Here is a 57671-nt window from a genome sequence, read left to right on the forward strand (position 1 = left end):
GTTTGCATATCGCGTTCGGCCGCATCGACATCGCCGCGCCGCAGAAATACTTCGCAGGTTCCGTTATCGAGCAACACAAGCAACATTTGATGGGACTGCACAGGGACATACCAGATATGCCCAGGAAGCCCGCCCAACCTGTACACCGCCCACGCAGGATTCTCTTCGTACCCCTCGCGTCGCATCATGGGCAGCACGTTGCCAGTGTCCGGCATATGCTGCCCGCATGTCCGCATCCAAAGCGTCCAAGCCGATGTCTCGGGCTTCCATTTCGCCGCCCTGGCCTGGCTCGCAGCCGGTGCCTTCGTTGCTGGAGGCTGCGCCGCAGCGCCGCCGACGGCCAAAGCGTAAAGCATCGTCGCCGCCAGTGCGGCTACTTTCAAATCCATCATTTTTCACTTCCCCGCGATATCGTCATATTTTCCCGAGGCATGGACTCGATATTCATGGGGTCGGTAACATGTAAAGCAGGCTCGACAAAATGCTCCGCTACCGCCTGCACATCCGCCTCGGTCAACACGCCCGCATGAAACCGCAGCGTCAGCCATGACAGCAGATACGCATACCTCGCCTGCGCCAGATTGCGCAGCGCGTCGTACAACTGCTGCTCCGCGTCCAGCACGTCCGCGTTGACGCGCTCGCCGCCCGCCACGCTTTTCTTCATCGCCACCGTCAGTTCGCGCGCCGAATCCACCGCCAGTTGATACGCCCGCATCTTGGCCGCGCTGCTGTTGTACAGGTTGAACTGCTTGCGCAGATCATTGAGCGTCTGCTCGCGCTTGGCGTCGTTCTCGTAGCGCAGGCGCTCCTTGTTGTCGACGGCCTGCTGCACGCTGGCCGACACGCCGCCGCCCGCGAAGATCGGCACGCTCACCTGCAAGCCCACGCTGTCGGTCTTGTAGCGCTGCTCGAACGTCGACTCCGAACTCGACTTCTGCCGACCGGCGGACGCATACAGACTGACTTTCGGGAAATGCCCCGCGCGCGCCTGTTCGACCTGTTCCTGCGCCGCCTGCACCGAATGCTCGAAGGCTTCCAGCTCGGGGTTGTTACGCAGCGCAAGCGTGCGCCACTCGTCGAAGCGGGCTGGCTGCAGGGCCTGCACCGGAATCTTTCCCACCATCGGCGCCAAGTCTTCGGCCTGCACCTCCTGGCCGACCAGCACCGACAACTCTCGCAAGGCGGCATCCAGCCCGTCCTGCGCCTCGATCTCCTGCGCCTGCGCTAGGTCATACCGTGCCTGGGTTTCCAGCGCGTCGGTGCGCGTGCCCTCGCCGGCCTGCAGGCGGCGGCGGTTCAAAGTCATCTGCTCTGCATAGGCACGCTTCTGAGCGCGGACCAGATCGATCTGGTCCGCCGCATACAACGCATCCGTATAGGCCTTGGCCACCCGCACCGCCAGTTCCTGGCTGCGGCTGCGAAAGTGCGCGTCGGCATAATGCGCCTGCGCCACGCCGTAGTAGTAGCGCGACAGCGCCTCGTAGTCGAACACCGGCTGCTGCAACGACAGCGACGACGAATAACTGCGGTAGTTGCGGTTCGACGTGACCGGGCCGAAGAAGCCCGGCTCATTGACCTCAGACCAGTTCCTGCCGGTCTGGTACTGATAGGACAGATTGGGCAACAATGCCGCGCGGCCGATGTTGCGTTGCTGTAGCCCTGCGTCGCGCTCCTTCATCGCCGCGCGATACGTCGGGTCGTATTCCAGCGCGCGGGCGTAGAACTCCATCAAGCCGGCGGCCTGTGCCTGCGCGCCCAGCAGCGCCAGCGCGCACACCGCCGCGCCACGCCGGACCAAGCCAGCGACATGAATGCCTGCGAATCCCATCCTCAACGCTCCCGGATGCTTTCGCTGGAATACTGGATCAGCGGATCCAGGAAATACTCGATGACGCGCCGCTGCCCCGTCTTGATCTCTGCCGTCACCGCCATGCCCGGCGCCAGACGCACGTCCGTGCCCTTCACATTCACCGTCGCGCGCGACATCGCGATGCGCATGCTGTAGACCAGCCCGCGCTCTTCGTCCTTGATCGCGTCATCCGACACCGTGACCACCGTTCCCGGCACCACCCCGTATTTCGTGTACGGGAAGGTCTCGATCTTCACCTCGGCCTCCTGGTCGGGCTTCACGAAACCCACGTCGCGGTTCTCCAGGAAGGCCTCGATCTCCAGCTTGTCTTCCTGCGGCACGATCAGCATCACCGGCTGGGCTTCGGTCACCACGCCTCCCAGCGTGCGCACGGCCAACTGCTGCACGGTGCCGGACACGGGTGCGGTCAATCGCGTCAGCTTCTGCGACTGACGCGCCTTCACCAGATCCTGCTCCAGCAATGCCACGTGCTGGCGGCCTTCGGCCAGGCGATCCAGGTTCTCGTGCCGCGCATCGGCCAGCAACGTCAGCCGCTGCTGGCGCACCTGCGCGATGGCCGCGTCGATCTCCTTGATGCGGCTGCGCTGCATGACCAGGTCGGACTCCTGCTCGATGCGTTCGCGCTCGCGGTCCAGGTACGTGCTGCGCGCCACGTACTGCTCGCCCGCCAGCTCCTTCAAGGCCGCCGCGCGCTCGCGCGCGATGGGCGAGGTCAACTCCAGCTTGCGAACCAGCGCGGCGGTGGACTGCCGCTCGGCCTGGTGCTGCGCCAATTGGGCGTCGACCCCGGCCAGCTTGGCCTGCAGGGCCGCATATTCGCCTTCGGCCAGGCGCTGCGCGTCGGCCAGCGTCGTGGCATCGCCATCCACGGCCGCCACCTTGGGCGTGCGGCCCTGGTCGATGGCATCGAGCATGGCCGCTGCCCGCGCCGCCTGCAAAGACCAGGTGCGCATGTCGCTGACCAGCCGCTGTTCTTCCGCCGCCGTCACCGTGCCGTCCAGTTCAAGCAGCAGATCGCCCGCGCGCACGGCCTGCCCCTCGCGCACGTGGATCGCCTTGACCGTGGCCGTGCCGATCGGCTGGATCGTCTGCGTGCCCTCGCTGGGAATGATCTTGCCCTGCGCCGTCGCCACGATGTCCACGTGGCCCAGCACTGCCCACAGCACCGCCAGCACGGCGAACAGGATCAGCAGCCACATCGCCACGCGCGGCGCGGGCGAGACCGCGCGCTGCTGCAGCGCCAATGCCGCGGGCAGGAATTCCGCCTCGGCGGCTTGGTAGCGCGTCCCTTCCCAGTTCTTGCGTTCGGCCCATGAAGCCGCGAACACCGAGCCGTAGCGCTTGGCCAGCTCGCCCCATCCGGATAGCAACATCTTCATCGTTCTACGCCTGCTGCATGTTGTGTAGCGCGGCGTAGTGCCCGTCCGCCTTGCCCAGCAGATCGGCATGCCGGCCCATCTCGACGATCGCACCGCGATCCATCACGACGATGCGGTGCGTGTCCCGCACGGCCGACAGGCGGTGCGCGATGATGATCACCGTACGGCCCTTGCAGATCTCGCGCATGTTGTTCTGGATGATGCGTTCCGACTCGTAGTCCAGGGCGCTGGTGGCCTCGTCGAAGATCAGGATGCGCGGGTTGGACAACAGCGCACGCGCGATGGCGATGCGCTGGCGCTGCCCGCCGGACAGCGTGGCACCGTGCTCGCCCACCATGGTTTCGTAGCCCTCCGGCAGCTCGGCGATGAACTCGTGCGCGCCAGCCAGTTGTGCTGCCCGCATGATCTGCTGCAAGGGCATGCCGGGATCGTGCAGCGCGATGTTGTCGCGGATGCTGCGGTTGAACAGCACGTTCTCCTGCAGCACCACGCCGATCTGCCGGCGCAGCGAACTGGCGTCGATGGTGGCGATGTCCACGCCGTCGATCAGCACCCGGCCTTGTTCCGGTTGATACAGGCGCTGCACCAGCTTGGTCAGCGTGCTCTTGCCCGACCCCGAGCGGCCCACGATGCCGATGGTCTCCCCGGCCTGGATGTTCAACGTGACGCCGCGCAACGCCAGTTGCGCGCCAGGGCGATAGCGGAATTCGACCTGGTCGAAGTCGATGCGTCCGCGTACTGGCGGCAGCGCCGGCCGCGCCCCATGCACCTCTGTGCGCGTGTTCAGGATGTCGCCCAGCCGCTGCATCGAAATGCCGACCTGCTGGAAGTCCGTCCACAGCTGCGCCAGCCGCATCACCGGCCCGGCCACGTTGCCCGACAGCATGTTGAAGGCGATCAGCTGACCGACGGTAAGCTGGCCGTCGATCACCAGCTTGGCGCCCAGCCACATGGTGCCCACGGTGACCAGCTTGCTGACGAAGGTGACGCCACCGTTGGCCACCGTGCCGATGGCCGTGGTGCGAAAGCCCGCCTTCACATAGGCCGCCAGTTGGTTGTCCCACTTGCGGATCCATTGCGGCTCGACCGCGCTGGCCTTCAGCGTCTCGATGCCGCTGATGGTCTCGACCAGGAAAGACTGGTTCTCGGCGCCGCGGTTGAACTTCTCGTTCAGGCGCGCGCGCAGGCTGGGCGTGAAGCCCATCGACAGCAGGAAATAGCACGGCAGCGAGGCCAATACGATTAGCGTCAACCAGACGCTGTAGTACAGCATCACCGCCAAGAACACCACCGAGAAGATCAAGTCCAGCACCACGGTGATGGCGTTGCCCGTCAGAAAGGACCGGATGTTCTCCAGTTCACGCACGCGCGCCACCGAATCGCCCACGCGGCGCGCGCGGAAGTACGACAGCGGCAGGTTCAGCAGATGGCGGAACAGGCGCGCGCCCAGTTCCACGTCGATGCGGCTGGACGTGTGAGCGAACACATAGCTGCGCAGCCCCGTCAGCACCACTTCGAACGTAACCACGGCCAGCAGGCCGATCGCGATCACGTCCAGCGTGGTGAAACTGCGGTGCACCAGCACCTTGTCCATCACCACCTGGAAGAACAGCGGCGTGACCAGGGCGAACAGCTGCAGCACCAGCGAGACGACGAAGACCTCGGCCAGCAGGCGGCGGTACTTGAGCACTGCGGGAATGAACCAGCTGAAATCGAACTTGGCCAGTTCGCCGGCGATAGAGGCACGGGAGGCCAGCAGGATCAGTTCGCCGGTCCAGCGTTGTTCGAACTCGGCCAGCGTCAGCTCGGCAGCGCCCTTCTGGCGCGGATCCTGGATCAGGACCTTGCCGGCATCGACGCGCGCCAGGATGAAGAAGCCGCCGTCATTATCCAGCGCGATGGCGGGCAGCGGGGTGGTGCCCAGGCGGGCCGGCCGGATCGAAGCACAGCGGGCGCGTAGTTCCAGCTTCTTGGCGGCAAGCAGGATTTCATTGACGCCGAACGGCGCGCCATCCACGCGGAACTCATGGGCCAACTGATCGGGATCGACGGCCACCATGTGATAGCGGGCCAGCATGGCCAGGCAGATCAGGCCGGTGTCCAGGGGCGGACCGGACTCGGGTGGCAAGGCCTCACCAGAGGCAGGCGGATTTGGGGGTGCCGGAGGAGGACCTCCAGAGATCATGTCTAGGCGTTTCATGAAATCAGGCCCTTGCGCGTAGCCGTCGCATCGCGGGTTTGCGTGTGCGTAGACCTGCTCGGTGAATTTCGAGCGACGGGATAGGCCGGTGAGGCGGCAAAGCCATGGGGAATGACGTATGCGCTGAGCATGAATCGCGCAAGATCGAACAATAAGAGCCCATCAACCGGGCAACAAACTGACTATCGCTCCAGGAATGCATTCTTCGAAAGAACACTACTGTGAACCCAGAAAATTAAAGATCTCGCCACCCTGCGGACCACCAGAATCAGAATTAGCAGGTTCTCCTGCCCAATCAGCAGTGTTAGCCATCGCAGAAAAACTCGAAATTCTAGAATTAATTCTTAACGACCAATAGAATTTATCGACAAACGTGAATCTGTTGCGTGGAAGGTGTATTTCCTCTCTTCTTTTTATATTCACTTCTGTAACCTTGAATTTCCATGTAGCCATGGGGCCATGCACACGAACGGTCCCTCCGCTGCCGTATCTCGCCAAGCCCGAGCTCGCGATAGCAGTGACCCGGGCCGGATACATATCCGGCCCGGTTGTCAGGCGTCCTGCAGACTGGGAATTACTTCCAGAACGTTGCCACCGTCGACTGGTAATTCGGCGGCAAGCTGGTTTGCCCGCTGGCCGGTGGCGTCATTCCCGCCATGGCGGATACCAGTTCCTGAACGCGGCCTTCGAGCAGTTCACGGCCTTGGCCGTCGTAGATACTGCCGATCCGGCCGCTGGCACTGAACCAATCCTGCACGGTCAGGTAGTCGTTCGTGCCGATCACCTTGATCTGCAGGTCGTTGTCGGCCTGACTGAACCACAGTTGGTCGTAACCGACATCGGTACCGAAATGCACGGTATTGACGTCGCCGCTCACCGGCGTTTCAACGATGACATCCATGCCGTCTCCCCGATTGAAGAGATAGTCATCCGAGCCATCGCCCCCCATCAGCAGGTCATTGCCATTACCCCCGCCGAGCTGATTGGCGTCATCATTGCCCGTCAGCACATCGTTGAAGTCGCCACCAGCCAGATTGCGGATACCGATGAGGGTGTCGCTTTGCGTAAAAGAAGCCGTCTGCAGAGCGAGCGCGATCTGCGCGTCGTCCATGTCATGCGTACCCACGTCGGCCAGACTGGCGACAACGTCTCCAGTGGCATAGGCGTACGACACCGTATCGGCACCGCCGCCGCCTAGAATCAGGTCATAGCCCAAACCAGCATAAATTAGGTTATCCGCAGAGTTGCCCTTCATGCTGGCACGCCCGACGAAAGAGGAAATGATGCGTCCATTTTCGATATTGCTGCCCAGCGTATAGCGGCTCAGGGAAGAGTTGACCTGGTCGATCCCCTCGTTGGCTGCTTCAACGACGACATCACCGAGATCATCGACGACATACGTATCACTGCCAGCGCCGCCGATCAGGGTATCAGCCCCCTTGCCTCCATCCAGGATGTTGTTGCCGGCGTTACCACGCAAGGTATCGTTGAAGTTGCTACCCGTCAGGTTCTCGACTCCGATCAGCGCATCCGAGCCCGAACCGCCCGTGGCCTGTGCCGCCGTCGTCATCAAAGAGACGGTCACGCTCGATGCGGCTGCCTCGTAAGACACCGTATCGTTGCCCGCCCCCGCATCGATGATGTTGTTGCCGGCTCCGGAATACATCACGTTGTTCAGCGCATTTCCCGTGGCAGTGGTGTTGCCGACGGTCCAGATGTACAGATTCTCTATGTTGTCCTGCAGCGTATAGCTGGCCAAAGACGCGTAGACCGTATCCGTGCCTTCGCCGGCACGCTCGATGACGACATCATCCACGTTGTCTACATAGTACGTATCGTCACCAAATCCACCCGCCATCCGGTCGGCGCCCAGCCCGCCGTTCAGCACGTTCGAGAACCCATTACCGGTCAGCGTGTCGTTGAAACGACTGCCCTCCAGATGCTCGATACTCAACAGCGTATCGGTGCCCGAGCCCCCCGTGTTCTGCGCCAAGGTGGTGAACAAGCTGACCGTAACCGCACTGGAGGCATTGGTGTACGACACGGTGTCATATCCAGAGCCGCCGTTGATGACGTTATTACCCGCCCCCGCGTAGATCAGATTGGCCAAGGTGTTGCCCACCATATTGGCCGAACCGCTGGACATGATGCGGCCGTTCTCGACATTGGTGCCCAGGGTGTAGCTGGCGAGATAGGAATGAACCATGTCCGTGCCGCCATTGGCAGCCTCGGTCACTACGTCGCCAGCGTTGTCGACGACATAGATGTCGTCTCCGGTACCTCCCACCATGATATCGGCGCCAACACCGCCATCCAGCTCATCGTTACCCGCTCCGCCGGTCAAGGTATTGTTGCCGTCATTGCCGGTCAGCACGTCATCGTAGTCGCTGCCTTCCAGGGACTCGATGCTGATCAGCGTGTCGGCGCCAGATCCTCCTGTCGCCTGGGCGCCAGCAACAGCCAAGCTCACCGCCACACCCGCAACGGAATACTTGTAGGACACCGTGTCGTTACCATCCATTCCGTCCAGCACGTTGTTGCCCTGGCCCGCGTAGATCGTATTGGCCAGCTCGTTACCCGTCATGCTCGCGATACCCGAGTACATGATGCGGCCGTTCTCGACGTTGCTGGTCAAGGTGTACCAGCTAGCCGCCGAGTACACGAAATCGATACCTTCGTTGGCGGCCTCGATCACGATGTCGTCGAGACCGCTTACGTAATAGGTGTCATTGCCCTTGCCACCGCGCATCGTGTCCAGGCCACGTCCACCATTCAGGATGTTGTCCGCATCGGTACCCGTCAACGTATCGTCGAAATCACTTCCTGTCAGATTCTCGAAGCCCAGCACGGTGTCGGTACCCGATCCGCCAGTGGCCTGCGCGGCGGTGGTCGCCAGACTGACCGTCACGCCAGACTTGGCGTACTGATACGACAGGGTGTCGTTGCCCGCCTCGCCATCCATGACATTGTCGCCGTCACCGGCGTAGATCACGTTGGCCAGGGAGTTACCGGTGGCATTGGCATTCGCGCTGGTCAGGATACGCAGATTCTCCACTTGGCTGAATCGCATGTTGATGCCGTTCAGCGAATAGGACGCGGCGGTGGAATAGATGGTGTCCACTCCTGCGTCGGTGTACTCAGTGACAATATCGCCCGCCTCGTCCACGTAGTACAAGTCGTCTCCAACGCCACCTGCCATGAAGTCAGCGCCGGCGCCGCCATCCAGCACATTGTTCCCCGCGTTGCCGTTGAGCACGTCGAGAAAACGGGAGCCGATGACGGAATTGATGCCGACAAAGGTGTCGAAGCCAGAGCTGCTCGTATTCTGAGTTCCGCTATTGGCCAGGAAGATCGACACACTGCCCGCCGAGTACTCGTACGACACCGTATCCGAGCCACCGCCGCCCACGAATACGTTATCTCCCGCCCCTGCGTAGAACACGTTATCCAGGTCGTTCCCGGTCATGTTTGCAGCGCCCGTGGCAAGGATGCGGCCATTCTCGATATTGGCGCCCAGCGTATAACTCGCGGAATACGAATCGACGCGGTCGATGCCGCCATCGGCATCTTCAACAACGACATCGCCAGCATCGTCGACGACATAAATATCGTCGCCGCTGCCGCCCATCAAGGTATCCGCGCCCTTGCCGCCGTCCAGCACGTCATTGCCCGCGCCGCCCGTCAAGACATTGCTGCCATCATTGCCGGTCAGAACGTCGTCGTAGTCGCTGCCTTCGATGGCTTCGATGTTGGTCAACGTATCGCTGCCGGAACCCCCTGTTGCCTGAGCGCCAGCAAGCGCAAGACTGACCGTCACCGCTGCGTTGGAGTACTTGTACGAGACGGTATCGTCCCCCCCCGCACCGTCCAGGACGTTGTTGCCCTGGCCCGCATACAGGATGTTGGCCAATCCATTGCCAGCCATGTTCGCCGCACCAGCGGACGTGACGCGCCCATTCTCCACATTGGCGCTCAACGTGTAGGCAGTGAGCGATGACAAGATGAGATCGGTACCTTCCCCCGCATTCTCGATCACGCTGTCGCCGGCGCTGTTCACGTAGTAGGTGTCGTCGCCCTTGCCGCCGCGCATCGTATCCGCACCGCCGCCTCCATTGATGATGTTGTCACCATCGTTTCCAGTCAGCGTGTCATTGAAATCGCTGCCACTCAGGTTCTCGAAGCCACGCAGCGTGTCGGTGCCTGACCCGCCTGTAGCCTGAGCCCCTGTGCTGGCCAGGCTGACTGTCACGGCGGATGCGGCGAACTGAAACGACACCGTATCGTTGCCGCCCCCCCCATCGATGACATTGTTGCCGTTGCCCGCGTAGATCGCGTTATCCAGGCCATTGCCCGTGGCGTTGGCATTGGAACTCGTCCAGATGCGCAGGTTCTCGACGTTATTTGACAACGTATAGGACACTGATCTGGAGTAGACAATGTCTACCCCCTCATCCTCATGCTCGATGATGATATCGCCGGGATTGTCGACGTAGTACAGATCGTCGCCCGCGCCTCCCGCCATCGTATCCACACCGGCGCCACCGTCCAGACGATTGCTGCCTGCGTTTCCTGACAAAGTGTCGTTGTAGTTGCTACCCGTCAGCCAGTCGATGTTGACCAGCGTATCGATACCCGAGCCGCTTGTATTCTGTGCCGCGCTCGTCGTCAGTGAGACCTGGACCGACGACTTGGCATAGAGATAGGAGACGGTATCCGTGCCGCCGCCGCCGACGATGCCATTGTTCCCATCGCCCGCATATATCAAGTTGGACAGGCTGTTGCCGCGCATGTCCGCGGCGCCCGTCGCCATGATGCGGCCATTCTCGACATTGGCGGCCAAGGTATATGCCGACAGGAAGGAATCGACCTGATCAATGCCCGCGCCAGCAGCCTCGATAACCGTGTCACCCGCGTCATCCACGATGTACCGGTCATCGCCCGCGCCGCCGGACATCTGGTCGGCCCCCTTGCCGCCGTCGATCACGTTGGCGTCAGCATTGCCGGCAAGAATATCGTTGTGGGCGCTGCCGGTCAGGTTCTCGATGTTCAGGATCGTATCGAGACCCGCATTGCCGGTATTCTGCGCGGTGGTCGTCGCCAGGCTGACATTGACAGCACCTGTGATGAACTCGTAGGACACGGTATCGTTGCCGCCCGCACCATCCAGCACGTTGGTGCCTGTTCCGGAATGCAAGGTATTGTCCAGCGCGTTGCCTGTGGCATTGGCGACATTCGCCGCGATGATGCGCAGGACCTCGACGTTGTCTGCCAGCGTGTACGAAGCCGCCGACGAATAGACGGTATCGCGGCCCTCTCCCGCCTTTTCGACGACAACATCGTCTGCGGAATCGACGTAATAAGTGTCGTCGCCCGCGCCACCGATCATGGTGTCCACGCCCGCCCCGCCGTTCAGGACGTTACTGCCGGCATTGCCAGTCAGCGTGTCGGCGTATCGGCTACCCGTCAGGCGCTCGATGCTTACCAGGGTGTCCCAGCCGGAACCGCCGGTGTTCTGACGTCCCGCGGTAGCCAGGCTGACGCTTACACCAGCGGAGGCATAAGTGTAGGCCACCGTATCACTGCTGCCCGCGCCGCCATCGAGCACGTTATCGCCATCCCCCGCATAAAGCACATTGTTGATGCTGTTGCCCGTCGCGTTGGCGGCACCGGACGACATGATTCGGATGTTCTCGAGATTGGCACCAAGGGTGTAGGCCATCAGATGAGACTCGACCAGATCCGTCCCCTCATTGGACCGCTCAATGACGATGTCGCCGATATCGTCCACGACATACGTGTCATTACCCGTACCGCCTGCCATCGTGTCCGCACCGAGCCCGCCATCCAATCGATTGCCCGCAGCATTACCTGCCAGGGTATCGTCGAAATCGGTACCGATCACATTCTCGATATTCAGCAAGGTATCCGTGCCGGACCCCACCGTGTTTTGTGCGGTCGCCAATGCGAGGTTGACGTTCACCCCGGCCGCCGCGTAGCGGTAAGACACGGTATCGGTACCCACACCGCCGTCGATGATGTTATTGCCGGCCCCCGCGTAGATCAGGTTGGCCAACGTATTGCCCGTCATATCAGCCACACCGGAGGACATGATGCGGCCATTCTCGATGTTGGCACCCAACGTGTACGCGGCAAGATGGGAATTGACCTGATCGGTCCCCTGGGCCGCCAACTCGGTCACCACATCTCCCGCGTTGTCGACTACATAGACATCGTCTCCGGCGCCGCCAGACATCGTATCCAAGCCAGCGCCGCCATCGAGCAGGTCATTACCAGCGCCGCCGGACAAGGTATTGTTGCCGCTGTTGCCGATCAGCTCGTTGTCCAGACCGTTTCCGCTCAGGCTCAGGTTCGCCGAACCGATCAGCACGGCGTTCTCGACCTGCCCGCCACCCAGCGCAGCCAGATTCACACTGATGCTGGTCATCATGCTGTCCACGCCACCACCGGCCAACTCGATGACGGTATCGCCGCTATTGTCGATCCAGTAGGTATCGTCGCCCACGCCACCATTCATCGCATCGGCGCCCTCCCCACCGTCCAGAATGTCGTTACCGGCTCCTCCATTCAGTACATTGGCCAGGGCATTGCCCACCAGCGTATTGTCCGAGGAATTGCCCGTCAACGATGTCGCGCTACCGAGCAGGTAGCCAGCTTCGACGTTTGCCGCCAACGTCAGGTTCACCGAGGTGTAAATACTGTCGAAGCCCGCATCCGCGGCTTCGCTGACGATGTCTCCCGCCGAGTCGACGAAATAATGGTCGTTGCCCAGCCCGCCTTGCATGACATCGTTGCCGCCGGCACCGTCCAGCACGTTGTTGCCGGCATTGCCCACCAACACGTTGGCCAGTTCGTTGCCCGTCGCGTTGATGCTGTTGGCTCCCGTCAGCGTCAGATTTTCGACATTCTGGCCCAGCGTCCAGGACACGGACGAACGCACCAGATCGACACCTTCACCAGCAAGCTCGATGACGTGGTCAAGCTGATCATCAACCACATAAATATCGTCATCTGCGCCCCCAACCAACTCGTCGGCCTGCGCACCGCCGTCCAGTACGTTCGCGCCACTGTTGCCGACAAGACGGTTGCGCTGGGCGTTGCCTGTCGCGTTGATGTTGCCCGCACCGGTCAGGACCAGGGCCTCTACATCAGCGCCCAGGGTATAGCTGACGTCGGAACGAACCGTGTCATAGCCACCGCCAGGCAGTTCGAAAACGATGTCACCGACGTTATCGACGATATAGGTATCGTCACCGGTACGACCCGTCATGACGTCCGCGCCGGCACGACCGTCGATTGTGTTGGCGCCAGCGTCGCCGACCAGCGTGTCATTGTCTTCGGTACCGATCACTTCACCGGGAGTCGTATTGGCAAAGACGAAATGCTCCGGGCGCAGCTGGGTACTGCTCACGCCGTAAAGCGTCAGATTGAGGGACCGTTCCCCGTTGGTGGCCAATACCTGCGCCAGCACGATTCCATTGACCGAGAACGACTGAATACGCAGGTCCGCGAAACCTTTCAGCCATTCCAGGGCTGTCAGATCGATTGTTTCGCCGACCTCGCTGACATTGAAATCCGCAATCAGATTACTGGCATGCACGGTCGAGCCGTCAACGGAGAGGCCGAGACTGCCGCCTCCATTGGATAGCACCTTGAAGCGGTCCGCCCCGGCACCACCCACCCGGGTTCCCAAGTACGCGGGAGAGCCGTCGGCAACCATGCCGACATCGCCATCAAACGTCACGATGTCATTGCCAGCGCCCCCGTCCAGGTAGTCCAGACCCGACCCTCCGACGAGGTAATCATTACCTCCCTCTCCACGCAGTTGGTCGTCGCCACTGCCTCCCGACAGAATGTCATCACCATCCTTGCCGTACAACTGATCATTGCCAGCGCCACCCTCCAACCAATCCGCGCCATTTGGCGTGGTGCTGCTATCGCCGAACAAAATGTCGTTACCGTTACCACCGTCCATCAGATCGTCCCGCGAATACGAGGAAGCAATGTCATTGCCTCCCAGCAGGAACGAGCTCATCACTGGACGAACATCAGTGACATTGACGTTTTCACTGCCGGCGGTTCCGACTGCATAGTACGGATTCACCCAGCGATCTACATAGGCCCCAAGCAGGCTGGCGTTGGTGATGAACGCGAAATTTTGTTCCGAAAGAGCAGACACCGTCGTATTTTTCACGATCAGCTTCTGCCCCTGCTTCAGATCAATATGTACATCGGCATTTGACTGAGTCAATACCAATGCAGAGAAATCCGGAACCTCCTCGACTCCCACCAGTACGAGCTTCTCTATTCCAGATGCCACATCGAAGTCAGTAACGATGTCGGTGCTACCGGCATCGCGGCGAATGATGAACAGATCGGCGTCAGCGCCGCCGGTCAACGTGTCGTTACCTTGGCCGCCGTCCAGATAGTCGAAACCACCACCGCCCGTCAGTCCATCATTCCCACGTCCGCCCCGCAAAACATTGGAAGCGCTGTTGCCGGTCAGCGTATCGTTGCCGTCGCCGCCCATGGCCACTTCGATGGCGCCCGAGATCGTCAAGCTCCGACCGGCAATCGTGCTGGTGACGCCCGCGTTCAGGTTGATGACGCTATTGCCCGTGACCGCACTGGCATTGATGACATCTCGACCGCCATCGCTATCGGACAGCGTCGCCCGCGCAGTTCCGGGCGCTGTTTTGAACTCATCGGTGTAGACATAGACATCGTCGGCGCTATCGTTGGCACCGTACAAGTCCAGCTTCCAGTCCTTCAACGTACCCGTCTGGCCCGACGCCGCGTCTGTCACCTGAAGCGTCCAGGTACCACCGCTGTCTTCACCTCGCACGTGAGTCGTATTGAAACTGAACGACATGGTACCCGAGGTCGCATCTCCCCGATCACCTGCACCGCTACCAGGGGCCTTCCCCGGACGGTCAACCAACACGCTGCGCGTACCCGACGGAGAAATCAGCGTGATGATCAGGTCCCCCCAATTGGCATGCACCAGATTCACCGTGATCTGGGCGCTTTCCAGGCTGACGCCGCTGGCCATGGTCAGGCCGGTAGACATGGTGGAAGCACCCGAGTTGGACGCATCGGGGATGACGCGATTCAGCGCACCACTTTGTGCAGTGACGACATGCTCATTCCACAACCCGCTCTGCTGAGTCCAGGTTTCCGCCAACCTGACGGCAGCACGAGCGTCGACCTGGCCAAAACCGTAATCGTGGCTGGCGTGCATTCCGCCACCATTCCAGTTTTTGGCGCCGTTATATGCCCAGTCAGTACCATTGGGATCCGTCACGCTGGTAGCTGACATCGCCAGAATTGTCTGAATGTCGCGATATCCCAAGGCAGGATTGGCCTCCAGCATCAGCGCGATTACGCCCGAGACGATAGGAGCCGCGAAACTCGTGCCATGACTGGTGCTATAGGACGATCCAAATGTCGACCCGTTATCCGCAATCAGCTCTCGGCCACTGCTGCCGATGTTGCTGCCGGGAGCGGAAACGAGAATCGATGCGCCGGGATTCGAAAAGGGCTTGCTTCCCAACTGCAAGGTGCCCAAGTCACCCGGCGCGTTGATGGAACCCACGGTGATAACGCCACGATTCGCAGTCAACGCGTTGTAATTCGTATTGGCGCCACTTTGACGATCATTACCTCCTGCCATGACGACAGCGGTGCCCAACCCGTTTCGCCCCTCCAGCAAGGCATCCACGATGCCCGTCTGAATCGTTCCCGGCGGCACGACATTCAGCGAAAAATTGCCTTGGGCACCCCAGGAGTTGTTCACCACATCGTAGTTCTTGAACAGTGCAAGCGCTGCGGTGAGCTCCGCTGTGAGTTGCGGTACTTCCAGCCCCTCTCCCTGGATGTAATGTCCAGCCAGAGTCGCGTCATAGGCAATACCAACGCCTCCCACGCCATTGCGCGCGGCCACCATTACGCCCGCCACCATGGTGGCGTGGTTGCTGAAGTTCTGCGGCACGGCGCTACCGCCCTGACTGTCCAACGTATTCAGCCATTGCAGGTCCGCATTGGCTTGCAGATCAGGATGGCGATAGTCAAAAACTTCCGGGCTGACGGCAAACGGCGCGCCGGGTTCGAACTGGCCGATACGCACTCCCTTGCCCGTGTAATCCAGCCATACCGGCAACACGCCCACCTCTGTCAGATACCACTGTTCGACCGCCAACGGATCGGACGGCAGGTCGGAGGTGTGCAAATAGACAGCGGCCTTCATGGCCTCGGACTGACCCGTGGCGGAATTGATGATCTGGGTGGCGCCCCCCTTCTCGTCCGCAATCCGATACTTGAAACTCATCACACCCGTGAAACTCGGATCAGGCGTGAAAAGGACATCGCCATTGGCCGTCAAGGAGACGGTTCCGCCCTGGGCCTCCAGCACCGCGGTAATGACCAACTGTGAAACATCGCTATCCCAATCGCGATCATTGCCAAGCAGTTGAGCCTTGCTGATCAAATGCTGTCCCGTGCGACTGAGCGGCGCACCTGAGCCACTGGAGGTCAGGACATCCTTGACTGGCAGCGGTGTGCCAATAGTCAAACTGACGTTGCTGACGTCGGAGAACGAGAGCGTCTCGATATCGAGCAGCGTATCCGATCCGTCTCGCCCTTCACGGGTATCGACGACCCGCCACGTCCTGTCATCCAGCTTGGTGATTCGATAATCGGCGTACGATCCGTCGAACTGCGCGGCATCGATTCCTGCCCCGCCATGCAAGACGTCGTCACCTCGACCGCCGATCAGGACATCGTTGCCCTCGCCACCGTCCAGAAAATCGTCTTCCAGACCGCCGTCCAACACATCATCGCCGGTGCCGCCCACCAGCCGATCCCGCCCGCGGTGGCCTCTGAGCAGGTCATTGCCAGCACCTCCGGAAAGATGGTCATCGCCATCTTCACCCGACAACACATCGTTTGCGGCGCCTCCCATCAGCGTATCCGCACCGCCCCCGCCACGCAGGAACACGGACTGCGAACCACCTCCATAAACAAAATCGTCGCCCGCGCCCCCCACAAAGACTTCGGCTTGGGCCCGGGCCATGTCGAACAATACCCCCCTATCCCCCACCACCTGAACGACGTCAATGCCAGCGCCGGCATTGATGTTGGCCGCAAGGTCATCGGCATCGATCAGCAGTACGTCATCGCCATCACCAGCATCGAACGTGTCACTGCCGAGCCCTCCCGACAGCCAGTTTGAACCACTGTTTCCCAACAAAGTATCGTCACCGCCGCCGGCGTAGATATTCTGTACATTCAGCGCGGTAGCGCTCAATTGCTGATTGGTATTGACTTCGCTCACATAGCTGCGAATCACGCTTCCCGACTCGTTCCCTTCGGTCATCAACGTCGTGCCGTTCAGCCCTTTGCTGAACTGCGTGCCATTCGGATTGGCGATGAACCGGACAGCCTGGGCGGTATGCACTGCGCCGTTGCGTGTGAAGCCTCCCGTCGCAAGTACCTCGTTGCCACTATTCACCAAACCGCTTTGCGCGGTGGTCGACAAGTTGATGGAAGAAATACCCAGCTCGGAAAGAATCTTAAGCTCCGAAACCTCTCCTGCATCCTTGATACCATTTCCGTTCGCATCGACAAAAGACAGGCCATCACCGTTGGCGTCGATCCAGACGGCCAACTGCGACCAAGCCGCATCCTGGCTGCTGAAAACACCGTCTTGATTCAAATCCAACGCACGCAGCGCGGCGAAGCCATCCGAGTAAGGTTTCGTACCGGCGGAGCCACCGGTCCCGGCAACGCCGTTGTAGTACTCGCTCAGTGTTTCCTGGATGCCATTGATCCGTCCGTCACCATTCAGGTCATGGACGAGCATGCCATCGGTCTGGGCCTCCGCCGCAGCAACCCAACCGGTATGCTCACGGCTGCCGCCGTCATTGTCGATATCGAACAAGGCCGTACTATCCGCAAAGCTGGATAGTTTCACGCCATCGCCATTCAGGTCGAGAATGATCGGATCAGCAGGGATGAACTTGTTCCCAATGCCATAGTTCGTCAGGATGCTGGCGCCGCTCGCAACCTGAGCGGTGATCTCGTCAATGCTTTGAAATCGAGTCAACGCATCGGTGACCCGCTGTATGTCCAGCGCAAGGCTGTCAGTATTGGAGACGTTCATGGCACCAGGCCTGAAACCACCGGTGCCGGTTGCGCCGATCAATGCCGCGGCATAGCCAGTCCCTTGATTCAGGATGGCCGGATTCATCGTGGCTACGTAAGAACCGCTGGAATCGAAAATGCCGTTGGTGTTGGGTGCGTCCGTCGCATAGGCAACAGGATTGGACGCTGGTGTCGGGCTGGTGGATGTCTGAAGATTGACAGTGTTCTGGACAGTAGCGGGAGGCAACCCGTAGATATCCTGCCCGGGGAGAATGAAGTTTGGATCAGCCAGATGCGAATTTGCCTGAAGCAGCGCATCGAAACTCCAGCCATTCTCCTGGGCGATAGACCACAGAGAATCTCCGGCCTTCACGACATACAGGTGCTCTCCTATAACAGAAATAGGCTCCAGCATAGGGGCGCTGTTATAAAGATTCTTGTACGTCCCATCCGACACATCGAAGACCAAGCTGGAGTGCGGAGTCAAGTGCAATGGCGGCAGGTCCATCGCATCCGCCAAGCTGCCAGTCTCTGACCGGATCCCGGGAGTCTTCTTGAGACTCATCTGGAAAAAATCACCGACAGCAGTGGTAAACCACTGCCCCTCGGAAGTCTTGGACATGGAGCTCTCCCATGAATCCTTGGCCGCATCACCGACCACGATTCCAAGGCCTATTCCGACGCCAGCACCAACGACCTTTGAGATGGACGAGGGGACACGTGCGACCGTGAGCACACCGGCGGTGCCCGCGCCCATCAGGGGCGTTACGAGAGCTCCCACCCCAGCACCAATAATTTCACCAACGACTTTTTCCGGGTTTCCCGCACGGATCTCTATAGTTATCTTCACGATATCACCAGCCTTCCCGGTGGCTATCTTGACAGGCTTGATCGACAGATAGCTTATAGGGATACCTAACTTAGCCGATAATCCCGCGACGTCATCCCCAGCAGCCTTGAAGCCCGCTACTAATTCTTTTTCCGCAACGGAGAGGATATCCTCGCTCAGCTTGGTTCCCAATGCCACCACAAAATCCAGCGTGAACGACTGCACTGTCGTACTAACCATCTACTTCTCCTCGCTCTTCCTAACGGAAAAGCAGACATATATATTCAATAGACCAACAATCAAGAACAACGAAGAAACGGCTGAAAGCAGGATGATCAGCGAGATCGAGAAAAATGAGGGGGACAGCATGACACCGGATTGCCAGGTCACCCCAGAGGCGCCGCGCGTATAGAAATAAACAGGGAAGATGAACCAGGAGAGGATCTGGACCATTCCTATCGCGAAGGTCTTGGCTCGGCCTGGAGAAGATCCGTTCTCAGGGTTTCGAATGGATTCAATCAAGCTGGCCCGGGCGGAAGGAATCGCAAGCCCCACATAGACATGCCAGGCTGACACAACAAAAAAGAAAAGGGCTGCGTATATCAGGGCCACCTGAAATGGCGCAGGCTCAACACCGCTGACTCCGGATACTGCCTCCATCTGCGCAACGGCCTTGACGAAGCCTGAGATGACACGGATCGTGTCCTTGACGCCAGGAAGATCCTTGATCAGCCAGCCCAGTAGAATCGATAGAAATCCTGTTAGGACATACGCGACAAAACCCACGTACATATACTTGAGTTGCTTCCAAGCCTCTTTCACTGCCAATTCCATGCAACAGGGGTGGAGATATGCCAATGGCGCAGCGAATGGCAGAACCCCGACAAACCACCATTCTGTGCAAAAAGTGACCTCAAGGTACTTTTTGACACAAAAATGATACATCGAAAGCTGAACGAAAGAATTAATTTATCGTGACAGCCGCTTTTCACCGAAGAATTGCTCCTCCGGCATGGCGGAGCCCGTGATGGGTAGGGATACTTCGCTCGGAAAGTGCAGCATCACTCATGCAGCCGGGCTGCGCTATTGGAGAGCGCGAACCGAGTCAGCACTTGCAAACCAGCACAGAAATCAGACAACGACCCGTGGGCCAGTCATTCAATACTCCTCTACCCAATCGAAGCAGGCACAAAAAGGCCGGACTACTTGTCCGGCCTTCGAGGGTCGTTTAAAGGACGCTCTGAATAACGCTGCCCGTGAGCCATAATTCAGGCACCAGTCTTTGAAGAGTCAGTCATGAGCCAACTGAGTTTTTCGGAAGCGGAGTTCAGCGGCAAGCGCAAGCAGACGCGGCGCGAGAAGTTTCTGGGCGAGATGGAGCGTACGGTGCCGTGGGACTATCTTGCAGGCGAGATCGCCAAACATTACCCGAAGGCAGGCAAGCCTGGGCGCCAGCCGTATCCGATCGAGACGATGCTGCGGATTCACTTCATGCAGCAGTGGTTCAACCTGAGCGATCCGGGGATGGAAGATGCGCTGCATGACAGTTTGTCGATCCGGCAGTTCGCGAAGCTGCCGGCAGGCCGAGTGCCTGATGAGACGACGATCTTGAATTTCCGGCATTTGCTGGAGAAGCAAAACATCGCGGAGGAAATCTTCGAAGGAGTGAACCTGCTGCTGCAGGACTATGGATTGATGGTCCGCCGGGGCACGATCGTGGACGCCACGATCATCGAGGCGCCGAGTTCGACGAAGAACGCTGAGGGCGCACGCGATCCTGAGATGCATCAAACCAAGAAGGGCAACACCTACTTCTTCGGGATGAAGGCGCATATTGGCGTGGATCTGCACACGGGGCTGGTGCATTCGGTGGTGGGTACGCCGGCCAACGCGGCCGATGTGACGCAGGCGGCTGGCTTGTTGCACGGAGAAGAGGAACTGGTGTTCGGCGATGCGGGCTACCAGGGTGTGGATAAGCGTGACGAGCACCAGGGCCGAGACGTGCAGTGGTTCATCGCGATGCGCCCGAGCAAGATCGCTCAGATGAAGCGAAGCCTGGCGAAAGCGCAGGTCGAAATCGAACACATGAAGGCCAGCCTGCGGGCCAAGGTGGAGCATCCGTTCCAGGTCATCAAGCGGCAGTTCGGCTATACCAAGACCCGTATCGTGGGCTGGCCAAGAACACTGCGCAGTTGAAGACGCTGTTTGCGCTGTCGAACCTGTGGATGGCGCGCACGCATTTGCTGGCCGCGATGGGAGAGGTGCGTCCATGAGGCGCCCAATGGCCCCGAAAGGGCCGGGTTGCGGTAAGCAGGCCGAAATAAGCCGCTTTATCGGTCATTTCTTTCGCATGTTGAAAGCCAAGCGCGTCGCGGACTTGAAGTCCGCGCCAGGGTCGGGTTGATCAGACTTTCCTTAACGACGAATACTTCGGATCGCCTGCCGTCAGGACCAGATTGCCGTCGACGATGGCTTTGCTGGTGTAGTTCCGCAGATCCACGGCGAGTTGGCTGGCTTCCGCGAAAACCTGTGACTTGAGCGCAAGCTCGGATGGACTGAGGAGAGCATCCGGCATTTCATCAAGGTTGCGTACGGCACGCCCGAAGGCGTCAACCGGGCACCGAATTTGTCGAAGACTGCCTGCTGGGCCAGTTCGATGGCTTTGTGATTGGTTTCATGCATAGGCACTCCAGCAGCCCTGGAGATGTCCGCATTCCGAGGCAGGAAAAGCAAGTTTTCCTTGGCATCCACTTCGTACAGATTTGCTTGAATCAGCGACTGTAGAACAGGACTTTTTCACTGACGCTCTGCTGAAGAGCGTGGTGGCGCTCCATGACTGCCCGTTCCATATGACCAACTCCCATCCAAAATTAATCAATCACTTTTTGATCTTTTGAAAATCGAAACCAGTCACTTTTTCGGAACGTATCGCGCCGACGAAGACATCATCCACGATTGTTTTCAGCGTGGCATGCTGCAGCCGGAATACATGCCGCTGCCCGACAACATCTTCTTTTATAACAGCACTGCGCAATTCAAGATAATTCTTGACAGGTGCGTCATGCTGATAATCGATGTCCGACTTATCTTCGTCCACACAATCGAGGTATTCCACGAAATCACACAGCCAGTAATCCGGCCCAGGTGCTTCGAATTTTTTGTACTCGACGTCTACCTGTTGAAATGCCATCTTCCCCAGGTGAGACTGTTCTAATAGTGTCTTGAGGCGATCCGAAACAAGCCAGCCAAAAATACTGACCATGTATGCGTCCCACAGACGGCCACGCCGCCCGGTTCGGTCAAAAACAAATCGAGGAGTCTCACTGAATTTCAGATTCCGGAACGGGCCTTGTCCGAGACGAGTGCTGGAGAGGATGCTCTCCTCGTTTACCCAGACCCGTGCTGGCGTGCTAGATAGGCCGATCGACTCCATCGTCAGCATAAAATAATCGCGGGTTGAATTTGAATTTTGATTCATGAAGCGCCTCGAAATTCTTTAAATATTCGGCCCTGAAAAATCGGCCTAAACGGATATTGGCTCGATGTGCGCTTGCCGTCACAGGGACGGCGAGAAGGTAATGGCAGCAAATCCGCGCGATGCAAGCGCCAGAATGAGGGCGCAAAAACGCCGTAGCCGGCGCAGCAGCAGGCGGATGTTGTGACCGGCGCCACACAGCACGGCGTGGACCGCATCGCCCAGCGCGCTTTTGAACCAGTTTCTGCCCAGTTTGCCATCGGCCTTCATGTGCCCGATCATCGGTTCGATGGCGCTGCGCCGCTTGATCATCACCTTCAGCCCCCGTGTCAGCCCGCGCCGCTGGCCGGATCTCAGGATCCGCACGCCCGGAACCTCCACCCCACGGTAGCCGCGGTCTATGCCGGCAGTCGTGATCGGATTCTCGGCAATGATCCCTGCCTGCTCCAGCGCCTCGGCCAGCGTGTGCCCATCGTACGGGTTGCCCGGCATCGAGCGCGCACCCACCACGAACCCTTTCTTGAGCGTTGTGGCGATCGACACCTTCACCCCGAACTCGTAGGGCGTTCTGGACTTGCCCTTGCTGATGCACTCCACCTCGGGCGCATGTAGCGCATACAGCTTGTTCTTGTCCTTCGGGCGCTGATCCAGAATCCGCTTGGTGCGCGCCAATCAGGTCTTGCAGCGAGGCCCGCGCCGTCTCCTGCACCCGGTCCATCTGCCGGTCGATGTCCCGCCAGACCCGGCCCACGCGCGAACGCAACGTGCGCAGCGACTTGTTCATCCGCTTGAACTGCCGCGCATGTGCATACCGGCCGATCACCGTCTTGAAGCTGGCCGCGCGCAGCAGTCCGCCGCCCTTGGCTGCCGCCACGGTCGCAGCCAGCAACTCCTCCACTCCCGCCTCGCCCAGACGAGTGCGCCAGCGCGTCAAACTCGACGCGTCGATCGGCGGCTCGGTCTGCAAATAGGTCTCGCCGGTGAATACCTGCCAGTACGGGTTCTCCACCCAGCCCCACACCACGGCCTCGTCCGACAGATCGAACGCGTGTTGCAGGTACAGCAGCCCGGCGATCAACCTCGGCGACGTGGCGGGGCGGCCTCGGACCGATGTGAAACGCGATGCGCACACCGCCTCGATGCGCTGCCAGTCGATCCGCTCGCCCAACTGCACGATCGGATGCCTCAGGTTGATGTGATCCCGCAACGGGTATCCAAACAACTCACCGCTCTGGGCTACTGGCGTCTTCGGGCCCATCTGCACCTCGGCTAAATTTGCAGGAAAACAGGCTCTTATTATCTCGAATCCTGCAAATCCTCACCACCTCCTCTACCCTAAGAACCGCATGAAATAAGGCTCAGAGGGATTGTTCAGGGCCGACTAGGTATCTGACATTTTTAAATAATTATTACTTTTAAATTTATTTCAAAAAACAATTACTACTCAGCAACGCTCGTAGAGCAATACTTTATAAAACCCCACCCATCCATCCCCTCAGACGTGATTCTCTCTTGCAGTACGTCAGAGCAAAAATAAACCACACCTCGTCTGCCGGGATTGTTTTTCGTTCTTGCAATGCTTGGACTTTGCCGCCAAAAATGATGCCCAGCAATAACATTTCCATCCAATACACAAGGGGAATTATCTCTGGATGAAATCGCCCCTGCACTCGCTTCCCGCCCTACCTCACCCATACCCTTGGTGAACCTCGTTTTCTCGATCAGGATAGATTCCAGAAATACGGGGCACACAATCAAGTAATATGTTCCGTAATCAATTTCATCAATATTTCTATCAATACCCTTCAGGTCTATTGACAAAAAATCATGCCGACCAGGCTCCAGTTCTTCGATAATATCTTTCAGTTTTTGACATATCAAGAACGGCCCGATATTCCATCCAATGATGGAAGGGATTCCTCCCGTTACAGGCCGTTCATCCACCCGAAGGACGCGAGGTATTTTCTCGCGCATAGCGCCATCCAGAGACGCCGCAAATATCAAATCTCGTTTTACGAGATCATCCATATCAGGATCAAACTCTTTATTTACCGAGCTATTTTCATCAACACTGGTTGAAATGATATATGGCATTTTTTACCCAGCCGCCCTAAAAAATTAGAGCTTTATAAAATTTGACAGGAATCATAGCCACGACATTTGCCTGGACACTCATCCAGAAAGATTGGAAGAGCCTGCGGCCAAGGGACAATGAGGTAGTCCCACCAAAAAGACGGACGATGGTAATACGAAAGGCAAATGAAAGAATTAAGTTTAGATGACAGAATCGCGTGACTCAATCGTAGTCCCTCGAGGCAAGACATGAAGTCAGCTCGCGCAAGATCGATCACTAAGTCCGGGAATTAACGCAAGAGACGAGGCGCAGCGGCCTCACAGCCCAACGCCGTACCAGGAGCGGGCCGCGCGTCATTGGCGACGTGAACAGAGAATTGACGCGCAACCCAAACACGGGAGTCGTCGAGAAATCAGGCCTCGATGGAAGCACCGGAAGCGAGGGCGATGCCCGCCCTTTAAGAACGCCTTCAATCGACCAGACCAGATCGGTCGTGGCGTTTTTTAGGCGCAAAAAGGCGCCTATCAATCAAGGAGTAGCGGTGCGGATTCCCGCGGGCTCACGGCCGGCCTATTCGTCGAGATGCCGGCCGCCGACGCAGGAACCCTAACCCCGCGCCCGCCAATACTTCACATACTCCCCCACCCCCGCCGTCACATCCCGCATCGCCGCCGCAAACCCCGCCCCGCGCAGCTTCGTGACATCCGCCTGGGTATAGCTCTGATACCTGCCCTTCAAATCATCCGGAAACGCGATATACCGGATGAACCCGGCCTTCACCAGCTCATCCAGCGGCAACGCCACCTCGCCCTGCTCCGCACGCAGCGTATTCACCACAGCCGCCGCCACATCATTGAACGGTTGCGCCCGCCCCGTGCCGCAATTGAACACACCAGACTGCTCGGGATGATCCAGAAAATGCAGATTCACCGCGACCACATCCTCCACCGAGATGAAATCCCGGCTCTGGCCCCCGTCCACATACCCATCCCACCCCGCGAACAGGCGCACATGCCCTTCCGCCAGAAACTGGTTCATGTTGTGGAACGCCACGGACGCCATGCGCCCCTTGTGCTGCTCATGCGGCCCATACACATTGAAGTACCTTAGCCCCACCACCTGCGCGGTCAATCCAGCCTGCATGCGACGCCGCAGCACCTGATCGAACAGCAGCTTCGAATACCCGTAAACATTCAACGGCCCTTCGTTGGCCGGCTCTTCCACATACACCGACGACCCGCCATACACGGCCGCCGACGAGGCATAGATGAACGGCACCTTCCGCGCCTGGCAGAACTCGAACAACTCCAGCGTGACGCGGTAGTTGTTGTCCATCATGTAGTGCCCGTCGCGCTCGGTGGTGTCCGAGCAGGCGCCCTGATGGAACACGGCCTGAATTTCAGGCAGATCGCCGCTATGCACCCGCGCACGAAAATCGTCGCGATCCAGATAATCCGCAATACTGCAATCCACCAGATTGCGAAACTTGTCGCCTTCAGTCAGATCATCCACGGCAATGATGTCCTGGATGCCACGGCGGTTCAGACCGCGCACGATGTTGCTGCCGATGAAACCGGCGGCGCCGGTGACGATGATCATGTCGATTCTCCTGCCAATTCCTCGGCGGTGACGATGGAAGTGCCGAGCTTGCCGACGACGATGCCGCCGGCACGGTTGGCCCACTGCATGGCGTCCAGCCACGGCAGGCCCGCGGCGCGCATCACGGCCAGCGTGGCCAGCACGGTGTCGCCCGCGCCGGACACGTCGAACACTTCGTGCGCTTGCGCATCGACGTGCTCGCGGCCGGCATCATGGAACAAGGTCATGCCCTGCTCGGAGCGCGTGACCAGCAGCGCCTCCAGATCCAGCTCGGCGCGCAGCCGCTGGGCGCGGTCGGTCAGTTCGGATTCCGTATTCCAGCGCCCCACGGCCTGCTGCATTTCGGAACGGTTGGGGGTGACGAGCGTGGCGCCGCGATAGCGCGCGTAATCGTCGCCCTTGGGGTCGACCAGCACCGGCACGCCCCCCGAACGCGCGAGGGCGATCAGGGAAGACACGCGATCCAACGCGCCCTTGGCGTAGTCGGACAGCACGATGACATCGTGGCGGGAAACATGGCGCGCCATGGCGGCGTCGATGCCATCCAGGGCAATCGGCTCGGGATGCTGTTCGAAATCGACGCGCAACAACTGCTGCGCGCGGCCCAGCACGCGCATCTTCAGCGTGGTGGGATGCTCGGTATCCCGGATCAGGTCGGCATCCACGCCGGCCTCGGCCGACATGCGCGCGATGCGGTCGCCCGCCTCGTCCGCGCCGACCACGCCCACCAGGGTGACTTTGGCGCCCAGCGCGGCGATGTTGCGCGCCACGTTGGCGGCGCCGCCCAGGCGATCTTCGCGGCGCGCCACGCGCACCACGGGCACCGGGGCCTCGGGCGAGATGCGGTCGACCTCGCCGAACCAGTAGCGGTCCAGCATGACGTCGCCTACGACCAGCACGCGGCAGCGGCTGACGGCGGCGGTGGGGAATTGCAGGGTCATTGAAGTTCTTCCAGGCGGCGCGGTGCGTAGGTTTCCCAGGCGTTGCAGCCGGGGCATTGCCAGTAGAAGCGGCGCGGCTGGAAGCCGCAGGACCGGCAGGAATAGCGGTCCAGGCGCTGCGTATGCTTGTGGATCAGGCTGCGCAAGAGGCCCAGGTCGCCCCCCGGCACGGCGGCATCCTTGGGCGCGTCGGCCGGCGTGGCCAGTTCGGCTTCGAGCAGCCGGTCCAGGCCCAGCAGCGAGGGATGGTGGCGCATGGCCTCGCGGGCGAAGGTCCAGGCCGGGCCGCCGCCCTGCTGCACGCGCAGCTCGCGGAACACCACGTTGAACAGGTCCAGCGAGGCATGGCGCTCGTACTGGCGGCGCAGGGCTTCCAGGCCCTCGGCCGGCTGGCCCGCATTGCGGTAGTTGGCCAGCAGCGATTCGGCGACCAGGCCGGCGAACTCGGGCGCATCGGACAGCACCGAGCCCAGGTACAGGCGTTCGGCCTTGGGATCGTTCTCGATGGCCGCCAGCCTGGCCCGCAGCATGGCGATGCGCACCCGGCCGCCCTTGGGCGCATGGCCGGCCTGCTCGGCGGACCGCGCGGCGTTGTCGGCGGCGTCCAGCGCGGAATGGGCCGTTTCCAGATCGGGGGCCGGCTTGGCGCCCAGCGCCGTCTGGGCCTGTTCGCAATGGTAATGCACGATCTGCGGCACCGGCTCGTCGGCCAGGGCCTGCAGGTTCTTGACGGCCTCGATGGCGCGGCCCCAGTCGTGCTCGGACTCGTAGATGCGGATCAGCGAGCGCAGCGCAGGCAGCGCATAGCGCGTGTCCTTCAATTGGCCGAAGGCGTTCTCGGCGCGGTCCAGCATGCCGGCCTTCAGGAAGTCCTGCGCCAGCTCGTGCTGGGCATTCTCGCGGTCGGCCACCGCCAGGTCGGAGCGGTTGAGCAGGCTCTGGTGCACGCGGATGGCGCGCTCCATCTCGCCGCGCCGCCGGAACAGGCTGCCCAGCGCGAAGTGCAGCTCGGTGGTTTCGGGATCGAGCTTGGCGACCTCGACGAAAGCGTCGATGGCGCGGTCAGGCTCTTCGTTGAGCAGGAAATTCAGGCCGCGGAAATACGAATCGGGCAGCGTGCGCGTCTCGCGCAGCATCTGCCTGAAATCGAATCGCGCCGCCAGCCAGCCCAATGCGAACAGCAGGGGCAGGAAAATCAACCACCAGGGTTCAAAATCCACGTTTCGGACTCGTGCGGGAAATCAGACGGACAGGGCGAAAGGCCGCTTACAGCGGCGACATGGGCGCCACGGACTCGGGCGCAACCGTTGCCGGGGCGGGCGCCGGGCCGCCGTTCACCTGCGCCTGCAGGCGATCGACCTCGCGGCGCAGGCGGATGGCCTCGCGGCGGCGGCGCATGGTGGCAGGCACGCTGAGCAGCAGGCCGAACAGGGCGCCGACCACGAAGGCAGCCAGCATCACCACGATCAAGGGAACGTTCTGCACGACGTAATCGGCGTAGAACTTGACGGCGACGGGCTCGGTGTTCTTGAGGGCGAACATCAACACCGCAACGAAAACCAGCAGCCGCAGGGCCCAGACGAGATAGCGCATGGCGCGATGCTCCTAGAAAATCGAGACATAGATTGTAAGCGCAAGCCGCCGCGCGTTGCCCGGACGGGTGCGTTTATGATGGATCCGCCCGCGGCGCATGGCCCGCTGCCCTGCTTTTTGCATCCCCCTACTGTCCGCACCACAACCAGAGGTCGCCTTGAAAACTCACAAGATCGCAGTCATTCCCGGAGACGGAATCGGCAAGGAAGTCATGCCCGAAGGCGTGCGCGCGCTGGAAGCCACCGCCAGGCGTTTTGGCATCCAGTTGGAACTCAAGCACATCGATTGGGCCAGTTGCGACTACTACGCCAAGCATGGCGACATGATGCCGCCCGACTGGTACGACCAGCTGAAAGACTGCGAGGCGCTGTTCTTCGGCGCGGTGGGCTGGCCCGACACGGTGCCCGACCATATCTCGCTATGGGGCTCGCTGCTGAAATTCCGCCGCCAGTTCGACGAGTACGTGAACCTGCGCCCGGTGCGCCTGATGCCCGGCGTGCCCTCGCCGCTGGCCGGCCGCAAGCCCGGCGACATCGATTTCTACGTGGTGCGCGAGAACACCGAAGGCGAATATTCGTCGGTGGGCGGCCGCATGTTCGAGGGCACCGAACAGGAATTCGTGCTGCAGGAGTCCATCTTCACGCGCCGCGGCACCGACCGCATCCTGAAGTACGCCTTCGACCTGGCGCAAAGCCGCCCCAAGAAGCACCTGACCTCGGCCACCAAGTCCAACGGCATCTCGATCAGCATGCCCTACTGGGACGAACGCGTCGAAGCCATGGCGAAGCACTATCCGGACGTGCGCTGGGACAAGTATCACGTCGACATCCTGGCCGCGCGCTTCGTCCTCAGCCCGGAACGCTTCGACGTGGTGGTGGCCTCGAACCTGTTCGGCGACATCCTGTCCGACCTGGGCCCGGCGTGCACCGGCACCATCGGCATCGCCCCGTCGGCCAACCTGAACCCCGAGCGCAAGTTCCCTTCGCTGTTCGAGCCCGTGCACGGTTCGGCCCCGGACATCTACGGCAAGAACATCGCCAACCCCATCGGCATGATCTGGTCGGGCGCGATGATGCTGGATTTCCTGGGCCACGGCGAGGGCAAGTACCGCGAGGCGCACGACACCCTCCTGCGCGCCATCGAGAAGACGCTGCTGGACGGCGACGTCACCCCCGACCTGGGGGGCCGCGCCTCGACCACCGAGGCCGGCCTGGCCATCGCCCGCGCGATCGAGGCGGTTTGATCGCTCCGATGGCCTGATCCCAACGGCCGGGCCATGCCGCACCGCCGGGCCGCCGATGCCCGGCGCACCTGTCCCTGCCCGCTCGGCGCAGTCAAGTTCCCTTTCCCACCATGCCCGCACCACGCTGGTGCAGGTTGCCGTCTCAGGCAATTCCCACGAGAGCAAATTTTCGCCTCACTGTAACGATCAGTGTCTAATTCCCACACTATCGTTTACGATCGCGTGAGGCATCACAGCACGGATCGTCCGCAGCGTCCTCGCGTAGGAAATCACCTCATGAAAGTCCGCTTTCACCTGCTGCCTACCCTGCTGCTGGGCGCGTTCGTGCTGGCACTGACGACGGTCATGATCGTGTTCTCCATGTCCAAGCTGCGCAAGCTGTCCGAGGACAGCGCCAGCACGGTGTTCTCGCTGATCGCCCAGCGCAACGCCGACCAGTTGCAGGCCGTGCTGACCAACGCCGCAAGCGTGGTGGACGCGCAGTCGGTGCTGCTGCCGCGGCAGGTGCTGAGCGAAGGCAGGATCAACGAGACCACGCTGGTGCCCGCGCTGATGGCCTCCCTGCGCGCGCATCCCCGTATCTACAGCCTGTACTACGGTTTCGGCGACGGCGCGTTCCTGCAGGTGATCGGCGTGCGCGGCGACATCCGTATCGCCGACCGCATCCATGCGCCGGCGGGCACGTTCTACGCCATCCGCCTGATCGATCCCGCCGCGCGTACCGAGACGTACCGTTTCCTGGCCAGCAACGAGAAGGAGTTGGGCGCGCAGGTCAACGCGGCCACCTATGTGCCGAGCTCGCGTCCCTGGTACGACAGCGCGCTGGCCGCACCCGGCGTGCACATCACCGATCCCTACGTCTACGACTCGCTGCAGGGCCTGGGCCTGACGCTGTCGCGCGCGTTGCGCGAAGGCAATGGCGTGTTCGGCGCCGATGTCTCGCTGGGCGACCTGGAAAGCTTCGCCGCGGACTCGCTGGAAGGCCGCGACGGCGGCATCCTGATCACGGACGACCGGGGCCGCGTGCTGGCCGCGCACGCCAGCCCCAATTTCAACGTCCCCCAGGTCGACGCCACGCAACTGGCCTCGCGCTCCACCAACCCGCTGTTCATGCAGGCGGCGCAATTGCTGCGGCAGACCGGCACGCAGATCATCAACGTGGACGGCGCCGACCTGGCCTACGCCAGCCGCTCAGTGGCCATCACCCCCAGCACCGCCATCCATGTCGTCGCCTTCGCCCCGATGGGCCTGTACACAGGAGCGGTGGATACGGCGCGCAACGGCCTGCTGCTCTACGGCCTGGTCATCCTGGGCGTGTGCCTGCCGCTCACTTACCTGGTGGCCCGGCGCATCTCCGTCGCGCTGGAACGGCTGGCCGCCGAAGCCGAACGCATCCAGCGCCTGGATTTCGGCGGCGAACGCACGGTGCACTCGGTCTTCCACGAGATCGATCTGCTGGGGCAGGCGCAGCACACGATGAAGACGGCCATCCGGCAACGCACGGAAGCGCTCGACGCCGCGCGCGTCAATCTGCAGGGCCTGCTGGACAGCGGCATGCAGCTGTCCTCGCGGCGCAGCCGGGACAAGGTGCTGCGGCAGATTCTCGAAAGCGCGTGCCAGCTGGCGCATGCGCATGCCGGCCAGTTCTGGCTGCGCACCGGCCCGGACACGCTGCAACTGGCCGCGCATGCGTTCGAGGACAATCACGACTGGCCCACCCCCGCCCTGCACGTGTCCTCGGAGGACACGCCGCTGGACCCCTGTGTGTGGGCGCTGGCGCACAAGCGGCCGCTGCGGCTGGATAGTTCGGTCCACGAATTCGACCTGGGCGTGCAGCGCCTGCTGCCGGGCGGCGCACCCAGCGCGTTGCTGGCGGTGCCGGTGCTGGCCCGGGGCGACAAGCCGCTGGGCGTGCTGGTGCTGTCCGACCACGGCGAGCGCCGGGGCACGGGCTTCAACGCCGATACGGTACGCTACGCCCAGACCCTGGCGGCGCAGGCTGGCATCGCGCTGGAAAATCTGAACCTCATCGCCTCGCAGCGCGAGCTGATGGACTCGATACTGCAACTGATCGCCGGCGCCATCGATGCCAAGAGCGCCTATACGGGCGCGCATTGCGCGCGCGTGCCCGAGCTGGCCCGCATGCTGGCCGAAGAAGCCTGCGAGGTGAAGAGCGGCCCCCTGGCCGACTTCCGCTTCGAGACCGACGACGAATGGCGCGAGTTCCGCATCGGCACCTGGCTGCACGATTGCGGCAAGGTCACCACGCCGGAGCACGTGGTGGACAAGGCCACCAAGCTGGAAACCATCTACAACCGCATCCACGAGATCCGCACCCGCTTCGAGGTGCTGCTGCGCGACGCCGAGATCCAGCGCCTGCAATCGCTGCTGTCGGGCGCCGATGCCGCTGGCGCGCAGCGCGACTACGAGCACCTGTGCGCGCAGTTGCACGAAGACTATGCCTTCATCGCCCAGTGCAACATCGGCGGCGAAGCCTCTGCGCCCGGCACGGTCGAACGGCTGCGCGAGATCGGCGAACGCACCTGGCTGCGCTATTTCGATGACCGCATCGGCCTGTCCCATGCCGAACGGGAGCGCATGGCGAATCTGCCCGTGCCCGAGCTGCCGGTACGCGAACACCTGCTGGCCGACCGGCCCGAGCACGTCGTGCCACGCACCGACCGCAACCGCTACGACGAGCGCTACGGCTTCCGCATGGAAGTGCCCAAGGACCTGTACAACTTCGGCGAGCTGCACAACCTGGCCATCGAGCGCGGCACGCTGACGCCGGAAGAGCGCTTCAAGATCAACGAGCACATCATCCAGACCATCGTGATGCTGGATCAATTGCCGCTGCCGCCCAACCTGCGGCGCGTGCCCGAGTACGCGGGCACGCACCACGAAACGCTGATGGGTACGGGCTATCCGCGCCGGCTGCGCGGCGACCAACTGTCGATTCCGGCGCGCATCATGGCCATCGCCGACATCTTCGAGGCGCTCACGTCTTCCGACCGCCCCTACAAGAAGGCCAAGCCGCTGTCCGAGGCCGTGCATATCCTGGCGGGCTTCCGCGACCGCGGGCACATCGACAGCGAGCTGTTCAAGCTGTTCCTGACCTCGGGGGTATTCCAGCGCTACGCGGAAACTTATCTTGCGCCGGAGCAGATCGACCCGGTGGACGTGGCTTCGTATCTGGTGGAGCCGCAGTCGGCGGGTTGACTGACCGCCGCCGGGCACGGCCGGATGCGACCGTCCAGGCCAGTTCGGCCGGCAGCTGCGGGCACCCGCAGCCCGCCCCAAAGACAGAAAGCCCTCCAGAGGGAGGGCTTTCGCGGATGTTGCCGGGTCGAAGTGCTTCAGTCAGTGCATCGCATGCATGTCCATCGTCGAGGCCTGCGGATCGGAATCCGCAGCACCCGACGCGGCCGCGCCGTCCCGCTCGCTGGCAACCAGATCCACGCGTTCGCGTAGTTCCTTGCCGGCCTTGAAGTGCGGCACCTGCTTACCAGGCACCAGCACTTGTTCGCCCGACTTGGGGTTGCGCCCGATCCTTGGCGACCGTTGCGACAACGAAAAGCTGCCGAAACCACGGATCTCGATGCGTTGACCCGAGGCCAGGGCCTGGGTCATCGCGTCAAGCATGGTCTTGACGGCGTAATCGGTGTCGCGGGCGGCCAACTGGGGATAGCGGGCCGCCAGCGCGGCGATCAGCTCCGACTTGGTCACTTATCAACCGTCGTTACGCTGTTGGTCCAGCTTGGCCTTCAGCAGGGCGCCCAGGTTGGTGGTGCCCGACGAAGCGCTGGCATCCGACATGCGTTGGATGGTTTCAGCGGTTTCGGCGTTGTCGCGAGCCTTGATCGACAGCTGGATCGAACGCGCCTTGCGGTCGACGTTGATGATCATGGCTTCGACGTTCTCGCCGGCCTTCAGCACGGTGGTGGCGTCTTCGACACGGCCAGCCGAGATTTCGGAAGCGCGCAGGTAGCCTTCGACGTCCACGGACAGGGTGATGACGGCGCCCTTGGCTTCGACCGACTTGATCGTGCCCGGAACGACGGCGCCCTTGTCATAGGTAGCCACGAAGTTGTTGAAGGGATCGCCTTCCAGCTGCTTGATGCCCAGCGAGATGCGTTCCTTGTCGGTGTCGATGCCCAGGACCACGGCTTCGAGCTCGTCGCCCTTCTTGAAGTTGCGCACGGCTTCTTCGCCGGTTTCCGTCCACGACAGGTCGGACAGGTGGACCAGGCCATCGATGCCGCCGGGCAGGCCGACGAACACGCCGAAGTCGGTGATCGACTTGATGGCGCCGCGGACCTTGTCGCCACGCTTGAAGTTGGTGGCGAACTCTTCCCACGGGTTCTGGCGGCACTGCTTCATGCCCAGCGAGATACGGCGGCGGTCTTCGTCGATCTCCAGGACCATGACTTCGACTTCTTCGCCCAGGGTGACAACCTTGCGCGGATCGACGTTCTTGTTGGTCCAGTCCATTTCGGAGACGTGCACCAGGCCTTCGATGCCGGCTTCGACTTCCACGAACGCGCCGTAGTCGGTCAGGTTGGTGACCTTGCCGAACAGACGGGTGCCCTGCGGGTAGCGACGGGCCAGGCCCACCCACGGATCTTCGCCCAATTGCTTGACGCCCAGCGAGACGCGGCTCTTTTCCTGGTCGAACTTGAGGACCTTGGCTTCGACTTCCTGACCCACTTGCAGGACTTCGGACGGGTGACGCACGCGGCGCCATGCCATGTCGGTGATGTGCAGCAGGCCGTCGATGCCACCCAGGTCCACGAACGCGCCGTAGTCGGTGATGTTCTTGACCACGCCCTTGACCACGGCACCTTCGTGCAGGGTTTCGAGCAGCTTCTGGCGCTCTTCGCCCATGCTGGCTTCCAGCACCTGGCGGCGCGACAGCACGACGTTGTTGCGCTTGCGGTCCAGCTTGATGACCTTGAATTCCAGGGTCTTGCCTTCGTACGGCGTCGTGTCCTTGACGGGGCGCAGGTCGACCAGCGAGCCCGGCAGGAACGCGCGGATGCCGTTGGTCATGACGGTCAGGCCGCCCTTGACCTTGCCGGTGATGGTGCCGGTCACCAGCTCGCCGTTCTCGAGCGCGGTTTCCAGTTGCAGCCAGGCCGACAGGCGCTTGGCGCGGTCACGCGACAGGATGGTGTCGCCGTAGCCGTTTTCCAGCGAGTCGATGGCCACCGAGACGTAGTCGCCGGGCTGGACTTCGAGTTCGCCCTGGTCGTTCAGGAACTCTTCCAGGGGAACCAGCGCCTCGGACTTCAGGCCGGCGTTGACGACCACGAAGTTGTGGTCGATGCGAACGACTTCAGCGCTGATGACCTCACCGGACTTCATGTCCTGGTTCTTGAGGCTCTCGGCGAAAAGGGCGGCAAAGCTTTCGCCGCCAAAGTCGGAAGTGGAAACGGAAGACATTAGGTTATGCGTCCATGGCCAAAATGGCCGGGTTGAATACACGCCAAGGCGGATTGCCCGCCCCAGCGGAGTGAAAGAAACCTGCCGGCATCACGCATGCTTGCGGGGTGGTCCCGTGGGTATGCGCGCTTGGCCGCCAGGGCCTACAGCTGAGACTACAGAATGGGGATACTCGGTACTGCTCTTGCAAGGGAACGCATTACCGTTCCGCCTGCCCTGCCCGCGCATGCCAGTGATCCAGCACGGCCTGCACCGTTTGCTCGATCGTGAGATGCGACGAATCGAGCTCCTGGGCATCCGCCGCGGCAACCAGCGGCGCGGCGGCGCGTTGCGAGTCGCGCGCATCGCGTGCACGCAAATCTTCAAGCACCTTAAAGAGCAGGTCGTCAATATTAGCCGGATTTCCCTTGTCGATCAACTGCTTACAACGCCTCTGCGCCCTGGCTTCAACATCGGCCACCAGAAATATCTTCAATTCGGCGTCCGGGAAGACCACCGTACCCATGTCGCGGCCGTCGGCCACCAGGCCCGGCGCCTGGCGGAAAGCCCGCTGGCGGTCCAGCAGCGCCTCGCGCAGGGCCGGATAGGCGGCGATGCGCGAGGCCAGGTTGCCGACCTGCTCCTGGCGGATGACTTCGGTGACTTCCTGGCCTTCCAGCAGGATGGACTCGCCCTCGAAGCGCACGTCCAGCGTGCGCGCCGCCTCGGCCAGCGCCGGGGCGTCGTCGGGGGAAATACCGCGGTTGAGGGCGACCAGGGCGGTCAGCCGGTACAGCGCGCCGCTGTCGAGCACCGTCCAGCCCAGGGCGTCGGCGACGCGATGGGCGATGGTGCCCTTGCCCGAGGCGGTGGGGCCATCGATGGCAATGACCGGTACGGCGCCGGCTGATGGCGCCACGGGGGATTGATTCATGCGAATCCCTCTGTCGATTCAGGAGCTGACCAGGCTCGCGTAGACGTCGAAATAGCCGGGGAACGTCTTGCTGACGCAGCCCGGGTCCAGGATGCGCACCGCGGCCGGGCCGAACGCGGCCAGCGAGAAGCACATGGCCATGCGATGGTCGTCCCAGGTGCCGATGTGCGCATCGCGCCATTGGCCCGGCGCCGGCGGCGTGACCCGCAGCCAATCCGGCCCCGACTCCACCCGCGCGCCCAGCTTGGCCAGTTCGGTGTGCATGGCGTGGATGCGGTCGGTCTCCTTGACACGCCAGCTGCCGATGTTGCGCAGGCGGCACGGACCGTCGGCATACAGGGCCAGGGCCGCGGCCGTCATGGCGGCGTCGGGGATCAGGTTGAAATCGGCGTCGAACGCGCGCAGGCGTTCGCCCTGGGCCACCCGCACGCCGCTGGACTGCAGCCAGCCGTCGCCGGATTCGATCGTAGCGCCCATGGCGCGCAATGTCTCGGTGAAAGCGACGTCGCCCTGGATGCTGCCGGCATCCACGCCGGTGACGCGCAGCGGACCGCCGCCGATGGCGCCCAGCGCCAGGAAGTACGACGCGGTGGACGCGTCGCCCTCGACCGCGATGCGGCCTGGGCTGCGGTAGACCGCGCCGGCCGCCACGGTGAAGCGCTGCCAGCCGTCTCGCCGCACGGGCACGCCGTAGCGCGCCATCAGGTTCAGCGTGATCTCGATGTAGGGCTTGGAGATGAGTTCGCCGATGACCTCGATGACGACGTCCTTGCCCGTGGCGCGCGCCAGCAGCGGCGAGGCCAGCAGCAGCGCGGTCAGGAACTGGCTGGAGACGCTGCCCTGCACCCGCACCGGGGCATCGGCGCGCGGCGCGCCCGCCTTGATGTGCAGCGGCGGATAGCCTGCCTGGCCCAGGTAATCGACCTCGGCCCCCAGGCTGCGCAGCGCGTCGACCAGGTCGCCGATGGGACGCTCGTGCATGCGCGGCACGCCCGACAGGCGGTAATCGCCGCCCATCAGCGCCAGCGCGGCGGTCAGCGGACGGAACGCGGTGCCCGCATTGCCCAGGAACAGTTCGGCCTGGCGCGTGGGAAAGCGCATGGCGCCGCCCACCGTGACGTGGCCCTCGCCCTTGTCGTCGACCCGCACGCCCAGCTGGCGCAGCGCGGCCAGCATGACGCGCGTGTCGTCGGAATCGAGCAGGCCGGTGATGTCGGTCACGCCCTCGGCCAGCGCCGCCAGCAGCAGCACGCGGTTGGATATGCTCTTGGACCCCGGCAGGGCCACCTCGCCGCGCGCCTGCGCGGCATGAGGCAGGTCGAGATGGTCGGCTTCAGTCATGGTAGGTCCTTGGGTGTCGCTGCCGCGCTCATTGCGGGTCGCGGCGCCAGTCGCGGCGCGCCTGCGCGGCGTGATCGAGCATGGCCAGCAATGCCGGGCCATCGCCGTCGCGCAGCGCCTGTTCGGCCTGGTCCAGCACGGCGCGCACGGCGGCCAGTTCGGCCAGCAGCGCCGGCTTGTTGGACAGGAAGATGTCGCGCCACATCTCGGGCGACCCTGCGGCGATGCGGGTGAAATCGCGGAAACCGCTGCCGGCCAGTCCCAGGCGGCGTCCGGCATCCTCGGCGGACGCCACCTGCGCCATGTAGACGCAGGACAGCAGGTGCGGCATGTGGCTGACGGACGCCAGCACGCGGTCGTGCGTGTCGGCATCCATGTCGATGACCTCGGCGCCGCAGGCCCGCCAGGCGTCGCGCACCCGCGCGACAGCTTCGGGAGGATTCTCGGGCAGCGGCGTCAGCACCACGGTGCGGTTGCGGTACAGCGTGGCGTCGGCGGCCTCGGGGCCGGTGCGCTCGGCGCCCGCGATGGGATGGCCGGGCACGAAGCACGCGATGCGGTCGCCCAGCGCGGCGCGAGCGGCCTCGACGACCTCGGCCTTGGTGCTGCCGCCGTCGGTCAGCACGATGCCCGGCCGCAGGTGCGGCCGCATGCTCGCCAGCACGGCGCCCAGGCTGCCCACCGGCGTGGCCAGCATGACCAGATCGGCGCGCCGTGCCGCGGTCTCGGCGTCGACGGCCTCGTCGATCAGGCCCAGTTCGACGGCCCGCCGCAGCGACTGCGCATTGCGCCCCACGCCCAGCACCTGCCCCACCCTGCCCGCCTGGCGCAGCGCGGCGGCGAACGAACCGCCGATCAGGCCGACGCCGACGATGGCCAGTACGGGTGCGGCGTTGCTCATTTGCCTGCCGACAGGATCTGCCCGAGGGCTTCGATGAAACGCGTGTTCTCGCTGGGCAGGCCGATGGTGACGCGCAGCCACTCTGGCAGGCCGTCGCCGGCCACCGGGCGCACGATCACGCCGCGCTTGAGCAGTTCCAGGTTGATGCGGGGCGCGTCGCCCACGCGCACCAGCACGAAGTTGCCATAGCTGGGCACGTACTGCAGGCCCAATTCATCGAAGGCCGCGCACAGTTGCGCCTTGCCGGCCTTGTTGCCGGCGTAGGCCTGCTCCAGGTAGGCCGCGTCGCCCAGCGCCGCGATGGCGGCCGCCTGGGCCAGGGTGTTGACGTTGAACGGCTGCCGCACGCGGTTCAGCAGGTCGGTCAGGCGCGGCTGCGACAACGCGAAGCCCACGCGCAGGCCGGCCAGGCCATAGGCCTTGGAGAACGTGCGCGACACGATCAGGTTGGGGAACTGGCGGACCAGCCCGGTGCTGTCGAAGCGCAGCTCCGGATCGAGGTACTCGTTGTAGGCCTCGTCCAGCACCACCGTGACGCGGTCGCCGTGGGCGTCGCGCACGCGTTCCAGGAAGGCCTGCAGTTGCGGGCCGCCGATGAAGGTGCCGGTGGGATTGTTGGGGTTGGCGATGAACAGCAGGCGCGTGTCGTCGGCGATGGCCGCGAACATGGCGTCCAGGTCATGGCCGTAGTCGCGCGCCGGCACCATGATGTGGCGGGCGCCGCGGGCCTGCGTGGCCAGCTTGTAGACGACGAAGGCATGCTGCGCGTAGACCGCCGACGTGCCCGGCGACAGCAGCGCCAGCGCGGCGATCTCGAGGATGTCGTTCGAGCCGTTGCCCAGCGTGATCCAGTCCATGGGCACGCCATAGCGTTTGGACAGCGCGGACTTCAGGTCGAAACCATTGGGGTCCGGATAGCGCGCCAGCGCCTCGGCGGCCGCGGCGATGGCGGCGCGCGCGGAGGCGGGCATGCCCAGCGGGTTCTCGTTGGACGCCAGCTTGACGATGCCGGCCGGGTCCAGGCCGAATTCGCGGGCGAGTTCGTCGATGGGCTTGCCGGCCTGGTACGGCGCGATCGCGTCGATGTGGGCGGGCGCGGCGAAAGTCTTGTCGTTGCTCATGGTGCGTAGCCTGACGGTGCGTAACCTATTGGGCCGGGTAGGATCCCAGCAGCTTGAAGAATGCAACCTGCGCCTGCAGCGCCGCCAGGGCCTGCGCCACGTTCGCGTCGTCGCGGTGGCCCAGCAGGTCGATGTAGAAGTAGTACTCCCATTGCCCGGTGCGGGCAGGCCGCGACTCGAAGCGCGTCATGGACACGCCGCTGGCGGCCAGGGGTGCCAGCATTTCGTAGACGGCGCCGGCGCGGTTGGGCACGGCCAGGATCAGGCTGGTCTTGTCGCGGCCGCTGGGGCCGGGCTTGAGCGTGCCGACGGCCAGGAAGCGCGTGCGGTTCTGCGCATCGTCCTGGATGCCCGAGGCGACGACCGCCAGGCCCCAGGCGGGCGCGGCCACCTCGCCGGCGATGGCGGCGACGGAGGAATCCTGCGCGGCCACCCGGGCGGCCTCGGAGTTGCTGGCCGCGGCCACGCGCTCCAGTTCGGGATAGTTGCGCGTCAGCCAGTTCTGGCACTGCGCCAGCGCCTGCGGATGCGCCGAGATGGCCTTGATGCCGTCCATGCCGCCGCTTTGCGTCATCAGGCAGTGGCGGATGACCAGCGAGCGCTCGCCCAGGATCTGCAGGGGCGAACCCAGCAGCAGGTCCAGGCTGCGATTGACCGCGCCCTCGGTGGAGTTCTCGACCGGCACCATGCCCACGTCGGCCTGCCCGGCCTCGACGGCGCGGAAGACCTCGTCGAACGAGGCGCACGGCAGGCGCTGCACGGAATGGCCGAAATGGTCCAGCGCCGCCTGCTCGGAGAACGAGCCCTGCGGGCCCAGGTAGGCGACGGTCATGCCGCGCTCCAGGCCGCGGCAGGCGGACATGATCTCGGTCCAGACGGCGGCAACGCCGGCATTGGGAAACGGTCCGGGATTGTTCTGCTGCAGCGCGCGGATGACGGCGGCTTCGCGCTCGGGGCGCAACGCCGCGCCGTCGGCCTGCACGGCATGCTTGGCCTCGCCCACGGCCTGGGCCGTGCGGGCCCGCTCGCACAGCAAGGTCAGGATCTGTGCATCGATGGAATCGATACGCTCGCGCAGCGGGCGCAGCGTGGCGGCTAGCGAGGCGTCATCCATGGGTGCGCTCGAATTCCTTCAGGTACTCGACAAGGGCCTGGACGCCCGCCAGCGGCATGGCGTTATAGATGGAGGCACGCATGCCGCCCACGCTCTTGTGGCCCTTCAGCTGCGTCAGGCCCGCGGCATCGGCGCCCTTCAGGAAGGCGTCGTTCAGCGAGTCGTCGCGCAGCACGAACGGCACGTTCATGCGCGAACGCACCGGCGCGTGCACCGGATTGCGGTAGAACGAGGAACTGTCCAGGTAGCCGTACAGCAGCTCGGCCTTGGCCGCGTTGGCGGCCTCGATGCCGTCGACGCCGCCCTGCTCCTTGATCCACTTGAACACCAGGCCAGCCACATAGATGGCATAGGCCGGCGGCGTGTTGTAGCGCGAGTGCTCGGCCGCCACGTTGGCGTAGTCGAATGCCGAGGGGCAGATCGGCAGCGCGTGGCCCAGCAGGTCACGCCGCGCGATGACGACGGTGGCGCCGGCCGGGCCGACGTTCTTCTGCGCGCCCGCGAACACCAGGCCGGCACGCTCGATGTCGAGCTTGCGCGACAGGAAGTGCGACGAGGCATCGACCACCAGCGGCACGTCGGGCGCGCCCAGCGCGGCCATGTCGGGCCAGTCGACGGTCTCGACGCCGCCGATGGTCTCGTTGCTGCACAGGTGCAGGTAGGCGGCATCCTTGCGGACGTTCCAGGTGCCGGCGGACGGCGACCAGGTGAAGGCGCCCTGCTGCGCGCCGTCGATCTCGGTGGCCGCGCCGCTGGTGGCCGCGACCTGCGCGTCGCCGTAGCGGCCAGCTTCCTTATGCGAACGCACCGACCAGTGGCCGGTGAGCACGAAGTCGGCCGACGGCGAGGCGCGGCGGCCCATCAGGTTCATCGGGACGATGGCGTTCTCGCCCAGGCCGCCGCCCTGCATGAACATGATGGCGTAGTCGGCGGGCAGGCCCAGCAGGTCGCGCAGGTCGCTCTCGGCCTCGTCGCAGATCTGCACGAAGTGCTTGCCGCGATGGCTCATTTCCATGACCGACATGCCGCTGCCGCGCCAGTCGAGCATTTCCGCCGCGGCTTGCCGCAGCACCGATTCGGGCAGGGCCGACGGGCCCGCCGAAAAATTCCAGGGACGCGCCATGCTGCGTTACTCCGTAGATCCGGTGGAAGGGGTTTCCCCGGCGCCGCCCTGCGGCGGCGCGCCGTTGTCGTCGATGCCTTCGTCGCCTTCGCCTTCGATTTCGTCGGCGTCGCTTTCGACCACGCGGCGCACGCCCGACAGGCTGCTGCCGTCATCCACGCTGATCAGGGTCACGCCTTGCGTGGCGCGGCCCATTTCGCGGATTTCGGACACGCGGGTGCGCACCAGCACGCCGCCCGTGGTGATCAGCATGATCTCGTCGGACGGACGCACCAGCACGGCGCCCACGACGCGGCCGTTGCGCGACGAGGTCTGGATGGCGATCATGCCCTTGGTGCCACGGCCGTGGCGCGTGTATTCGACGATGGACGTCCGCTTGCCGTAACCGTTCTCGGTGGCGGTCAGCACGCTTTGCGATTCGTCTTGGGCGACCAGCAGCGAGATGACGGTCTGGGTGTCTTCCAGCTGCATGCCGCGCACGCCGCGGGCGTTGCGGCCCATCGGGCGCACGTCGTTCTCGTCGAAACGCACGGCCTTGCCGGCGTCGGAGAACAGCATGACGTCGTGCTTGCCGTCGGTCAGGTCGGCGCCGATCAGGAAGTCGCCGTCGTCGAGGTCGACGGCGATGATGCCGGCCTTGCGCGGATTCGAGAAGTCGGACAGCGGAGTCTTCTTGACCGTGCCGCGCGAAGTCGCCATGAAGATGTAGTGATCTTCGCTGAACTCCTTGACGGGCAGCACCACCGTGATCTTCTCGCCTTCGGCCAGCGGGAACATGTTGACGATGGGGCGGCCGCGCGAGCCGCGCGTGCCTTGCGGCACTTCCCAGACCTTCAGCCAGTAGACGCGGCCGCGGTTGGAGAAGCACAGCAGGAAGTCGTGCGTGTTCGCGATGAACAACTGGTCGATCCAGTCGTTCTCCTTCATCGCCGTGGCCTGCTTGCCGCGCCCGCCGCGCTTCTGCGAGCGGTACTCGGACAGCGGCTGGCTCTTGATATAGCCGCTGTGCGACATGGTGACCACCATGTCCATCGGGGTGATCAGGTCTTCGGTATCGATGTCCGAGGCATTGACCTCGATCTCGGCGCGGCGCACGTCCTTCGCGCTGGTGGCGAACTCGGCCTTGATGGCCTGGAGCTCGTCGCCGATGATCGTGGTGATGCGCTCGGGACGCGACAGGATGTCCAGCAGATCGGCGATGTTGTCCATCACTTCGCGGTATTCGCCGACGATCTTGTCCTGCTCCAGCCCGGTCAGGCGCTGCAGGCGCATGTTCAGGATTTCCTGCGCCTGGGTGTCGGACAGGCGGTACAGGCCATCGTCCTGCAGGCCGAACTCGGCGGCCAGGTCGTCGGGACGATAGGCCGCGCGGCCGCCCGGCGTGTCGCCGTCGTCGGCGCGCGCCAGCATCTCGCGCACCAGCGAGGAATCCCACGTGCGCGCCATCAGTTCCTGGCGCGCCACCGGCGGGGTCGGGGCGGCCTTGATGATGGCGATGAAATCGTCGATGTTGGCCAGCGCCACGGCCAGGCCTTCGAGCACGTGGCCGCGCTCGCGCGCCTTGCGCAGCTGGAACACCGTGCGGCGCGTGACCACTTCGCGGCGATGCTGCAGGAAGTAGCTGATGAGCTGCTTGAGGTTCAGCAGGCGGGGCTGGCCGTCGACCAGCGCCACCAGGTTCATGCCGAACGTATCCTGCAGCTGCGTGTTCTTGTACAGGTTGTTGAGCACGACCTCGGGCACTTCGCCGCGCTTCAGCTCGATGACCAGGCGCATGCCGTCCTTGTCCGACTCGTCGCGGATGTCGGAGATGCCCTCGATCTTCTTTTCATTGACCAGCTCGGCGATGCGTTCCTGCAGGGTCTTCTTGTTGACCTGGTAGGGAATGGCGTCGACCACGATGGCCTGGCGATTGCCCTTTTCCATGTCCTCGAAATGCACCTTGGCGCGCATCACGACACGGCCACGGCCGGTGCGGTAGCCTTCGCGCACGCCCCCCATGCCGTAGATGATGCCGCCGGTGGGGAAGTCGGGCGCGGGGATGAGCTCCATGAGCTCATCGATGGTGCACTCGGGATTGCGCAGGCAGTACAGGCAGCCGTCCACCACCTCGGTCAGGTTGTGCGGCGGAATGTTGGTGGCCATGCCCACGGCGATGCCCGAGCTGCCGTTGACCAGCAGGTTGGGCAGGCGCGAGGGCAGCAGCAGCGGCTCTTGCTCGCTGCCGTCGTAGTTGGGACCGAAATCGACGGTTTCCTGGTCGATGTCGGCCAGCAATTCGTGGGCGATCTTGGCCAGGCGGATTTCCGTGTAACGCATCGCCGCGGCATTGTCGCCGTCGATGGAGCCGAAGTTGCCCTGGCCGTCGACCAGCATGTAGCGCATGGAGAAATCCTGCGCCATGCGGACGATGGTGTCGTAGACGGACTGGTCGCCGTGCGGGTGGTACTTACCGATCACATCGCCGACGATACGCGCCGACTTCTTGTAGGCGCGATTCCAGTCGTTGTTCAGTTCGTGCATGGCGTACAGCACGCGCCGGTGCACGGGCTTCAAGCCATCGCGCACATCGGGCAGCGCGCGACCGACGATCACGCTCATCGCGTAATCGAGGTAGCTGCGGCGCATCTCTTCTTCCAGCGATACCGGAAGCGTCTCCTTGGCAAAGGAATCCATATTGGTGGCGACTGAATCGTGTAAGGGATGGGCCCGGGCCTGATGAACCCGGGCCCGGGCAAACGGGAAATTTTATCATCCAGCGGTCACCCCCCCGCCGGAGCCGCCTTTGGAAGCCCGTCGCAAGGCCCCCGCCGACCGCAACATTTTGACATTACAACCTTGTTGCCAAAAACCAACATGAATATCCTGCGGAGCATAGAAAAGCCGCTATCGCAGGGCAATGGGCGGGACCAAGGCAGCCAAAGGCGGGCAAATGCCTTAAGATTGTTTCCAGCACGCAGGAGACCCAGCAGCAGTGCTTGAACACTGTCCAGGCATTGTTATACTGGCCCCGTTTTCCTGATATGCGGCGGGGGTCGCTGCGAGTCATCTATCCAGCTTCAAGCTCAACGAGGAGAAACATGAACAAACCCTCCAAATTCGCTCTGGCTCTTGCCTTCGCCGCCGTCACGGCCTCTGGTGCGGCTTCCGCCCAAACCGTCGACAACTGGCGCAATGCATTCGGCACGGTGTGGAAGAACGGCACCAACGAACTGTGCTGGCGCGATGCCTTCTGGACCCCGGCCACCGGCATCCCCGGTTGTGACGGCGTGCCTGTCGCCCAGGCCGCTACGCCCCGCGCTCCGGCTCCCCAGCCGACCGCGTCGAAGGTCGTCTTCAACGCCGACACGTTCTTCGACTTCGACAAGTCGACGCTGAAGCCGGAAGGCCGCCAGCTGCTGGATCAAGTGGCTTCCCAGGTGAACACCATCAACCTGGAAACCCTGATCGCCGTTGGCCACACCGACTCGATCGGCTCCGACGCCTACAACCAGAAGCTGTCCGAGCGCCGTGCCGCTTCGGTCAAGTCGTACCTGGTCAGCAAGGGCATCGACCCCAACCGTATCTACACGGAAGGCAAGGGCGAGAAGCAACCCGTTGCTTCGAACTCGACCCGCGAAGGCCGCGCGAAGAACCGCCGCGTGGAAATCGAAATCGTCGGTACCCGCCGCTAAGCATTTCGACCGGTCTCACAGCCGGTACAATGAAGGGCCACGCACAGCGTGGCCCTTTTTTTTGCCGCCGGGCCGCCCCCGGGCAACCGCAGCCTGGCTTCCAGGCCACGGGCCCGGGGCCCGGCACGGAACCTCCCCTGCCCTCGCCAACGGCCGCCCCATGACCCCAGATACCTCTGCCCGCCCCGTCAACGCCGATCAGGCCGAACTGGACAAGTTCAGCGCCCTGGCCTCGCGCTGGTGGGATCCGGAAAGCGAATTCAAGCCGCTGCACGCCATCAACCCGCTGCGCCTGGAGTGGATCCAGGAACTGGCCGGCAGCCTGGCGGGCAAGCGCGTGCTGGACGTGGGGTGCGGCGGCGGCATCCTGTCCGAAAGCATGGCGCGTGCCGGCGCCCAGGTCACCGGCATCGACCTGGCCGACAAATCCCTGAAGGTCGCGCGGCTGCACGGCCTGGAATCGGGCGTGCCGGTGGAATACCGCAAGGTGCCGGTCGAAGAGCTGGCAGCCGAGCAGCCCGGCCAGTACGACGTGGTCACCTGCATGGAAATGCTGGAACACGTCCCCAACCCCGCCTCCATCGTGCAGGCCTGCGCCGCGCTGGCCAAGCCGGGCGGCTGGGTGTTCTTCTCCACGCTGAACCGCAACGCCAAGTCGTTCCTGTTCGCCATCATCGGCGCCGAATACGTGCTGCGCCTGCTGCCGCGCGGCACCCACAGCTACGAAAGCTTCATCAAGCCCAGCGAACTGGCCTCCTCGGTACGCCAGGCCGGCCTGGAAACGGTGGGCATGCGCGGCATGGAATACAACCCCATCACCAAGATCTATTCGCTGTCGGCCGATACGTCGGTGAATTACCTGATGGCCACGCGCAAATGAGCGCCGGATCCGCCATGACGGCACTGGTCCTGTTCGACTTCGACGGCACGCTGGCCGACACCGCCCCCGACCTGGCCGCCGCGGCCAACCGGCAGCGCACCCGGCAAGGCCTCGATCCCCTGCCCTACGAGGCCCTGCGTCCGGTGGCGTCGCACGGTGCGCGCGGCCTGCTGCGCGCGGCGCTCGGCCTCAAGCCGGAAGACCCCGGCTACGAGGCCGTGCGCGTGCAGTTCCTGGAAGACTACGCGGCGGGCTCCACGGTGCACAGCACGCTGTTCCCGGGCATCGCCGAACTGCTGGCACGCCTGCAAGGGCACGGCCTGTCCTGGGGCATCGTCACCAACAAAGCAACCCGGCTGGCCTTGCCCATCATCGAATACCTGGGCCTGGCCGAGCAAAGCGCCGCCACCGTGTGCGGCGACACCGCCGAACATCCCAAGCCCCATCCGGCGCCGCTGCTGCTGGCGGCTTCGCAGGCCGGCTTCTCGCCCGAACGCTGCGTCTATGTCGGGGACGACCTGCGCGACGTGCAGGCCGCGCACGCCGCGGGCATGCCCGCCGTGGCGGCGGCCTACGGCTATATCGGTGTCGACGGCGATGCCACGGCCTGGCGGGCGGAAGCCTGCGCCGACAGTGTCGAAGCGCTGTGGCCGGCCATCCACGCCCTGCTGCCCTCGGACGTTCGTCACGCATTGTCCGATCGAGCCGAACAGTAAAACCGGTTTGGCGGCCTTTATCCGGCTGCCTCATCTCCCCTACAGTATCGATCATCCTGCGGTAGCCGCGCCCCACCGGCACGAACCGCTCGTCCCCTTTTTCCATTCCTGCTGCGGTGCGTGGCTCACAAGGCCGCGTGCCCGTCTGGCCATGCCCTTGCTTCCCATATTGCTGCTGTCCGCGTCGGGTTTCACCATCCTGACCACCGAATTCCTGATCATCGGCCTCTTGCCGCCCATGGCGCGCGACCTCGACGTCACGGTGTCGCAGGCCGGCCTGCTGGTGTCGCTGTTCGCCTTCACGGTCGCCACCACCGGCCCGCTGCTGACGGCATTGATGACCAACATCGAGCGCAAGCGCCTGTTCGTCGGCGTGCTGGCGCTGTTCGGCCTGTCCAACACCCTGGCGGCCCTGGCGCCCGACATCGGCACCATGGCCATCGCGCGGCTGGTGCCGGCGCTGGCCCTGCCCGTCTTCTGGTCCCTGGCCAGCGCCACCGCCGTGGAGATCGTGGGGCCGGAACGCGCCGGCCGCGCCATCTCCATGGTGGCGTTCGGCATCGTGGCGGCCACCGTGTTCGGTATTCCCATCGGCGTGCTGATCTCCGATGCCCTGGGCTGGCGCGCCGCCTTCGGCATCCTGGCGGCGGTGGCCTTCGCCAAGGCGCTCATGCTGCTGGTGACGTTCCCGCACATCCAGCGCCACGGCCATGCCGCACGGTTGCGCGAGCAGGTGCGCATCCTGCGCAATCCGCTGGTGGTGGGGCACGTGCTGCTGTCGCTGCTGGTGTTCACGGGCATGTTCACGGCCTACACCTACCTGGCCGACATGCTCGAGCGGCTGGCGGGCTTCAACGGCCAGGTGGTGGGCTGGACCATGATGGCCTTCGGCGGCATCGGCATCATCGGCAACTGGCTGGGCGGCCGGCTGGTGGACCGCAGCCCGCTGGGCGCCACCCTGCTGTTCGGCACCATCATGGCCGGCGGCCTGGCCTTCGTCACCCTGGTCATGCGCGCGCCGGTGCTGCTGGCCGTGGCGCTGGCGGCCTGGGGCGTCGCCCAGGCCGCGCTGTTCATCGTCTGCCACGTGCGGCTGATGAAGGCCGCGCCCCAGGCGCCGGCCTTCGCCGCCTCGCTGAACATCTCGGGCGCCAATGCCGGAATCGGGCTGGGCGCGGTGGTCGGCGGCTACGTCATCGACCATCACGGCCTGGCGGCGCTGGGCGGCGCGGCTGCCGGCGTGCTGGCGGCGGGAATGCTGCTGGCGCTGGGCCTGATGGCCATGACGCGGCGCGCCCAGGCGGCGCCGGCGGCGGCCGAGCCGGCGGGCCAGCAATGCTGATCCGGACACCTGCTGCCTGGCCAGGCGGCACAACGACGGGCAAGGCTCCGCGGCCTCCTGCCGTGCGCCGCCCCCCGCCTGAGGCAGCCGGCCCGTGCAGGCCGAGCGGCCATGGCGCATAGCGGTCACACCCCTGTCGCCAAAAAGGCTTAAGTCCAGCAGCCCCGCCCATAAAGGCGTACAATTGTCAGTCCTGGGGCCGATCCGGATTCGACGTGGGTCGCGAAACAGTTCAGGGCATGCCGAGCACCAGTACGCTCGTAAAACCACTGGAAACAATCAAACGCCAACGACGAGCGTTTCGCTCTCGCCGCTTAAGCGGTGAGCCGCTGCACCGATCTGTCCTTGGGTCGGGCGGAGGAAGGGCAACCTTCCTAAGGATTTCTGTCTAGGGCCTATATCCCCCGAAGCAGTTTCTTCCTGAACCGCAGCAGTGTTATTCACAAGGAATCGGCTTGCGCTGGGGTCACACGGCGTAGGTTTAAATTACGTGAATCGCTCTGGTCCGGCCTGTCGGTTGGCTAAGTCCAGGGTTAAAACGAAATAGGCCGACTACGCATGTAGAACTGACTGCAGAGGGCTTGCGGACGCGGGTTCAATTCCCGCCGGCTCCACCAGTATATTTGTCCGGCATCGCCCGCCGGACAACAGGAAATCCCCAAGAGGTCCGCCTCCTGGGGATTTTTTTCGGCCCGTGCCGATGACGCCCGCGTGGTGTCAGAAATACGCCGCGACGCCGAACGCCTGCGCCTTTGCCCGCTCGATGGCGGCCGGCCCCTGGTCATCCCAGGTGTGCTCCACCGTCAACCGCGTGACGTCGCGCACGCCGATGAACTTCAACCAGAAATCCAGATAATCGGCCTGGTGCGCGAAACCCGGATTATCGTCGCTCGCCCCCGCGTCGATGCTCTGGCCGCGCACATGGATGACCAGCGCCCGCGAGGCCTGCAGCATCGGGCCGTATGCCTTGCCGTCGAAGGTGAACAGCATATTGCGCTGGCAGACCAGATCGATCAGTTGCTTCAGCTTGTACGGATAACCGAAATTCCACATCGGCACGCCGACGACGATGCGGTCCGCCCACTGGAAGCGGGCGGCCAGCGACTGGATGCGCTGCCAGACAGAAGCCTCATGGGCGTCCATGGGCGCGTTGGCAACGCCCTTGTACTTCGCGCCGATGCCCGCCCGGTCGAACTCGGGCAGGTCTTCTTCCCACACGTTCAGCGTGTCGACCACCAGCGACGGACACGTCTGGGCATACGCCTCGATGAAGGCGTTGGCGACCGTGATCGAGGCGGATCTTTCGCCGCGCGGGGAAGACACGATATTCAGCAAGCGCATGATGCAAGGTTCCGGAAGAAAAAGCACGAACGGGAATGCGGCCACCGAGGCTGCCCGGCCCGGGCCGCGGCGGCGGCGTCCAGAGCCTTCGAGAAGCGCGCGGCGGGATCGCACGCAGGCAAACCACGGATCCGGCGGCTTCATGGACCTGCCCTGCGCTTCGGACGATGAGTTGCATTTGCAATCGTACAGCAAACCCCTCACAATCCGCTATCGATTGCAGATGCAACTCATGTATGGCCATGGCTGTCCGTGCGTCGGACCGAAGCTGCATTGCGATCCCGCCCCCTCATGGAGACAGACATGAACGCCCCCGAACTGCCGCTGGACGCACTGCCCCTGGACGTGGATCCCCAGGAAACACAGGAATGGATCGAGGCGCTGAGCGCCGTGACCGGCGCATATGGACGCCGCCGCGCGCACTATCTGCTGGATCGCCTGCACGGCGCCGATGCCCAGGTGCATGGCGATTTCCGCGGCGCGATCACCACGCCTTACGTGAACACGATCAGCGTCCGCGACGAGTCGGCCTATCCCGCCGATGTCCAGATCGAGCGCCGGCTGGCCGCCATGGTGCGCTGGAATGCGATGGCCATGGTGCTGCGCGCCGGCAAGCACTCGAACGTGGGCGGACACATCGCCACCTACGCCTCCGCGGCCGTGCTGTACGAAGTGGGGTTCAACCATTTCTTCCGCGGGCGCACCGACCGTTTCGCCGGCGACCTCGTCTATCTGCAGGGCCATGCCTCGCCGGGCATTTATGCCCGCGCCTTCGTGGAAGGCCGCATCAGCGAGGCGCAGCTCGACAACTTCCGGCGCGAAGCGGGCCGCGATGGCGTGTCGTCGTATCCGCATCCGCGCCTGATGCCGGACTTCTGGCAGTTCCCGACCGTGTCGATGGGGCTGGGTCCCATTACCGCCGCCTATCAGGCGCGCTTCATGCGCTACCTGGAAGACCGGCAGTTGACGCCGCACCAGGGCCGCAAGGTCTGGGCCTTCCTGGGCGATGGCGAAATGGACCAGCCCGAATCCCTGGCGGCGGTGGCCATGGCCGGGCGCGAGCGGCTGGACAACCTGATCGTGGTCGTCAATTGCAATCTGCAGCGGCTCGATGGTCCCGTGCGCGGCAACGCCAAGATCATCCAGGAGTTCGAGGGCCTGTACCGCGCGGCGGGATGGAATGTCATCAAGGTGATCTGGGGCGGCGGCTGGGACGACCTGCTGGCGCGCGACACCACCGGCCTGTTGCAACAGCGCATGATGGAATGCGTCGACGGCGAGTACCAGGCCTTCAAGTCGCAGGACGGCGCCTATGTGCGGGAGCACTTCTTCGGCAAGTACCCGGCGCTGCTCGACCTGGTGGCCGACATGAGCGACGCGGACATCTGGGCGCTGACGCGTGGCGGCCATGATCCCGTGAAGGTGTACAACGCCTATGCCGCCGCCGTGCGCCATACGGGTCAACCCACGGTGATCCTGGCCAAGACGGTCAAGGGCTTCGGCATGGGCGAGGCGGGCGAAGGCCAGAACGTGAACCACCAGTTGAAGAAACTCAATGCCGATGCCGTGCGCGCGTTCCGCGACCGCTTCGAACTGCCCGTCAGCGACGAACAGCTCGACGACATCCCCTATCTGAAACCCGAGGCGGACAGCGACGAGGCGCGTTACCTGCGGGGGCGCCGCGCGGCGCTGGGCGGCCATATCCCGTCGCGCCATGCCGCGTGCGAGCCGCTGGCGCTGCCCGCGCTGTCCCTGTTCGACGCGCAGTTGCAGGACTCCGGCACGCGCGCCTACTCGACGACGATGGCGTTCGTGCGCATGCTGGGCGCCCTGCTCAAGGACGAGTCGCTGGGCCGCAACGTGGTGCCCATCGTGCCCGACGAATCGCGCACCTTCGGCATGGAAGGCATGTTCCGGCAGGTCGGCATCTATTCGCACGTCGGCCAGTTGTATACGCCGCAGGATGCCGGCCAGCTCAGCTATTACCGCGAGACGCGCGATGGGCAGATCATGCAGGAAGGGCTGAACGAATCCGGCGCCATGTCGGCCTGGATCGCGGCGGCCACGGCCTACAGCAACCACGGCGTCACGGCTCTGCCCTTCTACATCTACTACTCGATGTTCGGCTTCCAGCGGGTGGGCGACCTGGCCTGGGCGGCCGGCGACGCGCGCGCCCGCGGCTTCCTGCTGGGCGCGACCTCGGGCCGCACGACGCTGATGGGCGAAGGACTGCAGCACGACGACGGGCACAGCCATGTGCTGTCGTCCGTGATTCCGTGCTGCGTATCCTACGACCCGACCTATGCCTACGAGCTGGCCGTGATCATGCACGACGGGATGCGCCGCATGTACGTGGAACAGGAGGACGTCTTCTACTACATCACGCTGTTGAACGAAAACTATGCCCACCCGGCGCTGCCCGATGGCGCGCGGGACGGCATTCTGCGTGGCTGGTATGCGCTGCGCACGATGGCGCCCGAAGCCGAGCCCGCCGCGCGCGTGCAACTGGCCGGCAGCGGCGCCATTCTCAACGAGGTGATCCAGGCGGCGCAGTTGCTGGCGAACGACTACGCCATCGCCTGCGACATCTGGAGCGCGACGAGCCTGACCGAGCTGCGCCGCGACGGCATGGCGGCCGAGCGCTGGAACCTGCTGCATCCGGAAGCGGCCCCGCGCGTGCCCTACGTACAGCAATGCCTGGCGGGACGAGAGGGTCCGCTGGTCGTGGCGACGGACTACATGAAGATCGTGGCCGACCAGATCCGGCCCTTCGTCGAGGGCCGCCGCATGGTGGCGCTGGGCACGGATGGCTTCGGCCGCTCGGACACGCGGGAGTCGCTGCGCAGCTTCTTCGAGGTCGACCGGCATTTCATCGCGGTGGCGGCGCTCAAGGCGCTGGCGGATGACGGCGCGCTGCCGCGCAACGTCGTGACGGAGGCGATGCAGCGGTATGGCGTGGCGGCGGACAAGGCGGATCCGAGCCGCTAGGGCGAGCGGGCGGCCGCGCGGCGCGGCGTTGGTGATCCGGCGCGCAAGGCGGCGGGCCGGCCGCAGCCGGCCTGTGCCGCATCCGGCCGTCCATGCCGCCACCTGGGCCTTTTCCATCCAGGCTGCGATACTTCGGCTCTGGACAATGCCAAGGAGCCCGCGCGTGGACCGCCTGCAAGCCATGAAAGCCTACGTCGCCGTCGTCGACAGCGGCGGCTTCACGCCGGCCGCGCGCAAGCTGGACGTGTCGCTGTCGGTGGTCAGCCGCTTCGTCACGGAACTGGAAGCGCACCTGGGGGCGCGGCTGCTGACGCGCACCACCCGCGTGGTGCGGCCCACCGAGGCCGGGATGGCCTACTTCGAGAACTGCAAGCGCATCCTGGGCGAGATCGAGGAGGCCGAATTGACGGCCGCGGGCGCGCACGCCACGCCGCGCGGGCAACTGGTGCTGACCGCGCCGGTGCTGTTCGGCGGGCGTTACGTCACGCCCATCGTGGTCGATTACCTGCAGCGCTATCCCGAGGTGGACGTCAACTGCCTGTTCCTGGACCGCAACGTCAACATCGTGGACGAAGGCGTGGACGTCGGCATCCGTATCGGGGAACTGCCCAGCTCGTCGTTGCAGGCGATCACGGTGGGGCGGGTGCGGCGCGTGGTCTGCGCCTCGCCCGCCTACCTGGACCGGCACGGCGTGCCCAAGACGCCCGACGACCTGGGACGGCATACGCTGATCCATACGACCAGCGTCAGCACGCTGCCGGAATGGCGCTTCAGGCACGATGACGAACCGCTGGCGGTGCGCATCACGCCGCGCATGGCGACCTCGACCAATGATTCGGCCATCGCCGCGGCGGTGGCCGGGCTGGGACTGGTCCGGGTGCTTTCCTACCAGGTGGCGGCCGAACTGTGGGACGGCCGGCTGCGGCTCGTGCTGGTCGACCATGAGCCCACCCCTTCGCCGATACAGGTGATCCACCGCGAAGGCCGGCACGCAATGCAGAAGGTGCGCAGTTTCCTGGACTTCGCGATAGAACGGCTGCGGACGGACAAGGCGCTTAACTAGCTTGATGGCCGGCGTCGGCGGGCAGCGGTGCTGCCCGGCAACTATTGCAGAATCAAGAACAATTACTTGTGAGATAGACGATTTTTCTGGCGAATCGGCTTGCCTATGATTCGTTTCAGCACGGCATTTCGTGCGAAACCCACAACATAGGAGTGCCGCCATGAAACTCTATTCCGTCTCGCTGTCCGGCCATGCCCACCGTGCCCGCCTGTTCCTGTCGCTGATCGGCCAATCCGTCGAGCTGATCGAGGTCGACATCCCCAACCGTGCGCACAAGCAGCCCGAATTCCTGAAACTCAACAGCTTCGGCCAGGTGCCGGTGCTGGTCGACGGCGACCACGTCGTGGCGGACTCGAACGCCATTCTGGTCTACCTGGGCAAGAAGTTCGGCAAGACCGACTGGCTGCCCGAAGACGCCGCCCAGGCCGCCGCGGTGCAGCGCTGGCTGTCCGTGGCCGCGGGCGAGCTGGCCTTCGGCCCCGCCGCGGCGCGGCTGGTCACGGTGTTCGGCGCCCCGCTCGACGCGGAAGTCGCCATCAACCTGGCTCACGTGCTGCTCAAGCGCATGGACGATGCCCTGGCCGGCCAGCCGTGGATCGCCGGCGGGCAACACCCCACCATCGCCGACGTGGCGCTGTACAGCTATACGGCGCATGCCCCCGAGGGCAATGTGGACCTGAAGGCTTACGCCAATGTCCGCCAATGGCTGGCGCGCGTGGAAGCGCTGCCGGGCTTCGTGGCCATGCCGCGCACGCCGGTCGGCCTGGCTGCGTAAAACCGTTCGTCGACCCGTCCCGGCCACGCAGCCCGCCCGGGACGGGGCCCTTTTACCGGAGCCCCTTCATGACCACCCTGCCCTGGCACGCCGGCGAACTCGCCATGCAGACGCATGCGGGCGCCCTGGCCAAGATGGACGATATCGGACGCCGCTTCGTGCGCGACTACATGCCGGACCAGCATCGCGAGTTCTTCGCACAGGTGCCGTTCGTGGTGCTGGGCGCGGTGGACCCCGATGGCCGCCCGTGGGCGACGCTGCGCGCGGGACGGCGCGGTTTCGCCAGCTCGCCCGATCCGCGCCGGCTGAACCTGGGGCTCGCACGCGACGCCGCCGACCCCGCCGACGCCGGATTGGAGGACGGGCAGCCCGTGGGACTGCTGGGCATCGACCTCGCCACGCGGCGCCGCAACCGCATGAACGGCGTGCTGCGCCACGAGGCGGGCCGGATCTCGCACGTGGACGTGGTGCACAGCTTCGGCAACTGCCCACGCTATATCCATCAGCGCGCCATCGCATTCACGCGAGACCCTGCCGAACCGGGCACGCTGCCGGTGCAGGCGCTGCCCGCGCTGGACGATCGCGCCCGCGCGCTGATCAGCCATGCCGATGCCTTCTTCGTGGCCTCGTACGTGGACCTGCCCGATGCCGGCCGGCAGGTGGACGTCTCGCATCGCGGCGGCCGTGCCGGCTTCGTTCGGCTGGACGACGACGGCGGCATGACCATCCCCGACTTCAACGGCAACCTGTTCTTCAACACCCTGGGCAACTTCATGGTCAACCCGGTTGCCGGCCTGACCTTCGCGGACGTCGACACGGGCGAACTGCTGCAGATGAGCGGGCGCGCGGAAGTGATCGTCGACTCGCCGGAAATCGCCGCCTTCCAGGGCGCGGAACGGCTATGGCGCTTCTTTCCCGAAGTGATCCTGCGGCGCGGTGACGCCTTGCCGATGCGCTGGGAGCGCGAGGCCGGCGGCGCCTCGCCCGCCGCGCTGCTGACGGGCACCTGGGACGAAGCCGCCGACCGGCTGCGCGCCGCCGCGCGGGCGACGCAATGGCGTCCCTTCCGCGTGACGAACATCGTGGACGAGAGCAGCGTGGTGCGCTCATTCCATCTCGAACCCGCCGACGGCGCGGGCCTGATCCCGCACCAGGCCGGCCAGTTCCTGCCGATACGCGTGACGCCGCAAGGCCATGAGCAGCCCTCGACGCGCACCTATACGCTGTCGGCCGCGCCCTCGGACGGCGCCTATCGCATCAGCGTCAAGCACGATGGCGTGGTGTCGCGCCACCTGCATACGCAGGTGAAAGTGGGCGACCTGATCGAGACCCGCGCGCCCGCAGGCGCCTTCACGATAGACCCCCTGGAAAAGCGTCCCGCCGTGCTGCTGGCGGCGGGCATCGGCGTGACGCCCATGCTGGCGATGTTGCGCCATCTCGTCTACGAAGGCCAGCGCAGGCAGCGCACGCGCCAGGCCTGGCTCTTCCATTCGGCCCGTTCGGTGCGGGAACGCGCATTCTCGGACGAGCTTGCCATGCTGCAGGACCAGGCCAAGGGCGCGGTGCACGTCATACGCCTGCTGAGCGAACCGGGCGACGCCAAGCCTCAGCAAGACTTCGACGCCGTCGGCCGCATCGACATCGACGTGCTGCGCCGCTTCCTGCCCTTCGACGACTACGACTTCTACCTGTGCGGCCCGACGTCCTTCATGCAGTCGGTGTACGACGGCCTGCGCGCGTTGAACGTCGCCGACGCGCGTATCCACGCGGAGGCCTTCGGCCAGTCGTCGCTGGCCCGCCGCGCGGATGCTGGCGCAACGGCGGCGGCCCGCCCCGACGCCGCCGTGCCCGCAGCAGCGCCCGCAGCAGCGCCCGCTGCTGCGCTCGCCACCGAATCCGTGCCGGTGCTGTTCCTGCAATCCGCCAAGGAAGCCCGTTGGCATCCCGACGGCGGATCGCTGCTCGAACTGGCGGAGGAACGCGGACTGGAGCCCGCCTTCGGCTGCCGGGCCGGCAGTTGCGGCAGTTGCCGCACGAAGATACTGAAGGGATCCGTGGCCTACACGAAGCTGCCCGAGTTCGACGTGGCGGAAGGCGAGGCGCTGCTGTGCTGCGCGGTGCCGGCCGCGGGCGCAAGCGCCCTGCACCTGGACCTGTGAGGTCCAAGGCATGCCGCCCGATCGGCGCATGCCCAGGCCGTGCCCCGCCGGCGCGGGAAACCGGCGCCCGGACGCGGCGCGCCGGGCGGGCGGATTCAGCGCTGCGGCGGCTCGCGGCCTTCCTCCTTGGCCTTCAGCTTCGCCTCGAGACGGCTTTCTTCATCTTCCTTCTTCTGCACGTCGAGGTTCGCGTCCGCACGCACCTGCGCATGACTGATCAGGGCGAAGATGAAGGTGCCGCCGATGATGTTGCCGACCAGCGTGGGCAACACGAAGTTCAGCAGCGAATCCCCGATGGTGGCCTCGCCCAGCAGCACCAGGTAGGTCACCTCGATCATGCCGACCACCACGTGCGACACGTCCGAGATCCCCATCAGGTACGTGATGAGGAAGATCAGCAGGATGCGCCCGCTCTCCACCGCGTGGATCATCCAGACCAGCAGCGCGATCAGCCAGCCTGCCAGCACGGCGGTGGCGAAGGTCTGCCCGTTGGGCACTTCCAGCAGATGGTGCCCCATCTCGACGAACTCTTTGTCCACCTCGGGCGAGAACATCGGCAGATAGGCGAAGACCGATGCCGCGATCAGCCCGCCGATGAAATTGCCCAGCAGCACCGTGCCCCACAGGCGCAACAGCTGCATCAGCTTGCCCCAGGTGGGCCGCGACATGAAGGGCAGCACGGGCGTGACCGTGTTCTCGGTGAACAGCTGCTGCCCCGCCGTGATGACGAAGATGAAGCCCAGCGTGTAGCCCGCCGCCTCGACCAGCATGGCCCACGGCACGTCGGGCACATAGGCCTGCAGCACGCCACGGCCCAGCATGGAGGTGCTCATGATCAGGCCGCCCGCGATGGCCGACCAGAACAGCGCGAAGAAGTCGCGCCGCATTTCTTTCTCGCCTTCCTTGCGGATGATCTCGTGGACGGCGGCGGCCTTGGACGGCAGCTTCTCGGTCAGTTCGTCGGCGGATTCTTTCTTCTGGTCGGCGTGTTGGGTGTCGGACATGATGCGCCTCCGTGGGCCGCTGATTCGGTCATGACTGGGGTTCGACGCCCGCACGGTGGCGGGCGCATTCAACCTTATGTCAGCCGGTCGGGTATGGACAGGGGGTGCGGCCCGGCACGAGGCAAGCAGACGTAAACGGCGCTACGAATCCCGCCGGAATTGGCGAGATCCGTAAGCAAGCGTGTGGAACGGCGTCAGCGGGCGTACGGCGCTGCGGCGCCGGCCGCCCTGTCCACGGCAGCGGAATCCTGGCGGTCCGCCTCCGGCGGCCAGCCCCCCGCCAGGGCGCGATACAAGGCCACCGCCGCCGTGGCCTGCCGGGTATCGGCCTCGGCCGCCGCATCCTGTGCCTGCAGGCGGCTGCGTTCGATGTCCAGCACCTCGAAGAACCCGATGGCGCCCGCCTGGAACC

At 63.8% G+C, this 57671-nt stretch carries 36 protein-coding genes, 1 other RNA gene and 1 pseudogene (2 of these 38 cut by a window edge); 12 read left to right on the forward strand and 26 right to left on the reverse strand.

The features are described from left to right. From A6745_RS09175 to A6745_RS09200, 6 genes are all read right to left on the reverse strand, one after another. Window positions 1-392, reverse strand: partial view of an NMCC_0638 family (lipo)protein gene (locus A6745_RS09175; RefSeq protein WP_066126107.1) — the 5' portion only. It extends 238 nt beyond the left edge of the window; only the first 392 of its 630 coding nucleotides appear in the window; it begins with the start codon at window positions 390-392; its stop codon lies off the left edge, out of view. Beyond that, window positions 389-1828 carry a TolC family outer membrane protein gene (locus A6745_RS09180; RefSeq protein WP_082852984.1) on the reverse strand — a complete coding sequence of 480 codons (1440 nt, stop codon included), beginning with the start codon at window positions 1826-1828 and terminating at the stop codon, window positions 389-391. Before A6745_RS09180 ends, A6745_RS09175 begins: the two co-directional genes overlap by 4 nt. 2 nt (window positions 1829-1830) lie before the next feature. Beyond that, a complete protein-coding gene (locus A6745_RS09185; RefSeq protein ID WP_156513335.1) occupies window positions 1831-3249 on the reverse strand; it encodes an HlyD family type I secretion periplasmic adaptor subunit in 1419 nt (472 codons plus the stop codon). Between the two features lie 4 nt (window positions 3250-3253). After that, window positions 3254-5434 carry a type I secretion system permease/ATPase gene (locus tag A6745_RS09190; protein WP_082852985.1) on the reverse strand — a complete coding sequence of 727 codons (2181 nt, stop codon included), beginning with the start codon at window positions 5432-5434 and terminating at the stop codon, window positions 3254-3256. A gap of 589 nt (window positions 5435-6023) precedes the next feature. Then, window positions 6024-18677, reverse strand: coding sequence for a proprotein convertase P-domain-containing protein (locus tag A6745_RS29535; RefSeq protein WP_082852986.1), 12654 nt, complete (start codon window positions 18675-18677; stop codon window positions 6024-6026). Beyond that, complete coding sequence (locus A6745_RS09200; protein ID WP_066126114.1) at window positions 18678-19259, reverse strand: hypothetical protein; 582 nt, start codon at window positions 19257-19259, stop codon at window positions 18678-18680. Between the two features lie 474 nt (window positions 19260-19733). Between A6745_RS09200 and A6745_RS27760 the strand changes: the two genes are divergently transcribed. Next, window positions 19734-20710, forward strand: a protein-coding gene (locus A6745_RS27760) for an IS5 family transposase (RefSeq protein ID WP_231885956.1) whose coding sequence is annotated in 2 segments (ribosomal slippage) — window positions 19734-20598 and window positions 20598-20710 — 978 coding nt in all. Because the reading frame shifts where the segments join, the coding sequence is not laid out codon by codon here. Window positions 20711-20841: 131 nt separating this feature from the next. Here A6745_RS27760 and A6745_RS28635 read toward each other — a convergent pair. From A6745_RS28635 to A6745_RS09240, 8 genes and pseudogenes are all read right to left on the reverse strand, one after another. After that, window positions 20842-21012 (reverse strand): hypothetical protein, encoded by a 171-nt coding sequence (locus A6745_RS28635; protein ID WP_156513336.1) that lies wholly within the window; start codon window positions 21010-21012, stop codon window positions 20842-20844. Between the two features lie 303 nt (window positions 21013-21315). Beyond that, on the reverse strand, window positions 21316-21915 hold the full coding sequence (locus tag A6745_RS27765) for an imm11 family protein (RefSeq protein WP_082852987.1): 600 nt from the start codon (window positions 21913-21915) through the stop codon (window positions 21316-21318). Window positions 21916-21993: 78 nt separating this feature from the next. Next, window positions 21994-23170 (reverse strand): annotated as a pseudogene (locus A6745_RS09215) (transposase). Between the two features lie 182 nt (window positions 23171-23352). Then, on the reverse strand, window positions 23353-24006 hold the full coding sequence (locus A6745_RS28640) for an imm11 family protein (RefSeq protein ID WP_156513337.1): 654 nt from the start codon (window positions 24004-24006) through the stop codon (window positions 23353-23355). A 586-nt stretch (window positions 24007-24592) separates the two neighbouring features. After that, a complete protein-coding gene (gene rfaD / locus A6745_RS09225; protein ID WP_066126121.1) occupies window positions 24593-25585 on the reverse strand; it encodes an ADP-glyceromanno-heptose 6-epimerase in 993 nt (330 codons plus the stop codon). Then, window positions 25582-26526 carry a D-glycero-beta-D-manno-heptose-7-phosphate kinase gene (gene rfaE1, locus A6745_RS09230; RefSeq protein WP_066126123.1) on the reverse strand — a complete coding sequence of 315 codons (945 nt, stop codon included), beginning with the start codon at window positions 26524-26526 and terminating at the stop codon, window positions 25582-25584. Before rfaE1 ends, rfaD begins: the two co-directional genes overlap by 4 nt. Further along, the gene (lapB, locus tag A6745_RS09235; protein WP_066126125.1) at window positions 26523-27746 is read right to left on the reverse strand and encodes a lipopolysaccharide assembly protein LapB; all 1224 of its coding nucleotides are present in this window, start codon (window positions 27744-27746) and stop codon (window positions 26523-26525) included. The genes rfaE1 and lapB overlap by 4 nt, the downstream gene beginning before the upstream one ends. 46 nt (window positions 27747-27792) lie before the next feature. Further along, the gene (locus A6745_RS09240) at window positions 27793-28119 is read right to left on the reverse strand and encodes a LapA family protein (RefSeq protein ID WP_066126127.1); all 327 of its coding nucleotides are present in this window, start codon (window positions 28117-28119) and stop codon (window positions 27793-27795) included. Window positions 28120-28276: 157 nt separating this feature from the next. Here A6745_RS09240 and A6745_RS09245 point away from each other — a divergent pair, with 157 nt between their 5' ends. Together A6745_RS09245 and A6745_RS09250 are read left to right on the forward strand one after the other, a co-directional pair. After that, window positions 28277-29362, forward strand: coding sequence for a tartrate dehydrogenase (locus A6745_RS09245; protein ID WP_066126129.1), 1086 nt, complete (start codon window positions 28277-28279; stop codon window positions 29360-29362). A gap of 276 nt (window positions 29363-29638) precedes the next feature. Next, the gene (locus A6745_RS09250) at window positions 29639-32581 is read left to right on the forward strand and encodes an HD domain-containing phosphohydrolase (protein WP_082852988.1); all 2943 of its coding nucleotides are present in this window, start codon (window positions 29639-29641) and stop codon (window positions 32579-32581) included. A gap of 141 nt (window positions 32582-32722) precedes the next feature. On the opposite strand, the gene A6745_RS09255 is transcribed toward A6745_RS09250, so the two are convergent. From A6745_RS09255 to gyrA, 9 genes are all read right to left on the reverse strand, one after another. After that, on the reverse strand, window positions 32723-33088 hold the full coding sequence (locus A6745_RS09255; RefSeq protein WP_066126131.1) for an integration host factor subunit beta: 366 nt from the start codon (window positions 33086-33088) through the stop codon (window positions 32723-32725). A gap of 3 nt (window positions 33089-33091) precedes the next feature. Next, window positions 33092-34804 (reverse strand): 30S ribosomal protein S1, encoded by a 1713-nt coding sequence (gene rpsA, locus A6745_RS09260; RefSeq protein ID WP_066126134.1) that lies wholly within the window; start codon window positions 34802-34804, stop codon window positions 33092-33094. A 199-nt stretch (window positions 34805-35003) separates the two neighbouring features. Then, complete coding sequence (gene cmk / locus A6745_RS09265) at window positions 35004-35717, reverse strand: (d)CMP kinase (protein WP_066126136.1); 714 nt, start codon at window positions 35715-35717, stop codon at window positions 35004-35006. An 18-nt stretch (window positions 35718-35735) separates the two neighbouring features. Then, on the reverse strand, window positions 35736-37058 hold the full coding sequence (aroA, locus tag A6745_RS09270; protein ID WP_066126138.1) for a 3-phosphoshikimate 1-carboxyvinyltransferase: 1323 nt from the start codon (window positions 37056-37058) through the stop codon (window positions 35736-35738). A gap of 28 nt (window positions 37059-37086) precedes the next feature. Beyond that, a complete protein-coding gene (locus A6745_RS09275) occupies window positions 37087-37959 on the reverse strand; it encodes a prephenate dehydrogenase (protein WP_066126140.1) in 873 nt (290 codons plus the stop codon). Continuing rightward, window positions 37956-39080 carry a histidinol-phosphate transaminase gene (gene hisC / locus A6745_RS09280; protein ID WP_066126143.1) on the reverse strand — a complete coding sequence of 375 codons (1125 nt, stop codon included), beginning with the start codon at window positions 39078-39080 and terminating at the stop codon, window positions 37956-37958. Before hisC ends, A6745_RS09275 begins: the two co-directional genes overlap by 4 nt. Before the next feature lie 25 nt (window positions 39081-39105). Further along, on the reverse strand, window positions 39106-40194 hold the full coding sequence (pheA, locus tag A6745_RS09285; RefSeq protein WP_066126145.1) for a prephenate dehydratase: 1089 nt from the start codon (window positions 40192-40194) through the stop codon (window positions 39106-39108). Then, entirely contained in the window at window positions 40187-41317 is a 1131-nt protein-coding gene (gene serC, locus A6745_RS09290) for a 3-phosphoserine/phosphohydroxythreonine transaminase (RefSeq protein ID WP_066126149.1), read from the reverse strand. Before serC ends, pheA begins: the two co-directional genes overlap by 8 nt. A gap of 6 nt (window positions 41318-41323) precedes the next feature. Then, on the reverse strand, window positions 41324-43993 hold the full coding sequence (gyrA, locus tag A6745_RS09295; protein ID WP_066126151.1) for a DNA gyrase subunit A: 2670 nt from the start codon (window positions 43991-43993) through the stop codon (window positions 41324-41326). Between the two features lie 404 nt (window positions 43994-44397). Between gyrA and ompA the strand changes: the two genes are divergently transcribed. The 5 genes from ompA (at window position 44398) to ssrA (ending at window position 48546) form a co-directional block, all read left to right on the forward strand. Further along, window positions 44398-44991, forward strand: coding sequence for an outer membrane protein OmpA (gene ompA / locus A6745_RS09300; RefSeq protein WP_066126153.1), 594 nt, complete (start codon window positions 44398-44400; stop codon window positions 44989-44991). Window positions 44992-45151: 160 nt separating this feature from the next. After that, window positions 45152-45871, forward strand: coding sequence for a bifunctional 2-polyprenyl-6-hydroxyphenol methylase/3-demethylubiquinol 3-O-methyltransferase UbiG (gene ubiG, locus A6745_RS09305; RefSeq protein WP_066126156.1), 720 nt, complete (start codon window positions 45152-45154; stop codon window positions 45869-45871). A 14-nt stretch (window positions 45872-45885) separates the two neighbouring features. Next, a complete protein-coding gene (locus tag A6745_RS09310; protein WP_066126158.1) occupies window positions 45886-46587 on the forward strand; it encodes an HAD-IA family hydrolase in 702 nt (233 codons plus the stop codon). 151 nt (window positions 46588-46738) lie between these two features. Next, complete coding sequence (locus A6745_RS09315; protein WP_066126160.1) at window positions 46739-47929, forward strand: MFS transporter; 1191 nt, start codon at window positions 46739-46741, stop codon at window positions 47927-47929. A gap of 195 nt (window positions 47930-48124) precedes the next feature. Continuing rightward, window positions 48125-48546, forward strand: a transfer-messenger RNA (tmRNA) gene (gene ssrA / locus A6745_RS09320). A gap of 100 nt (window positions 48547-48646) precedes the next feature. On the opposite strand, the gene A6745_RS09325 is transcribed toward ssrA, so the two are convergent. After that, window positions 48647-49270, reverse strand: a complete 624-nt coding sequence (locus tag A6745_RS09325) for an FMN-dependent NADH-azoreductase (protein ID WP_066126164.1) — start codon at window positions 49268-49270, stop codon at window positions 48647-48649. A gap of 303 nt (window positions 49271-49573) precedes the next feature. On the opposite strand from A6745_RS09325, the gene aceE reads away from it, so the two are divergent. The 4 genes from aceE to A6745_RS09345 all read left to right on the forward strand — a co-directional run bounded on the left by aceE (window position 49574) and on the right by A6745_RS09345 (window position 56255). Beyond that, complete coding sequence (gene aceE / locus A6745_RS09330) at window positions 49574-52258, forward strand: pyruvate dehydrogenase (acetyl-transferring), homodimeric type (RefSeq protein WP_066126166.1); 2685 nt, start codon at window positions 49574-49576, stop codon at window positions 52256-52258. Between the two features lie 163 nt (window positions 52259-52421). Beyond that, window positions 52422-53321 (forward strand): LysR family transcriptional regulator, encoded by a 900-nt coding sequence (locus A6745_RS09335; RefSeq protein ID WP_066126168.1) that lies wholly within the window; start codon window positions 52422-52424, stop codon window positions 53319-53321. A 160-nt stretch (window positions 53322-53481) separates the two neighbouring features. After that, window positions 53482-54096 carry a glutathione S-transferase family protein gene (locus tag A6745_RS09340; protein WP_066126170.1) on the forward strand — a complete coding sequence of 205 codons (615 nt, stop codon included), beginning with the start codon at window positions 53482-53484 and terminating at the stop codon, window positions 54094-54096. 68 nt (window positions 54097-54164) lie between these two features. Next, window positions 54165-56255, forward strand: coding sequence for a 2Fe-2S iron-sulfur cluster-binding protein (locus A6745_RS09345; protein ID WP_066126172.1), 2091 nt, complete (start codon window positions 54165-54167; stop codon window positions 56253-56255). A 95-nt stretch (window positions 56256-56350) separates the two neighbouring features. Here the strand turns inward: A6745_RS09345 and A6745_RS09350 are convergent, their stop codons facing one another. Further along, a complete protein-coding gene (locus tag A6745_RS09350; RefSeq protein ID WP_066126174.1) occupies window positions 56351-57259 on the reverse strand; it encodes a formate/nitrite transporter family protein in 909 nt (302 codons plus the stop codon). Between the two features lie 194 nt (window positions 57260-57453). Then, window positions 57454-57671, reverse strand: partial view of an efflux transporter outer membrane subunit gene (locus A6745_RS09355; protein WP_066126176.1) — the 3' portion only. 1270 nt of this gene lie beyond the right edge of the window; the window shows 218 of its 1488 coding nt (coding positions 1271-1488); its start codon lies beyond the right edge, outside the window — the gene reads right to left on this strand; the stop codon is at window positions 57454-57456.

This window comes from Bordetella ansorpii (assembly GCF_900078705.1).
GTDB classification, from domain to species: Bacteria; Pseudomonadota; Gammaproteobacteria; order Burkholderiales; family Burkholderiaceae_B; genus Bordetella; species Bordetella ansorpii_A.

Bases quoted from the DNA above. Each gene is read 5' to 3' on its own strand.
- A6745_RS28640 (WP_156513337.1), bottom strand. From the start codon at position 24,006: ATGCCATATATCATTTCAACCAGTGTTGATGAAAATAGCTCGGTAAAT.
- aroA (WP_066126138.1), bottom strand. From the start codon at position 37,058: ATGACTGAAGCCGACCATCTCGACCTGCCTCATGCCGCGCAGGCGCGC.
- ubiG (WP_066126156.1), top strand. From the start codon at position 45,152: ATGACCCCAGATACCTCTGCCCGCCCCGTCAACGCCGATCAGGCCGAA.
- gyrA (WP_066126151.1), bottom strand. From the start codon at position 43,993: ATGGATTCCTTTGCCAAGGAGACGCTTCCGGTATCGCTGGAAGAAGAG.
- hisC (WP_066126143.1), bottom strand. From the start codon at position 39,080: ATGAGCAACGACAAGACTTTCGCCGCGCCCGCCCACATCGACGCGATC.
- A6745_RS09350 (WP_066126174.1), bottom strand. From the start codon at position 57,259: ATGTCCGACACCCAACACGCCGACCAGAAGAAAGAATCCGCCGACGAA.
- A6745_RS09185 (WP_156513335.1), bottom strand. From the start codon at position 3,249: ATGAAGATGTTGCTATCCGGATGGGGCGAGCTGGCCAAGCGCTACGGC.
- A6745_RS09325 (WP_066126164.1), bottom strand. From the start codon at position 49,270: ATGCGCTTGCTGAATATCGTGTCTTCCCCGCGCGGCGAAAGATCCGCC.
- A6745_RS28635 (WP_156513336.1), bottom strand. From the start codon at position 21,012: ATGCCGGATGCTCTCCTCAGTCCATCCGAGCTTGCGCTCAAGTCACAG.
- A6745_RS09250 (WP_082852988.1), top strand. From the start codon at position 29,639: ATGAAAGTCCGCTTTCACCTGCTGCCTACCCTGCTGCTGGGCGCGTTC.
- A6745_RS09345 (WP_066126172.1), top strand. From the start codon at position 54,165: ATGACCACCCTGCCCTGGCACGCCGGCGAACTCGCCATGCAGACGCAT.
- rfaD (WP_066126121.1), bottom strand. From the start codon at position 25,585: ATGATCATCGTCACCGGCGCCGCCGGTTTCATCGGCAGCAACATCGTG.
- rfaE1 (WP_066126123.1), bottom strand. From the start codon at position 26,526: ATGACCCTGCAATTCCCCACCGCCGCCGTCAGCCGCTGCCGCGTGCTG.
- cmk (WP_066126136.1), bottom strand. From the start codon at position 35,717: ATGAATCAATCCCCCGTGGCGCCATCAGCCGGCGCCGTACCGGTCATT.
- A6745_RS09180 (WP_082852984.1), bottom strand. From the start codon at position 1,828: ATGGGATTCGCAGGCATTCATGTCGCTGGCTTGGTCCGGCGTGGCGCG.
- pheA (WP_066126145.1), bottom strand. From the start codon at position 40,194: ATGGATGACGCCTCGCTAGCCGCCACGCTGCGCCCGCTGCGCGAGCGT.
- A6745_RS27765 (WP_082852987.1), bottom strand. From the start codon at position 21,915: ATGAATCAAAATTCAAATTCAACCCGCGATTATTTTATGCTGACGATG.
- A6745_RS09310 (WP_066126158.1), top strand. From the start codon at position 45,886: ATGACGGCACTGGTCCTGTTCGACTTCGACGGCACGCTGGCCGACACC.
- aceE (WP_066126166.1), top strand. From the start codon at position 49,574: ATGAACGCCCCCGAACTGCCGCTGGACGCACTGCCCCTGGACGTGGAT.
- ompA (WP_066126153.1), top strand. From the start codon at position 44,398: ATGAACAAACCCTCCAAATTCGCTCTGGCTCTTGCCTTCGCCGCCGTC.
- A6745_RS09315 (WP_066126160.1), top strand. From the start codon at position 46,739: ATGCCCTTGCTTCCCATATTGCTGCTGTCCGCGTCGGGTTTCACCATC.
- A6745_RS09275 (WP_066126140.1), bottom strand. From the start codon at position 37,959: ATGAGCAACGCCGCACCCGTACTGGCCATCGTCGGCGTCGGCCTGATC.
- A6745_RS09340 (WP_066126170.1), top strand. From the start codon at position 53,482: ATGAAACTCTATTCCGTCTCGCTGTCCGGCCATGCCCACCGTGCCCGC.
- serC (WP_066126149.1), bottom strand. From the start codon at position 41,317: ATGGCGCGTCCCTGGAATTTTTCGGCGGGCCCGTCGGCCCTGCCCGAA.
- A6745_RS09240 (WP_066126127.1), bottom strand. From the start codon at position 28,119: ATGCGCTATCTCGTCTGGGCCCTGCGGCTGCTGGTTTTCGTTGCGGTG.
- A6745_RS29535 (WP_082852986.1), bottom strand. From the start codon at position 18,677: ATGGTTAGTACGACAGTGCAGTCGTTCACGCTGGATTTTGTGGTGGCA.
- A6745_RS09190 (WP_082852985.1), bottom strand. From the start codon at position 5,434: ATGATCTCTGGAGGTCCTCCTCCGGCACCCCCAAATCCGCCTGCCTCT.
- rpsA (WP_066126134.1), bottom strand. From the start codon at position 34,804: ATGTCTTCCGTTTCCACTTCCGACTTTGGCGGCGAAAGCTTTGCCGCC.